This window comes from Paraburkholderia sp. A1RI-2L, assembly GCF_048957375.1.
Lineage (GTDB): Bacteria > Pseudomonadota > Gammaproteobacteria > Burkholderiales > Burkholderiaceae > Paraburkholderia.
On record NZ_JARBTA010000001.1, the window covers coordinates 3135538 to 3190413 of the forward strand.

At 65.1% G+C, this 54876-nt stretch carries 59 protein-coding genes, 1 tRNA gene, 1 pseudogene and 1 riboswitch (2 of these 62 cut by a window edge); of the genes and pseudogenes, 44 read left to right on the top strand and 17 right to left on the bottom strand.

Features of this window, described 5'->3' with window-relative positions:
- The 4 genes and pseudogenes from PWP93_RS14380 to PWP93_RS14395 form a co-directional block, all read right to left on the bottom strand.
- Positions 1-1199, bottom strand: the 5' portion of a protein-coding gene (locus PWP93_RS14380; RefSeq protein ID WP_421044908.1) for a D-amino acid dehydrogenase. Its footprint begins 178 nt before the window's first position; 1199 of the gene's 1377 nt are visible here — the first part of the coding sequence; its start codon is at positions 1197-1199; its stop codon lies off the left edge, out of view.
- Positions 1200-1251: 52 nt separating this feature from the next.
- On the bottom strand, positions 1252-2529 hold the full coding sequence (locus PWP93_RS14385) for an MFS transporter (protein ID WP_421044909.1): 1278 nt from the start codon (positions 2527-2529) through the stop codon (positions 1252-1254).
- Between the two features lie 271 nt (positions 2530-2800).
- Positions 2801-3052, bottom strand: a pseudogene (locus PWP93_RS14390) (SDR family oxidoreductase); the annotation flags it as partial.
- Between the two features lie 107 nt (positions 3053-3159).
- The gene (locus PWP93_RS14395; RefSeq protein ID WP_421044910.1) at positions 3160-4917 is read right to left on the bottom strand and encodes an ABC transporter ATP-binding protein/permease; all 1758 of its coding nucleotides are present in this window, start codon (positions 4915-4917) and stop codon (positions 3160-3162) included.
- A 264-nt stretch (positions 4918-5181) separates the two neighbouring features.
- A riboswitch (TPP riboswitch) is annotated at positions 5182-5286 on the top strand.
- A gap of 262 nt (positions 5287-5548) precedes the next feature.
- Here PWP93_RS14395 and PWP93_RS14400 point away from each other — a divergent pair.
- From PWP93_RS14400 to tatC, 28 genes are all read left to right on the top strand, one after another.
- Complete coding sequence (locus PWP93_RS14400) at positions 5549-6691, top strand: FAD-dependent oxidoreductase (RefSeq protein ID WP_421044911.1); 1143 nt, start codon at positions 5549-5551, stop codon at positions 6689-6691.
- 125 nt (positions 6692-6816) lie between these two features.
- Positions 6817-7014 (top strand): sulfur carrier protein ThiS, encoded by a 198-nt coding sequence (gene thiS, locus PWP93_RS14405; protein WP_028218467.1) that lies wholly within the window; start codon positions 6817-6819, stop codon positions 7012-7014.
- 76 nt (positions 7015-7090) lie between these two features.
- Positions 7091-7906 carry a thiazole synthase gene (locus tag PWP93_RS14410; protein ID WP_421044912.1) on the top strand — a complete coding sequence of 272 codons (816 nt, stop codon included), beginning with the start codon at positions 7091-7093 and terminating at the stop codon, positions 7904-7906.
- A complete protein-coding gene (gene thiE / locus PWP93_RS14415) occupies positions 7903-9012 on the top strand; it encodes a thiamine phosphate synthase (RefSeq protein WP_421044913.1) in 1110 nt (369 codons plus the stop codon). The genes PWP93_RS14410 and thiE overlap by 4 nt, the downstream gene beginning before the upstream one ends.
- Before the next feature lie 177 nt (positions 9013-9189).
- Positions 9190-10011: an ABC transporter ATP-binding protein gene (locus tag PWP93_RS14420; protein ID WP_421024891.1), complete on the top strand. Its 822-nt coding sequence runs from the start codon at positions 9190-9192 to the stop codon at positions 10009-10011.
- A complete protein-coding gene (mlaE, locus tag PWP93_RS14425) occupies positions 10008-10784 on the top strand; it encodes a lipid asymmetry maintenance ABC transporter permease subunit MlaE (protein WP_421044914.1) in 777 nt (258 codons plus the stop codon). Before PWP93_RS14420 ends, mlaE begins: the two co-directional genes overlap by 4 nt.
- 54 nt (positions 10785-10838) lie before the next feature.
- Complete coding sequence (gene mlaD / locus PWP93_RS14430) at positions 10839-11468, top strand: outer membrane lipid asymmetry maintenance protein MlaD (RefSeq protein WP_421044915.1); 630 nt, start codon at positions 10839-10841, stop codon at positions 11466-11468.
- 12 nt (positions 11469-11480) lie between these two features.
- Positions 11481-12473, top strand: a complete 993-nt coding sequence (locus tag PWP93_RS14435) for a VacJ family lipoprotein (RefSeq protein ID WP_421044916.1) — start codon at positions 11481-11483, stop codon at positions 12471-12473.
- A gap of 156 nt (positions 12474-12629) precedes the next feature.
- On the top strand, positions 12630-13262 hold the full coding sequence (locus PWP93_RS14440; RefSeq protein WP_421044917.1) for an MlaC/ttg2D family ABC transporter substrate-binding protein: 633 nt from the start codon (positions 12630-12632) through the stop codon (positions 13260-13262).
- Positions 13259-13531: an STAS domain-containing protein gene (locus PWP93_RS14445; RefSeq protein ID WP_421044918.1), complete on the top strand. Its 273-nt coding sequence runs from the start codon at positions 13259-13261 to the stop codon at positions 13529-13531. The genes PWP93_RS14440 and PWP93_RS14445 overlap by 4 nt, the downstream gene beginning before the upstream one ends.
- Before the next feature lie 260 nt (positions 13532-13791).
- Positions 13792-14727: an ABC transporter ATP-binding protein gene (locus tag PWP93_RS14450; RefSeq protein WP_421024885.1), complete on the top strand. Its 936-nt coding sequence runs from the start codon at positions 13792-13794 to the stop codon at positions 14725-14727.
- Complete coding sequence (locus PWP93_RS14455; protein WP_035531649.1) at positions 14724-15479, top strand: ABC transporter permease; 756 nt, start codon at positions 14724-14726, stop codon at positions 15477-15479. Before PWP93_RS14450 ends, PWP93_RS14455 begins: the two co-directional genes overlap by 4 nt.
- Before the next feature lie 27 nt (positions 15480-15506).
- On the top strand, positions 15507-15746 hold the full coding sequence (locus tag PWP93_RS14460) for a BolA family protein (protein WP_035531648.1): 240 nt from the start codon (positions 15507-15509) through the stop codon (positions 15744-15746).
- A gap of 108 nt (positions 15747-15854) precedes the next feature.
- On the top strand, positions 15855-17117 hold the full coding sequence (murA, locus tag PWP93_RS14465) for a UDP-N-acetylglucosamine 1-carboxyvinyltransferase (protein WP_421044919.1): 1263 nt from the start codon (positions 15855-15857) through the stop codon (positions 17115-17117).
- A complete protein-coding gene (gene hisG, locus PWP93_RS14470; RefSeq protein WP_421044920.1) occupies positions 17114-17800 on the top strand; it encodes an ATP phosphoribosyltransferase in 687 nt (228 codons plus the stop codon). The genes murA and hisG overlap by 4 nt, the downstream gene beginning before the upstream one ends.
- A 59-nt stretch (positions 17801-17859) precedes the next feature.
- Positions 17860-19179, top strand: coding sequence for a histidinol dehydrogenase (gene hisD / locus PWP93_RS14475; RefSeq protein WP_421024883.1), 1320 nt, complete (start codon positions 17860-17862; stop codon positions 19177-19179).
- A gap of 188 nt (positions 19180-19367) precedes the next feature.
- On the top strand, positions 19368-20444 hold the full coding sequence (gene hisC, locus PWP93_RS14480) for a histidinol-phosphate transaminase (protein ID WP_421044921.1): 1077 nt from the start codon (positions 19368-19370) through the stop codon (positions 20442-20444).
- A gap of 94 nt (positions 20445-20538) precedes the next feature.
- Positions 20539-21126 (top strand): imidazoleglycerol-phosphate dehydratase HisB, encoded by a 588-nt coding sequence (gene hisB / locus PWP93_RS14485; RefSeq protein WP_421024881.1) that lies wholly within the window; start codon positions 20539-20541, stop codon positions 21124-21126.
- A 12-nt stretch (positions 21127-21138) separates the two neighbouring features.
- Complete coding sequence (gene hisH / locus PWP93_RS14490; RefSeq protein WP_421024880.1) at positions 21139-21780, top strand: imidazole glycerol phosphate synthase subunit HisH; 642 nt, start codon at positions 21139-21141, stop codon at positions 21778-21780.
- Positions 21781-21970: 190 nt separating this feature from the next.
- Positions 21971-22723 (top strand): 1-(5-phosphoribosyl)-5-[(5-phosphoribosylamino)methylideneamino]imidazole-4-carboxamide isomerase, encoded by a 753-nt coding sequence (hisA, locus tag PWP93_RS14495; RefSeq protein ID WP_421044922.1) that lies wholly within the window; start codon positions 21971-21973, stop codon positions 22721-22723.
- A gap of 197 nt (positions 22724-22920) precedes the next feature.
- Positions 22921-23694, top strand: a complete 774-nt coding sequence (gene hisF, locus PWP93_RS14500; RefSeq protein WP_421024879.1) for an imidazole glycerol phosphate synthase subunit HisF — start codon at positions 22921-22923, stop codon at positions 23692-23694.
- A gap of 4 nt (positions 23695-23698) precedes the next feature.
- Positions 23699-24124 carry a phosphoribosyl-AMP cyclohydrolase gene (gene hisI, locus PWP93_RS14505; protein WP_421044923.1) on the top strand — a complete coding sequence of 142 codons (426 nt, stop codon included), beginning with the start codon at positions 23699-23701 and terminating at the stop codon, positions 24122-24124.
- Positions 24121-24489: a phosphoribosyl-ATP diphosphatase gene (locus PWP93_RS14510; protein ID WP_129562950.1), complete on the top strand. Its 369-nt coding sequence runs from the start codon at positions 24121-24123 to the stop codon at positions 24487-24489. Before hisI ends, PWP93_RS14510 begins: the two co-directional genes overlap by 4 nt.
- A 113-nt stretch (positions 24490-24602) precedes the next feature.
- Entirely contained in the window at positions 24603-25007 is a 405-nt protein-coding gene (locus PWP93_RS14515; RefSeq protein WP_421024877.1) for a DUF4870 family protein, read from the top strand.
- A gap of 68 nt (positions 25008-25075) precedes the next feature.
- The gene (locus PWP93_RS14520; RefSeq protein ID WP_421044924.1) at positions 25076-25444 is read left to right on the top strand and encodes a histidine triad nucleotide-binding protein; all 369 of its coding nucleotides are present in this window, start codon (positions 25076-25078) and stop codon (positions 25442-25444) included.
- 244 nt (positions 25445-25688) lie between these two features.
- Positions 25689-25931 (top strand): Sec-independent protein translocase subunit TatA, encoded by a 243-nt coding sequence (gene tatA, locus PWP93_RS14525; protein ID WP_421044925.1) that lies wholly within the window; start codon positions 25689-25691, stop codon positions 25929-25931.
- A 49-nt stretch (positions 25932-25980) separates the two neighbouring features.
- Positions 25981-26532, top strand: a complete 552-nt coding sequence (tatB, locus tag PWP93_RS14530) for a Sec-independent protein translocase protein TatB (protein ID WP_421044926.1) — start codon at positions 25981-25983, stop codon at positions 26530-26532.
- A gap of 57 nt (positions 26533-26589) precedes the next feature.
- On the top strand, positions 26590-27378 hold the full coding sequence (tatC, locus tag PWP93_RS14535) for a twin-arginine translocase subunit TatC (RefSeq protein WP_421044927.1): 789 nt from the start codon (positions 26590-26592) through the stop codon (positions 27376-27378).
- A gap of 85 nt (positions 27379-27463) precedes the next feature.
- Here the strand turns inward: tatC and PWP93_RS14540 are convergent, their stop codons facing one another.
- Complete coding sequence (locus PWP93_RS14540; RefSeq protein ID WP_421044928.1) at positions 27464-28675, bottom strand: Do family serine endopeptidase; 1212 nt, start codon at positions 28673-28675, stop codon at positions 27464-27466.
- Between the two features lie 19 nt (positions 28676-28694).
- On the opposite strand from PWP93_RS14540, the gene PWP93_RS14545 reads away from it, so the two are divergent.
- The 7 genes from PWP93_RS14545 to PWP93_RS14575 all read left to right on the top strand — a co-directional run bounded on the left by PWP93_RS14545 (position 28695) and on the right by PWP93_RS14575 (position 33838).
- The gene (locus PWP93_RS14545; RefSeq protein WP_421044929.1) at positions 28695-29441 is read left to right on the top strand and encodes a Nif3-like dinuclear metal center hexameric protein; all 747 of its coding nucleotides are present in this window, start codon (positions 28695-28697) and stop codon (positions 29439-29441) included.
- A 172-nt stretch (positions 29442-29613) separates the two neighbouring features.
- Positions 29614-30234 carry a ubiquinol-cytochrome c reductase iron-sulfur subunit gene (gene petA, locus PWP93_RS14550; protein ID WP_421025278.1) on the top strand — a complete coding sequence of 207 codons (621 nt, stop codon included), beginning with the start codon at positions 29614-29616 and terminating at the stop codon, positions 30232-30234.
- Positions 30234-31631: a cytochrome b gene (locus PWP93_RS14555; protein ID WP_421044930.1), complete on the top strand. Its 1398-nt coding sequence runs from the start codon at positions 30234-30236 to the stop codon at positions 31629-31631. The genes petA and PWP93_RS14555 overlap by 1 nt, the downstream gene beginning before the upstream one ends.
- A 24-nt stretch (positions 31632-31655) precedes the next feature.
- Positions 31656-32438, top strand: a complete 783-nt coding sequence (locus PWP93_RS14560) for a cytochrome c1 (RefSeq protein ID WP_421025277.1) — start codon at positions 31656-31658, stop codon at positions 32436-32438.
- A gap of 114 nt (positions 32439-32552) precedes the next feature.
- Positions 32553-33164, top strand: coding sequence for a glutathione S-transferase N-terminal domain-containing protein (locus PWP93_RS14565; RefSeq protein WP_027797364.1), 612 nt, complete (start codon positions 32553-32555; stop codon positions 33162-33164).
- A gap of 79 nt (positions 33165-33243) precedes the next feature.
- Complete coding sequence (locus PWP93_RS14570; protein WP_421024869.1) at positions 33244-33744, top strand: ClpXP protease specificity-enhancing factor; 501 nt, start codon at positions 33244-33246, stop codon at positions 33742-33744.
- A gap of 18 nt (positions 33745-33762) precedes the next feature.
- A tRNA-Thr gene (locus PWP93_RS14575) sits at positions 33763-33838 on the top strand.
- 67 nt (positions 33839-33905) lie between these two features.
- On the opposite strand, the gene PWP93_RS14580 is transcribed toward PWP93_RS14575, so the two are convergent.
- A complete protein-coding gene (locus PWP93_RS14580; RefSeq protein WP_421044931.1) occupies positions 33906-36437 on the bottom strand; it encodes an Eco57I restriction-modification methylase domain-containing protein in 2532 nt (843 codons plus the stop codon).
- Here PWP93_RS14580 and PWP93_RS14585 point away from each other — a divergent pair.
- Positions 36436-36693 carry a hypothetical protein gene (locus tag PWP93_RS14585; RefSeq protein WP_421044932.1) on the top strand — a complete coding sequence of 86 codons (258 nt, stop codon included), beginning with the start codon at positions 36436-36438 and terminating at the stop codon, positions 36691-36693. The genes PWP93_RS14580 and PWP93_RS14585 overlap by 2 nt on opposite strands.
- A complete protein-coding gene (locus tag PWP93_RS14590) occupies positions 36690-37853 on the top strand; it encodes a methyltransferase (RefSeq protein WP_421044933.1) in 1164 nt (387 codons plus the stop codon). The genes PWP93_RS14585 and PWP93_RS14590 overlap by 4 nt, the downstream gene beginning before the upstream one ends.
- A gap of 159 nt (positions 37854-38012) precedes the next feature.
- Here PWP93_RS14590 and PWP93_RS14595 read toward each other — a convergent pair whose 3' ends face one another.
- On the bottom strand, positions 38013-38333 hold the full coding sequence (locus PWP93_RS14595; RefSeq protein WP_421024866.1) for a DNA-binding protein: 321 nt from the start codon (positions 38331-38333) through the stop codon (positions 38013-38015).
- Positions 38334-38721: 388 nt separating this feature from the next.
- Here PWP93_RS14595 and PWP93_RS14600 point away from each other — a divergent pair, with 388 nt between their 5' ends.
- On the top strand, positions 38722-39591 hold the full coding sequence (locus PWP93_RS14600) for a class I SAM-dependent methyltransferase (RefSeq protein WP_421044934.1): 870 nt from the start codon (positions 38722-38724) through the stop codon (positions 39589-39591).
- 41 nt (positions 39592-39632) lie between these two features.
- On the opposite strand, the gene PWP93_RS14605 is transcribed toward PWP93_RS14600, so the two are convergent.
- On the bottom strand, positions 39633-40223 hold the full coding sequence (locus tag PWP93_RS14605; protein WP_421044935.1) for a DUF1415 domain-containing protein: 591 nt from the start codon (positions 40221-40223) through the stop codon (positions 39633-39635).
- A gap of 20 nt (positions 40224-40243) precedes the next feature.
- Positions 40244-40918: a TetR/AcrR family transcriptional regulator gene (locus PWP93_RS14610; protein WP_421044936.1), complete on the bottom strand. Its 675-nt coding sequence runs from the start codon at positions 40916-40918 to the stop codon at positions 40244-40246.
- A 163-nt stretch (positions 40919-41081) separates the two neighbouring features.
- On the opposite strand from PWP93_RS14610, the gene PWP93_RS14615 reads away from it, so the two are divergent.
- The 3 genes from PWP93_RS14615 to PWP93_RS14625 all read left to right on the top strand — a co-directional run bounded on the left by PWP93_RS14615 (position 41082) and on the right by PWP93_RS14625 (position 44561).
- A complete protein-coding gene (locus PWP93_RS14615; protein ID WP_421044937.1) occupies positions 41082-42365 on the top strand; it encodes an MFS transporter in 1284 nt (427 codons plus the stop codon).
- Between the two features lie 122 nt (positions 42366-42487).
- Positions 42488-43090 (top strand): nitroreductase family protein, encoded by a 603-nt coding sequence (locus tag PWP93_RS14620; RefSeq protein WP_421024861.1) that lies wholly within the window; start codon positions 42488-42490, stop codon positions 43088-43090.
- A 208-nt stretch (positions 43091-43298) separates the two neighbouring features.
- Complete coding sequence (locus tag PWP93_RS14625; protein ID WP_421044938.1) at positions 43299-44561, top strand: Hsp70 family protein; 1263 nt, start codon at positions 43299-43301, stop codon at positions 44559-44561.
- A gap of 156 nt (positions 44562-44717) precedes the next feature.
- Here the strand turns inward: PWP93_RS14625 and PWP93_RS14630 are convergent, their stop codons facing one another.
- On the bottom strand, positions 44718-44921 hold the full coding sequence (locus PWP93_RS14630; protein ID WP_027797379.1) for a cold-shock protein: 204 nt from the start codon (positions 44919-44921) through the stop codon (positions 44718-44720).
- Positions 44922-45352: 431 nt separating this feature from the next.
- Here PWP93_RS14630 and PWP93_RS14635 point away from each other — a divergent pair, with 431 nt between their 5' ends.
- Positions 45353-46948: an APC family permease gene (locus PWP93_RS14635; protein WP_421044939.1), complete on the top strand. Its 1596-nt coding sequence runs from the start codon at positions 45353-45355 to the stop codon at positions 46946-46948.
- Positions 46949-47032: 84 nt separating this feature from the next.
- Here PWP93_RS14635 and PWP93_RS14640 read toward each other — a convergent pair whose 3' ends face one another.
- The 7 genes from PWP93_RS14640 to PWP93_RS14670 form a co-directional block, all read right to left on the bottom strand.
- Positions 47033-47827: a DODA-type extradiol aromatic ring-opening family dioxygenase gene (locus PWP93_RS14640; protein ID WP_421044940.1), complete on the bottom strand. Its 795-nt coding sequence runs from the start codon at positions 47825-47827 to the stop codon at positions 47033-47035.
- A gap of 133 nt (positions 47828-47960) precedes the next feature.
- On the bottom strand, positions 47961-48575 hold the full coding sequence (locus PWP93_RS14645) for a UbiX family flavin prenyltransferase (protein WP_421024857.1): 615 nt from the start codon (positions 48573-48575) through the stop codon (positions 47961-47963).
- A 94-nt stretch (positions 48576-48669) separates the two neighbouring features.
- Complete coding sequence (grxD, locus tag PWP93_RS14650) at positions 48670-48981, bottom strand: Grx4 family monothiol glutaredoxin (RefSeq protein WP_129562930.1); 312 nt, start codon at positions 48979-48981, stop codon at positions 48670-48672.
- 110 nt (positions 48982-49091) lie between these two features.
- Positions 49092-49940 (bottom strand): peptide chain release factor N(5)-glutamine methyltransferase, encoded by an 849-nt coding sequence (prmC, locus tag PWP93_RS14655; RefSeq protein WP_421044941.1) that lies wholly within the window; start codon positions 49938-49940, stop codon positions 49092-49094.
- Positions 49941-49953: 13 nt separating this feature from the next.
- On the bottom strand, positions 49954-51036 hold the full coding sequence (prfA, locus tag PWP93_RS14660) for a peptide chain release factor 1 (RefSeq protein ID WP_035531573.1): 1083 nt from the start codon (positions 51034-51036) through the stop codon (positions 49954-49956).
- A 109-nt stretch (positions 51037-51145) separates the two neighbouring features.
- Positions 51146-52516, bottom strand: a complete 1371-nt coding sequence (gene hemA, locus PWP93_RS14665; RefSeq protein ID WP_421044942.1) for a glutamyl-tRNA reductase — start codon at positions 52514-52516, stop codon at positions 51146-51148.
- A gap of 27 nt (positions 52517-52543) precedes the next feature.
- Positions 52544-53290 (bottom strand): response regulator transcription factor, encoded by a 747-nt coding sequence (locus PWP93_RS14670; protein ID WP_421044943.1) that lies wholly within the window; start codon positions 53288-53290, stop codon positions 52544-52546.
- A gap of 195 nt (positions 53291-53485) precedes the next feature.
- Here PWP93_RS14670 and PWP93_RS14675 point away from each other — a divergent pair, with 195 nt between their 5' ends.
- Positions 53486-53749, top strand: a complete 264-nt coding sequence (locus PWP93_RS14675) for a hypothetical protein (RefSeq protein ID WP_421044944.1) — start codon at positions 53486-53488, stop codon at positions 53747-53749.
- 129 nt (positions 53750-53878) lie between these two features.
- Positions 53879-54876, top strand: the 5' portion of a protein-coding gene (locus tag PWP93_RS14680) for an aminopeptidase P family protein (RefSeq protein ID WP_421044945.1). Its footprint extends 817 nt past the window's final position; 998 of the gene's 1815 nt are visible here — the first part of the coding sequence; its start codon is at positions 53879-53881; its stop codon lies beyond the right edge, outside the window.

Genomic DNA, 54876 nt, shown 5'->3' on the forward strand with positions numbered 1-54876 from the left:
GGGACCATCGGCCGGCGTCCGACCCAGAACTGCGCGGAAGAAGGCGTGGCCGCGTGCGGAAACCAGTCGTCGAGCACTTTCATAAGCGTTTGCAGCGCCTGCTCGCGCAGCGTCGTGCGGTGATCGCCGAGCTCCGCGGTGCCGGCCACGCGAAGGTAGGGCCCGAAGCGCGTGATGGCGGTCTTGAGCGATTCGTCCATGAGTGCGGCGCGCGGGGCTTTCTGCTCGTCGACCACGGGCAGCGTGGCCGAGTAGCCCTTCACCGGATACAGTGGCACCCGCACGCCGAACGGCGCGACGAGCGCCGCGCTTTCCACGCCGAGCGCCACCACGACGGCGTCCGCCGCGAGCGTTTGCGGCTCGGTATCGGCTACCTCGTTCAAGTCCGCGGGGCGCAGCACTTCGGCGGGCGCGCGGCGTTGCTCGCGGCGCTGCTCCCGCAGCTCGCGGCGGTTGTTCGCCGTGCGCCGCCCGGGCACGGGCCGCACGCGCACGCCGCTCACCCGGCCACCGATGGCTTCGAGCGCGAGCACTTCGGTGTCGAAAACGAACTTCACGCCGCTCGTCTCGCACACGGCACGCAGTTCGCGCGTGAAGCGTGCGCAATCGCCGGCCTCGTCGTCGGGCAGATAGATGCCGGCCACGGGTTTCACGCCTGACCACGCGAGGCCCGGCTCGATCTGCGCGCAGCCTGCGGCGTCCAGTTCGCGATAGGCGATGCCCGCGTCGCGCAGCACGCCCAGCGCCGGTTGGGCGAGTTCGACGTCGTAGTCGCTGCGAAAGATCTGAAGGTAGCCCTGGCTGCGCCCATATTCGAACGCATGCTGCGCGCGAAACGCATGCAGGCACGCGCGGCTGTAGTAGGCGATGCGCTGCATGCGCTGCTTGTTCATGCGAAAGCGATCGAGGTCGCACTCGCGCAGCCAGCGCGCGATCCAGCGCCATTGCGCGGCATCGAGCGTGGGCCGGAAAATCAGCGGCGAAGCGGGCTTGAGCAGGTACTTGACGAGCTTGGCCGGCATGCCCGGCGCGGCCCAGGGGGTGACGTACCCCGGCGCGATCACGCCGGCGTTGCCAAAGCTCGTGCCGAGCGCGACGCCCGGCTCGCGCTCGATCACCGTGACGTCGCAGCCCCGTTCGCTCAGGTAATACGCAGTGGCGACGCCGATCACACCGGCGCCGAGGACAATCGTTTTCATGCCGGTCGTAGTGAGTGGGGCGGGAACGGACGGTGTTGCAGCACGTTCGCGCTCATTGTGCAGTGGGGTTCGCCGAAGGACGGGCAGACTCGCTGCCGGTCGCAGTTGCGGGATCGTCGGTCAGCGCCTTGCCCTTCGTTTCTGGCAGGCACAGAGCGGAGACGATCACGAGCAGATAGCCCGCGCCGGCCACCGCGCCGATCGCTTTCACGAGTGCCGTGGTCTGCGCGAGCGTGCCCACGAGGATCGGGAAGAACGAGCCGAGGCCGCGCCCGAGGTTGTAGCAGAAGCCCTGGCCCGAGCCGCGGATCGCATTCGGATAGAGCTCGGAAAGATAGGCGCCCACGCCCGCGAAGATCCCCTGCACGACAATGCCGAGCGGAAAGCCGAGCAGCAGCATGGCGGTGTCGGTGATCGGCAGCATCGTGTAGGCCATGCCGAGCGCGAACGAGCCGATGGCGAACAGGATGAAGGATGCGCGCCGGCCGATCTTGTCGCACAGAATGGCCCCGACGATATAGCCCGTGAACGAACCGACGATCAGCACGACCAGATAGCCGCTCGTGTTGAATACCGACAGATGGCGCACGGTTTTCAGATAGGTGGGAAGCCAGGTGGTGATCGCGTAGTAGCCGCCCAGCATGCCGGTGCACAGTGCGCTGCCGAGCAGCGTCGTGGCGAGGTGCGCGGGCGCGAAGATCTGCAGGAAATGGCCGTGCGTTTCGCCGCGCTCGCGTGCGCGGCGCGTTTGCAGGAACACTTCGGGTTCGCTCACGTTGCGGCGCACGTAGAAAATCCACAGTGCGGGCACGATGCCGATCCAGAAGCACGCGCGCCATGCGTACTGCTCGGGCAGCAGCGCGAAGAACGCCCAGTAGAGAATGGCGGCGGCGCCCCAGCCGAACGACCAACTGCTCTGCACGGTGCCCACCGCTTTCGCACGGTGTTGCGGCGAGCGGATCGTCTCGGCCATCATGATCGTCACGACCGACCATTCGCCGCCGAAGCCGATGCCCTGCAGCGTGCGCGTGGCGAGCAGTGGCCAGAACGAATGCGTGAAACCGGACAGAAATGTAAAGAGCGCGAAGGTGGCGATGGTCCACTGGAGCACGCGCACGCGGCCGTAGCGGTCGGCGAGGATGCCCGCGAGCCAGCCGCCGAGCGCCGAGGAGATCAGCGAGCTCGTCGCGATCATGCCGGCCTCGCTCTTGGTCATGCCCCAGGCGGCGATGAGCGTCGGGATCAGGAACGAGTAGATCATGAAGTCGAACGCGTCGACCGCATAGCCGCCGAAGCCGGCGTAGAGCGTGCGCCGCTCGCGCTCGTTCAACTCCCTGAATCACTGGAAAGATCCCATTGTGCCGTCCCCATATTTGTTGTGCGCGCAACGACCCATGAAGCCGTGAAGCGGTGAGCCGCGCATGCGGTGTCCGGCGGGGCGGGCATCGCAGCAGGCGCTCGAACGGCGCTATTTTACGGTGCGAAAGGCATTCGCGGCCAGGGGAGTTGAAAGTCGGGGCGGGCGGTGGGGCAGGTGATGCCTGCCTGGGCGCCTCGTCGGGGGGCTTCGGGGCGGCGTGCGAAGCCCGTTGCGCCGGGCCTCAGCCCAGCGTCAGGCCGCCGTCGACGTGGATCGTCTGGCCGGTGATATGGCGTGCGGCGTCGGACCGCAAAAAGGCAATGAGCTCGGCGATGTCGGCGGGTTCGGCCACGCGGCCAAGCGGCGTGGCCTTGGCGGCGTGCGCCCAGGCCGGCGCGTTTTCGGGCGACGGGCCCGCGTCCTTGCGGGTGTAGCCGGGCGCCACGCAGTTCACGGTCACGCCGTGTGGCGCGAGTTCGGCGGCGGCGCGCGCGTGCAGCATTAGCGCGACGCCGGGCGCGGCCAGGCGCCGCGCGAGTGCTGCGCCAATGCCGGAGCCTGCGCCCGTGATCAGGACGACGCGCGTGTTGGTATCGCCGCTCACGCCGCGACCCGCTCCTCTGGCGTGCGCTCGATCTCGAGCGTCTCGGGATGGTATGCCGCGAGCGACTCGCGGTGCGCCACGCTCACGATCGCCGATTTCGGCAGTCGTTCCATGAAGAGCTTGTAGAGACGGCTTTCGTTGTCGGGGTCGAGCGCGCTCGTTGCTTCGTCGAGGAACAGATAGTCGGGCTTGTGCAGCAGCACGCGCGCGCCCGCAAGCCGCTGCTGCTCGCCCGGCGAGAGCACGCGGGTCCAGTGCGCGGACTCGTGCAGGCGATCCACGTAGTCTTCGAGACGGCATGCGCGCAGCGCTTCGCGACAGTCTTCGTCGCTGTAGTCGTCGGCGGGCGAGGGGTAGGTGAGTGCAGCCTTGAGCGTACCGATCGGCAGATAGCTCTGCTGCGGGATGAACATCATGCGCGCGTCGACGGGCGCGTCGATCGAGCCCTCGCCGAACGGCCAGAGGCCCGCGAGTGCGCGGATCAGCGTGCTCTTGCCCGCGCCCGAGGGGCCGCGCACGAGCCAGCGCGAGCCGGGCTTGATGGCGATGTCGCGCACCTCGGAGAGCGGCGTGCCGTTGGGCAGCGCGAGCTTGAGATGCGTGGTCGAGAGGGCGTTGTTGTCGACGTAATGCAGATTGATGCCGCCGTGCTCGGTGGCGGGTGAGACACTTTCCTTCAGGCGCGGCGAGTGCACCACGCGCACGAATTCGCGCAGACGGTTCACGGTGGCGCGCCATTCGACGAGGGTGGAGTAACTGTTGATGAACCACGAGAACGAGTCGCTCACGGTGCCGAATGCACTCGAAATCTGCATCAGCACGCCGAAGGTGAAGGCGCCCGCGAAGTAGCGCGGCGAGGCCACGACGATCGGAAAGATGATGGCGATCTGGCCATAAAAGCTCAGCACGAAGGTGAGGCGCTTCGTGTACTTCATCACGCGCCACCAGTTGTCGCGGATGTGGTGGAACAGGCCCTGCGCGTTGCTGCGCTCGGTGTCCATGCCGTCGTAGAGCGCGATCTGCTCGGCGTTTTCGCGCAGGCGAATCAGGCCGAAGCGGAAGTCCGCCTCCACTTTCTGCTGCTGGTAATTGATCGACACGAGCGGATGGCCGACCTTCTGGATCACGAGCGAACCGAACACTGCGTAGAGCGCGGCGGCCCACACCATATAACCCGGAATCGTAATGGGCGTGCCGCCCACCGCGAACGCGAGCGCGCCCGCGAGCGACCAAAGGATCATGATGAAGGAGACCAGCGTGACGACCGTGGAGAGCAGATCGAGCGTGAGCGAGAGCGTGGTGGTGGCGAACGACTGGAGGTCGTCGCTGATCCGCTGGTCGGGGTTGTCGGCGAGGCGGTCGCGCTCGATGCGGTAGAACGCGCCCTGGCCGAGCCATTCGTTCAGGAAGCGCGTGGTGAGCCACTGGCGCCAGCGAAACCCGAGCATCTGGCGCAGATACCGCCCGTACACCGCGAGGATGATGAACCCGAACGCCAGCGCGGTGAAGATCATCAGCAGATGCGGAAACTGTTTGGCATCCTTGTTTTGCAGCGCGTTGTAGAAGTCGCGGTTCCAGTCGTTGAGCTGCACGTTGATCCACACGACGGTGAGATTCATCGCGATGATCGCCACCAGCAGGCCCCAGGCGACCCAGCGTTCCTCGGACACCCAGTAGGGCTTGATCAGACTCCAGGCCGTGATCTTGTGGTGCTCGTTCTGATCCGGCGTGGCGCGGGGAGTGAGGTTGGTCATGTGCGTCCTGATGTTGTGCCGGCCCGCGGCCGGAATAGACGATACCCGCCGCACGCAGCGCCGGGGCGCAGCGATTGTGTCCCGAAGCGCTTAAGCAAGACTTAATCGCCTGCGCGCGGCGTCCGGGCGACTGGGGTGCGACATTGTCTCACCGCCCGTGCGAGCTGGGCGATTCACCGCGGTTTGGGCATTGTGCCAGAGCGGAAACGGCCGGCCGTCCCGTGGTGGTTTGCGGCGTGCGCGGCTTTTGTGGTCTAATGACCGCTGACGAAACAGGGGTGCTTCACTGGTATACCGCAGTGAGGCTGAGAGAGACCCTTCGCACCCGATCCGGGTAATACCGGCGCGGGAAGTTTCCGGAAAGTCTTGCTGGCGCCATGATTGATGAGTTCGACCGGTCGGTTCGATTCGGCCGGGTTCATTCAGGCGTCCAGATTCCCGCCGGGCAGCACGTGCCGCGCATGTCGGGTTTTGCGCTTCACGTCGTTTGCACGGCCGGCCTTGCCAGCCGGTTTCGTCCTTGGGTACGCATGCTTGTTTGCCGTACGGAAAGGATACGATGACCGCCTCTTCTACACCTTATTCTGATCATTCCCCGGTTTTTGCCGGTGCTTGCGCGTCTGCGTTCGCCATGCCCGATTTCGCCGTGCTCGGCGGCGGGCTATGCGGACGTCTCGTGGCATGGCGTCTTGCGGGCGCGGGGCATCGCGTGGCGCTCTATGAGCGCGGCGGGCCCGAGGGCGGCGAGTCGGCCGCCTGGATCGCGGCGGCGATGCTCGCGCCGCTGGCCGAGGCCGCCGTCGCCGAACTGTTGATCATCGAGTTGGGCGTGGCCTCGCTCGAGACCTGGCCGCGCATTCTCGCCGAGTTGCCCGAGCCGGTGTTTTTCCAGCGCAACGGCACGCTCGTGGTCTGGCACCACGCCGATCGCACCGAGGCGCCGCTGTTCGAGCGCCGCGTGCGCGCGAACGCGCCGCGTGCGCTGGCCGACGCCAATTTCACGACGCTGGCGGGCGCGCAGATCGACGCCGCGGAACCGGCGCTCGCCGGGCGCTTCGCGCGCGGCTGGCTGCTGGGCGGCGAAGGCCAGCTCGACAACCGCCAGGCGCTGGCGGCGCTGGCAGCGGGTCTCGCGCAGCGCGGCGTGCAAACGCACTGGCATACGAGCGTGGATGACGCGAACCTGCCGCGCGCGCGCGTGACGATCGATTGCCGGGGCCTCGGCGCCAAGCCCGCGCTGCCGGCGCTGCGCGGCATTCGCGGTGAAGTGGCGCGCGTGCATGCGCCGGGCATCGGCCTCCGGCGGCCCGTGCGGCTGCTGCATCCGCGCTATCCGCTCTATATCGCACCGAAGCAGGACGATGTCTATGTGATCGGCGCGACCGAGATCGAGGGCGAGGACCGCTCGCCCGTGAGCGTGCGCTCGGCGCTCGAATTGCTGAGCGCGGCGTTCGCCGTGCATCCGGCATTTGGCGAAGCGCGCATTCTCGAATTGAATTCGCAGTGCCGTCCGACGTTGCCCGATCATCGTCCTGCGCTCATCTGGGACGGTGGCCGGGGTGACGACCGAGGGGGCGGCAGCACGCTGCGCGTGAACGGTCTCTATCGCCACGGCTTCATGATCGCGCCCGCCGTGGCCGACGAAGCGGTGCGCGTGGCCGAGGCGCTGCTGGCGGGCCAGCTCGCCGATGCCGACGCCTTCGAGTCGCTGCGTCGCGAGTCGCGCTGGGCGTCGATGCTGCACGCGCCGCAGGGTGCCCACGAGCCCGCTTGAACCGTGGCGGCTCGAGCGCGCTCGGAAGCCGATCGCAAGCGAAAGCCGCGAGCGCGACACCACAAACAGGAGACGAGGCGCACGGTTCGCGCCTTGCCGGAAACAACGTAGTCAGACGAATTGCCATGGATATTCAGATCAACCAGAAGCCGCTCACGCTGCCCGAAGGCGCGACCGTCGCCGATGCGCTCGCCGCATTCGGCGCGCGTCCGCCGTTTGCCGTCGCCGTGAACGGCGATTTCGTCACGCGCACCCAGCACGGTGCGCGCACGCTTTCGGCGGGCGACCGCCTCGACGTCGTCAGCCCGGTGGCTGGCGGCTGATCGCACACGCGATCCCGCCGCTTTGCTCGCTTTGCGCGCGCCGCCCGTCCGCCGCTACCTGCCCAGGATTCAAGCCATGACCCATCATCAGACCGCCGATGCACTTACGCTGTACGGCGAAACCTTCGCGAGCCGCGTGCTGCTCGGCACCTCGCGCTATCCGTCGCTGCAAGCGCTCTCCGATTCGATGGAGGCCGCGCGCCCCGGCATGATCACCGTCGCGCTGCGGCGCCAGATGAATGACGGCACGGCGGAAGCCGGTTTCTTCGATCTGCTCAAGCGCCACGGCGTGCCGTTCCTGCCGAACACGGCGGGCTGCCTCACGGTCAACGAGGCGATCACTACTGCGCACATGGCGCGCGAAGTCTTCGAGACCGACTGGATCAAGCTCGAGCTGATCGGCGACGACTACACGCTCCAGCCGGACCCGGTGGGCCTGATCGAAGCCGCCGCGCGCCTCGTGAAGGACGGCTTCAAGGTGCTGCCGTACTGCACCGAAGACCTCGTGATCGGCAGGCGCCTCCTCGATGCGGGCTGCGAGGCGTTGATGCCGTGGGGTGCGCCCATCGGCACGGGCAAGGGCGTGATCAATCCGTACGGCCTGCGCGTGCTGCGCGAGCGGCTGCCCGACGTGCCGCTGATCGTCGATGCGGGTCTCGGCCTGCCGTCGCATGCGGCGCAAGTGATGGAGTGGGGCTTCGACGGCGTGCTGTTGAACACGGCCGTGGCGCAGGCCACGCACCCCGAGGCGATGGCGCGCGCATTCGCGCTGGGCGTCGAGGCGGGCCGCACCGCGTTCCTCGCCGGACCGATGGCCGAGCGCGAGGCGGCCGTGGCGAGCACGCCCGTGGTCGGCATGCCGTTCTGGCATCAGGATGGAGGCCAGCAATGACCCAAACGCTGCGAATCAAGGATCGCGAGCTGTTCTGGCCGCCCGCGGACGAACTCACCGAAACGGCGGAGCGCATTCGCGCCCGCCTCGGCGACTGGCAGCCCACGCACGCGCCGTGGCGCCTGTGCCTGACGCCGCCCGACACGCCCAATGGCGGCGACCTGATCGTCGTGACCGACGCCGCGCCGCATCTCGCGAACATCGCGCGCTGGATGACCGATGGCGCGGGCGTGATCGAGGCGGCCGGCACGCCCTCGGCGGGCCGCGCCACGCTGCATCTGGGCGGCGAGCGCTACGCGCTCGAAGGCACCCTCGCGGAGGACTGGATCCCGGCGCTGGCGGCGTTTCTCGACTGCGGCTTCGATCCGCACGATGCGCTCGTGCTGGCGCTCGCCTGGCGCGACGGCGACGAGCAGCAGGACGACGCATGGCCGATCGACATCGCCCGTTTTCCGCGCGTGCTCGGCCTGCCCGATGCGCCCGCGCAGCCGTTCGCGCCGTGCCCCGCGAAGCTCGGCCTCTATCCCGTGCTGCCGACCGCCGACTGGGTCGAGCGCGTGCTCGATTACGGCGTGAAGACCGTGCAGCTGCGCAGCAAGCAGCCGAAGTCGCCGGAACTCACGCACGAGATCGAGCGCTGCGTCGCGGCGGGCCGCAAGCATGACGCGCAGCTCTTCATCAACGACCACTGGCAGGCGGCGATGGCCGCGGGCGCCTACGGCGTGCATCTGGGCCAGGAAGATCTGCGCGAGGCGGATCTGAACGCGCTTGCCGCATCGGGCATCCGCCTCGGTCTGTCGACGCACGGCTATTTCGAGATGCTCACCGCGCTGCATTTCCGGCCGAGCTACATCGCGTGCGGCGCCGTGTTCGCCACCACGACCAAGACCATGCCGACCGCGCCGCAAGGGCTCGCGCGTCTGGCGCGCTACGTGCAGCTGCTCGACGGCGTGGTGCCGATGGTCGCCATCGGCGGCATCGACTTTGCCGCGCTGCCCGCGGTACTCGCAACCGGCGCGCCCAGCGCGGCGGTCGTGCGCGCCGTCACCGAGGCCGCCGACCCGGCTGCCGCGGTTGCTGCGTTGCGCAACGCGTTTACGCAATAATTAGCCCGCTTCGCCACTGGCCGCACGCCGGATTCGTTCCGGGCCGGCCGGCGCGCAAGCGCTAGCCGTGGCGTCCTCGGGGATGCCCGACTTGCATCAAGGGGCTTGGGCGTGCCACGGCAGCATTCGTACGATGGCCCTATAATCCCGCCTTCGTATAAATGGACTGCCTGCTACGTGCCCTCGAACTCTGAGACCCTTCTGGAGCTGCGCGACGTCGACTTCGGCTACGGCGACCGGCTCGTCCTGTCCGGCCTGAACATGCGCTTTCGGCGCGGTCAGGTGGTTGCGGTCATGGGCGGCTCGGGCGGCGGCAAGACCACGGTGCTGCGGCTGATCGGCGGGCTCGTGCGCGCCCAGCGCGGGCAGGTGCTGTTTCAGGGTCAGGACATCGGCGCCCAATCACGTGACAGCCTTTACGCGCTGCGCCGGAAAATGGGCATGTTGTTCCAGTTCGGCGCGCTCTTCACCGACATGTCGGTGTTCGAAAACGTTGCGTTTGCGCTGCGCGAACACACCGATCTCCCCGAAGAGCTGATCCGCGACCTCGTGCTCATGAAGCTCAACGCGGTGGGCCTGCGCGGTGCGCGCGACCTCGCGCCTTCGGAGATTTCGGGCGGCATGGCGCGGCGCGTGGCGCTGGCGCGCGCAATCGCGCTCGACCCTGAGCTCATGATGTACGACGAGCCGTTTGCCGGTCTCGACCCCATTTCACTCGGCATCACCGCGAACCTGATCCGTACCTTGAACGACGCGCTCGGCGCCACGTCGATCCTCGTCACGCATGACGTGCCCGAATCATTCGCGATTGCCGATTACGTCTATTTCCTCGCGAACGGCCACGTCCAGGCGGAGGGCACGCCCGCCGAGCTACGCGCCTCGACCGACCCGATCGTGCGTCAGTTCATCGACGGCGCACCTGACGGCCCGTTCCGCTTTCACTACCCGACGGACGTGCCGCTCGACGCGGACTTCGGCGTCGGCGGAGGCCGCTCATGATCGGCGCCATCAGTTCGCTCGGCCGCGCGGTCCTCGACTCGATCTCGCGTGCGGGCCATGCCACGCGCTTTTTCATGCGCCTCGTGCTGGAATTCTTCCCGCTGCTGCGCCGTCCGCGCCTTGTCACGAAGCAGATTCACTTCGTCGGCAATTATTCGCTGCTGATCATCGCGGTGTCGGGCCTGTTCGTGGGCTTCGTGCTCGGCCTGCAGGGCTACTACACGCTCAACCGCTACGGCTCCGAGCAGGCGCTCGGGCTGCTGGTTGCGCTCTCGCTCGTGCGCGAGCTCGGCCCCGTCGTCACGGCGCTGCTGTTCGCGGGCCGCGCGGGCACCTCGCTCACGGCCGAAATCGGCCTCATGAAGGCGGGCGAGCAACTTACGGCCATGGAAATGATGGCGGTCGACCCGGTGCGCGTCGTGGTCGCGCCGCGCATGTGGGCGGGCGTGGTCGCCATGCCCATTCTGGCGGCCATCTTCAGCGCGGTCGGCATTCTGGGCGGCTACGTGGTGGGCGTGCTGCTGATCGGCGTGGACGCGGGCGCGTTCTGGTCGCAGATGCAAGGCGGCGTGGATGTCTGGGCCGACGTGGGCAATGGCGTGATCAAGAGCATCGTGTTCGGCTTCGCCGTCACGTTCACCGCGCTGTATCAGGGCTACGAGGCAAAGCCCACGCCCGAAGGCGTGTCGCGCGCGACCACGAGGACGGTCGTGTACGCGTCGCTCGCGGTGCTGGGCCTCGACTTCCTGCTCACCGCGCTGATGTTCAGCTAAGGATGGAGCGCGGGCGCCTCGTGCATGGCGCCGCCGCAACGGATTCTGATTGGAATGACGATGAAAAAGACTGCTCTCGACTTCTGGGTCGGCCTGTTCGTGGTGCTGGGCTTCATTGCGCTGCTGTTTCTCGCGCTGAAGGCCGGCAACATGAGCTCGCTTTCGTTCCAGCCGACCTACCCGGTCAAGCTCAAGTTCGACAATATCGGCGGACTCAAGCCGCGCGCGCCTGTGAAGAGCGCGGGCGTGACCGTGGGCCGGGTGGCGTCCATCGGCTTCGATACGAACACCTATCAGGCGCTCGTCACCATCAACATCGATCAGCAGTATCAGTTTCCGAAGGACTCGTCGGCGAAGATCCTGACCTCGGGCCTGCTCGGTGAGCAGTACATCGGGCTGGAGCCGGGCGGCGACACGGAAATGCTCAAGGCCGGCGACACCCTCTCCATGACTCAATCGGCGATCGTGCTCGAAAACCTGATCGGCCAGTTCCTCTACAGCAAGGCTGCCGATTCGGGGGCTTCGAAATCGGGTAACAACGCGGGCAACAACGCGGGCAACAACGCGGGCAACAGCGCCGCTGCGCCCGTGCCAGCCCCCGCGAACGGGGCTGGCGGCGAGCACGCCGCTCCCGCGCCGGCACCCGCGTCTGCGCCGGCTGGCTCGGGCGCGGCAGCGCAATAAGGAGAATAAAAAATGACAATCCCTCGCATGCGCACCCTCACGGCCGGGGCCGTGGCGCTCGCGCTGACGGCGTGTTCGACGGTGCAGACGCCGTCGAAGGACGATCCCTGGGAAGGCTTCAACCGCTCGATCTACACCTTCAACGACACAGTCGATCAGTACGCGCTCAAGCCGGTTGCAAAGGGCTACGTGAAAGTCACGCCGCAGCCGGTGCGCGACAGCGTGACGAACTTCTTCGCGAACATCGGCGATGTCTACAACGCGGCCAATAATCTGCTGCAGTTGAAGATCGCCGATGGGGTCGAGGACATCATGCGGATCGTGATCAACACGGTCTTCGGCGTGGGCGGCCTGTTCGACGTGGCGTCGCTCGCCAAGCTGCCCAAGCACAACCAGGACTTCGGTCTCACGCTCGGCCATTACGGTGTGCCGGCCGGCCCGTATCTGGTGCTGCCGCTGTTCGGTCCGAGCACCGTGCGCGACGGCGTGGGGATGGTGGGCAACTACTTCATCAATCCGCTTACGTACGTGAATCCGCCGGCGCTTTCGTGGGGTCTTTACGGTCTGGACGTGGTGAGCGCGCGCGCGAACCTGCTGGGCGCGAGCGATCTGCTCGAAGGCGCGGCCATCGACAAGTATTCGTTTATTCGCAACGCCTATTTGCAGCGCCGCCAGTACCTGCTCTCCGACGGTCATACGTCGAGCAATCTGCCCGATTACGGCGATGGCGCGCCACTGCCGAACTACGGCGAGCCCGATGAGGGTGCGGCCGTGCCCGCATCGGGCACGGCGGCGGTTCCGGCATCGGGCGCTGCGCGTGCCGCAGTGCCGGCGGCAGCCAGCATGGCGCCGGCCAGCCCCGACGGCGCGACACCAGCGCCCGCGACGCCGGCATCGGGTGCCGCGGCACCGGCGGGCGCATCCGGCGCCGCGGTGCCAGGCGAACAGTTCGTTCCACCGGCGCGCATTGGCATTGGCGCGCCGGGTCTGCTGCGCCTGCATTGATTGGGCCAGGCGGTCCTTGTCCCGGCCCTTAAATCTGACGTAACAAGCTGAAACGCTTGTCGCAGTTTCTTGGCACTCTTTGACTCGGTGCCTTGGTGCTCGCGTGATATCGTTGACCTCCAACGGGGCGTTGTTCCCCAACTTGCAGGACTCGCTATGAAGAAATTCTTTCTGTTCCCGATTTTCGCCATGTTTTTTGCGTTTGCCGGCGCAGCGTCCGCGCAAACGGTCGACACCAACAACCCTGACGCCATGATGAAGTCGGTCACGCAGCAGGTGATGGACCAGATCAAGGGCGACAAGTCGATCCAGTCCGGCGACATTAACAAGATCACGGAGCTCGTGAACGAGAAGATCCTGCCGTACACAGACTTCCGCCGCACGACGCAGCTCGCCATGGGCCGCAACTGGCGCACGGCCACGCCCGAGCAGCAGCAACAGGTCACCGAGCAGTTCAAGACGCTCCTGATCCGCACGTACTCGGGCGCGCTTGCCCAGGTGCGCGATCAGCAGATCGAGTACAAGCCGTTCCGTGCGAACCCGGACGATACCGATGTCGTGGTCCGTTCGACGGTCATGAACAACGGCCAGCCGATCGAGCTCGACTACCGTCTGTACAAGACGCCGCAAGGCTGGCGCGTGTATGACATCAACGTGCTCGGCGCATGGCTGATCCAGGCCTACCAGCAGCAGTTCCAGGAGAAGATCCAGCAGGGCGGCGTGCAGGGCCTCATCAGCTTCCTCACGCAGCGTAACCAGCAACTCGCCGCCGGCAAGGCCGCTTCGTGAGCGAGCGCTTCGCCACCGGCGCCACGCTGAATCTCGAGAGTGCGAATGCCACGCTCTCGGCGGGCCTCGCGCAGATCGCGGCAGGCGCCAGCGCCGTCGATTGCGCGTCGCTCACGCAGTTCGATTCATCGGCGCTCGCCGTGCTGATCGCATGGCAGCGCGCCGCGCGCGAGCGTGGCCTCACCCTCAGCGTTCTGAATCTCCCCACCGCGCTCGCGTCCCTCGCGCGCGCTTACGGCGTCGACTCGCTCCTCCACGAGCGACATTGACGCGCGGCGGCCACGCGGCCACGCCGGTCGAGCGCCGCTTTGGCGCGCGAACCCAGGTGCCGCAGGCTGCCGCTTCCATCTTCAAGTCCAGACCGGGCCCAGACTGGGCTCTCCGACTTGGCCTATAATCAAATGTTTTTTGGGCGTTGCCCCGGTTTTCGGGAGCTTCGAAGGCGGCATAAACCGTCCCCAATTCTGGTCTTCCCCGCAGCGTAGATGCACTATCAGCCGCGCCGTTCACGGCGGGCGGCGCCTGAGTCATGCCAGCCATAGAAATCCGCAACGTCAAAAAGCGCTACAAAGAGCTCCAGGCGCTCAAGGGCGTCAGCTTCACCGTAGAAGAGGGCGAGTTCTTCGGGCTGCTCGGCCCGAACGGCGCGGGCAAGACGACGCTCATCAGCTGTCTCGCAGGCCTCGCGCGCGCCGACGAGGGCTCGATCACCGTGCGCGGTCACGACGTGGTGAGCGATTACCGCAACGCGCGCCGCAATCTCGGCGTGGTGCCGCAGGAACTGGTGTTCGATCCGTTTTTCACGGTGCGCGAGACGCTGCGCATCCAGTCCGGTTATTTTGGCCTGCGCAACAATGATGCGTGGATCGACGAGATCATGGCCAATCTCGACCTCACCGAAAAAGCCGATGTGAACATGCGTGCGCTGTCGGGCGGCATGAAGCGCCGCGTGCTGGTCGCACAGGCACTGGTGCACCGGCCGCCCGTGATCGTGCTCGACGAACCCACCGCCGGCGTGGACGTCGAGCTGCGCCAGACGCTCTGGAAGTTCATTGCGCGCCTGAACCGCGAAGGTCACACCATCGTGCTCACCACGCACTATCTGGAAGAGGCGGAAGAGCTGTGCGACCGCATCGCCATGCTGCGGCGTGGCGAGGTGGTGGCGCTCGAGCGCACCAGTACGCTGCTGCAGCGCTTCGCGGGCACGCAGTTGTTCGTGCGCTTTTCTGAAGGCGTGCTGCCCACCGAACTGCGCGCGCTCGAAGTGGATACGTCGAATCTGCCGAATGGCCGCGAGCGCCAGCACCTGTTGCGCCTCGCCAGCTACGATGAAGTCGAGCGCATCTTGTCGCTGTGCCGCGCGAACGGCTGCAAACTGGAAGAAGTGGAAGTGCGCAAAGCCGATCTGGAGGATGTCTTCGTGCAGGTGATGAACGGCCCTGAGGTCATCGAGGGGCTGGCATGAGCGGCTTTCGTACCCTGTTCTACAAGGAAGTGCTGCGTTTCTGGAAGGTCTCTTTCCAGACCGTGCTCGCGCCGGTCATCACCGCGCTGCTGTATCTGACGATCTTCGGCCACGCGCTGCGCGGCCACGTGGAGGTGTATCCGGGCGTCGAATACACGAGCTTCCTGATTCCCGGCCTCGTGATGATGAGCGTGCTGCAAAACGCTTTCGCGAATTCGTCTTCGTCGCTCATTCAATCGAAGATCACGGGCAATCTCGTATTCGTACTATTGCCGCCGCTGGCCGCCTGGGAGATGTTTGGAGCCTACGTGCTCGCTTCGATCGTGCGCGGCCTCGCCGTTGGCGCGGGCGTGTTCGTCGTGACGATCTGGTTCATTCCGATGAGCTTTTCCGCGCCGCTCTACATCATCGCTTTCGCGGTGCTCGGCTCGGCGATCCTCGGCACGCTCGGCCTGATCGCCGGGATCTGGGCCGAGAAGTTCGACCAGCTCGCGGCGTTTCAGAACTTTCTTATCATGCCGCTCACGTTCCTTTCGGGCGTGTTCTATTCGACGCATACGCTGCCGCCGGTCTGGCGCGAGGTGTCGCGGCTGAACCCGTTCTTCTACATGATCGACGGCTTCCGATACGGTTTTTTCGGCTTGTCCGACATTAACCCGCTCGCAAGTCTCGCGATCGTTTTCGTCTTTTTCGTGGTGCTGGCCACGCTGGCGATGCGTCTGCTCGCAAGCGGCTACAAGCTGCGCCACTAAATGCAATTGAGGCAGGAGCCACCCACCATGTTGCCGACTCCGGAACAGGTCAAACAGTACATCTCGGCAGGGCTCGCGTGCGAGCATCTCGAAGTCGAGGGCGACGGTCAGCACTTCTTTGCGACGATCGTATCGCCCGCGTTCGAAGGCAAGCGCCTGATCCAGCGCCATCAGCTCGTCTATGCGGCGCTCGGCGAGCGCATGCGCGAGGAAATCCACGCGCTCAGCATGAAGACGCTCACGCCCGCCGAATGGCAGAACGCATAATCTGGAATCTCAGTGCGAATTACCCAGGACAATGGCGCCGCCGCGAGCGGCGCCGCACCACATGACGCGACGCCGCAAGCCGGCCGCACCGATCAGGAAACCTCAGGCATGGACAAACTCGTCATCGTCGGCGGGCAGCAGCTCGCAGGGGAAGTGACCGTTTCGGGTGCGAAGAACGCGGCGCTCCCCATTCTCTGCGCGGGCCTGCTGAGCGCGGAACCCGTCCATCTCGACAACGTGCCCGACCTCCAGGACGTGCGCACCACGCTCAAGCTGCTGAACCAGATGGGCGTGCGCACCGGGCAGGATGGCAACCGCGTGCGGCTCGACGCCTCGAAGGTCGACAACCTCGTCGCACCGTATGAGCTCGTGAAAACCATGCGCGCGTCGATTCTCGTGCTCGGGCCGCTCGTCGCGCGCTTCGGCGAGGCGAAGGTGTCGCTGCCCGGCGGCTGCGCGATTGGCGCGCGCCCCGTGGATCAGCACATCAAGGGCCTCCAGGCGATGGGCGCCGAGATCAATATCGAGCACGGCTTCATCGAGGCGCGCGCGAAGCGCCTGAAGGGCGCGCGCATCGTCACCGACATGATCACGGTCACCGGCACGGAAAACCTGCTGATGGCCGCCGTGCTCGCCGAGGGCGAGACGGTGATCGAGAACGCCGCGCGCGAGCCCGAAGTGGGCGACCTCGCACACCTGCTCGTGGCGATGGGTGCGCAGATCGAAGGCATCGGCACCGACCGCCTCGTGATCCAGGGCGTGGACCAGCTCCACGGCGCGCAGCACACGGTCATTCCCGACCGCATCGAGGCCGGCACGTTCCTGTGCGCGGTGGCCGCCGCGGGCGGCGATGTCATGCTGCGCCGCGTGCGTCCGGGCATCCTCGACGCCGTTACCGACAAACTGCGCGAAGCGGGCGTGACGATCGAAGAGGGCGACGACTGGATGCGCGTGCGCATGCACGAGCGCGCGCGCGCCGTGAATCTGCGCACCGCCGAATACCCGGCCTTCCCGACCGACATGCAGGCGCAGTTCATGGCGCTCAACGCGATCGCGGACGGCACCTCGCAGGTCGTGGAAACGATCTTCGAGAATCGCTTCATGCACGTGCAGGAATTGAACCGCCTCGGCGCGAGCATCACGATCGACGGCAAGACGGCGCTGGTCTCCGGCGTCGAGAAGCTGTCGGGCGCGAAGGTCATGGCGACCGATCTGCGCGCCTCGGCGAGCCTCGTGATCGCGGGCCTGTGCGCCGACGGCGAGACGCTCATCGACCGCATCTATCACCTCGACCGCGGCTACGACCGCATGGAAGAGAAGCTCACCAGAATCGGCGCGAACGTGAAGCGCATCAAGGGGAACGCGGCATGAGCACGGTCGAGTCCAAGCCCACGCCGGCCGCCGCCGCCGGCGCGCCGCTCACGCTGGCGCTCTCGAAGGGCCGCATCTTCGAAGAGACGATGCCGTTGCTCGCGGCCGCGGGCGTGGAGGTGACCGAAGACCCGGAAACCTCGCGCAAGCTGATCCTGCCGACGACCGACCCGAACCTGCGCGTGATCATCGTGCGCGCGACCGACGTGCCCACCTACGTGGAGTACGGCGCGGCCGACTTCGGCGTGGCGGGCAAGGACGTGCTGCTCGAACACGGCGGCGACGGGCTCTATCAGCCGATCGATCTCGACATCGCGCGCTGCCGCCTCTCCGTGGCCGTGAAGTCGGGCTTCGACTACGCGAACGCCGTGCGCCAGGGCGCGCGCCTGCGCGTGGCCACCAAGTACACGGAATCGGCGCGCCAGCACTTCGCGGCCAAGGGCGTGCACGTCGACCTCATCAAGCTTTACGGCTCGATGGAGCTCGCGCCGCTCGTCGGCCTCGCCGACGCGATCGTCGACCTCGTCAGCACGGGCGGCACGCTGCGTGCGAACAACCTGGTCGAGGTCGAAGAGATCATGCAGATCTCTTCGCGCCTCGTCGTGAATCAGGCGGCGCTCAAGTTGAAGCGCGCCGCGCTGCGGCCGATTCTCGACGCGTTCGAACGCGCCACGCGTGCATAAACGCGCATAACCCGCGCATTACCCGCATACGCATATAACCGTTCCGGATGGATATCAGCATGGCTATCACGATGCGCAAACTCGATTCGAGCGCCGAAGGTTTCAAGGCGGCGCTGCATGGCGTGCTCGCCTTCGAGGCGAGCGAAGACGAGGCCATCGAGCGCTCAGTCGCGCAAATTCTCGCCGATGTGAAGGCGCGCGGCGACGCCGCCGTGCTCGATTACACGAACCGCTTCGATCGCCTTAGCGCTGCCAGCGTCGATGCGCTGGAGTTGCCGATCAGCGAGCTCGAGGCGGCGCTGGAAAGTCTCGAGCCCAAGCAGCGTGCGGCGCTCGAGGCGGCGGCCGCGCGCGTGCGCGGCTACCACGAGAAGCAGCGCATCGAGTGCGGCTCGCATAGCTGGCAATACACCGAAGCCGACGGCACCGTGCTCGGCCAGAAGGTCACGCCGCTCGACCGCGTGGGTCTCTACGTGCCGGGCGGCAAGGCCGCGTATCCGTCTTCCGTGCTGATGAACGCGATTCCCGCGCGGGTCGCGGGCGTGCGCGAGATCATCATGGTCGTGCCCACGCCCGATGGCGTGAAGAATCCGCTCGTGCTGGCGGCGGCGCTGCTCGGCGGCGTCGACCGCGTGTTCACCATCGGCGGCGCGCAGGCTGTGGGCGCGCTCGCTTACGGCACCCGCACCATTCCGCCCGTCGACAAGATCTGCGGCCCGGGCAATGCCTATGTGGCCTCGGCCAAGCGCCGCGTGTTCGGCACGGTCGGCATCGACATGATCGCCGGGCCCTCCGAGATTCTCGTGCTGTGCGACGGCACCACCGATCCGCGCTGGGTCGCGATGGACCTGTTCTCGCAGGCCGAGCACGACGAACTCGCGCAATCCATCCTGCTGTGCCCGGACGAAGCGTTCATCAAGCGCGTGGAAGACGCCATCAACGAGCTTTTGCCTGCCATGCCGCGCGCCGAAGTCATCGCGACGTCTCTCACGAACCGCGGCGCGCTCGTGAAGGTGCGCGACATGGCCGAAGCCTGCGCAATCGCCAACGACATCGCGCCCGAGCACCTCGAAATCTCTGCGCTCGATGCGCAGAAGTGGGGCGCCGAAATCCGCCACGCGGGCGCGATCTTCCTCGGCCGCTACACGAGCGAAAGCCTCGGCGACTACTGCGCGGGGCCGAATCACGTGCTGCCTACGTCTCGTACCGCACGTTTCTCGTCGCCGCTCGGCGTCTATGATTTCATCAAGCGATCGAGCGTGATCGAGGTGAGCGCGGAGGGCGCGCAGACGCTCGGCGAGATCGCCGCGGAACTCGCCTACGGCGAAGGCCTCCAGGCCCACGCGCGCAGCGCCGAGTACCGCATGAAGCAGGTCTGAAGCGGTACCAGAATCAAAACAGCGCGGCATGCATGAGTTTCATGCGTGCCGCACCCCCGAGGAGACGTGCGCAAGCATCGGCTTGAAATACGCTCGCCTGAGCCCGATGTTTGGAACACCGAAGTAACCCGCGCGCGCCATAGCTGGCCGTTCGTGCCGGCTGCGCGCCTCGCGCGCGCCAATCGACAATGACAACACCACAAGACATCATCCGCTCCGACGTGCTCGCCATGACGAGCTACCCGGTTCCCGACGCCACCGGCTTCGTGAAGCTCGACGCCATGGAGAACCCGTACACGTTGCCGGTCGCTCTGGCGGCGCAACTGGGCGAGCATCTCGCGGGCATCGCGCTCAACCGCTATCCGGCTCCGCGCCCCGAGGCGCTCATGGCGAAGCTCAAGGCCGCGATGCATGTGCCGCCCGGCTGCGAGGTGCTGCTCGGCAACGGCTCGGACGAGATCATCAGCATGGTCACGGTGGCGTGCGCGAAGCCGGGCGCGAAGGTGCTCGCGCCGGTGCCGGGCTTCGTGATGTACGCGATGTCGGCGAAATTTGCGCAGGTGGATTTTGTCGGCGTGCCGCTCAAGGCCGACTTCACGCTCGATTGCGATGCCATGCTGGCCGCCATCGCCGAACACCAGCCGGCCATGATCTGGCTGGCGTACCCGAACAACCCGACCGGCACGCTGTTCGCGGACGCCGACATCGAGCGCATTATCGAGGCTGCCAATGCAGCGGGCGGGCTCGTCGTGATCGACGAGGCTTATCAGCCGTTCGCGCAGGCGAGCTGGATGCCGCGCGCGGGCGCGTTCGACAACGTGGTCGTGATGCGCACGATGTCCAAGCTCGGGCTGGCGGGCATCCGTCTGGGCTACCTCGCGGGCCGTACTGCATGGCTCAACGAATTCGACAAGGTGCGCCCGCCGTATAACGTAAATGTGCTCACCCAGGCCGCCGCCGATTTCCTGCTCGAACATCTCGACGTGCTCGACACGCAGGCGGCCCAGTTGCGCGCAGACCGGGCGCAATTGGCTGCCGACGTTGCAAGGTTGCCGGGCGCCGAAGTGTTCGAAAGCGCCGGCAATTTCCTGCTGGTGCGCGTGCCCGATGCCTCCGCCGTGTTCGATACCCTGCTGACGGCGCGGGTTTTGGTCAAAAACGTGAGTAAAATGCATCCATTGCTGGCGAATTGCGTACGCCTGACCGTCGGGACCCCCGACGAAAACGCGCGCTTGCTCGCCGCCCTTAAGCTCGTGCTCAAGTAATCCGATCTCACCGGCCTGAAGCGCACAGTGTCACGAGCGCTCCGGGCTTTCGTTCCATGAACCCTCCGTTACGGGCTGTTTGAAGGAAATTGCCATGCGCGTCGCGCAAGTCGTTCGCAACACCAGCGAAACGCAAATCAGCGTGAAACTCAATCTGGACGGCACCGGCGAGCAGAAGCTCGCGACCGGTGTGCCGTTTCTCGACCACATGCTCGACCAGATCGCGCGACACGGTCTGATCGATCTGGAAATCGAGGCGCATGGCGATACCCATATCGACGACCACCATACGGTGGAAGACGTCGGCATCACGCTCGGTCAGGCGGTCGCGCAGGCCATCGGCGACAAGAAGGGCATCCGCCGCTACGGCCACGCCTATGTGCCGCTCGACGAGGCGCTCTCGCGCGTGGTGATCGACTTTTCGGGCCGTCCGGGCCTCGAGTTCCACGTGCCGTTCACGCGCGCGCGCATCGGCACGTTCGACGTCGACCTGTCGATCGAATTCTTCCGCGGCTTCGTCAACCACGCGGGCGTGACGCTCCACATCGACAATCTGCGCGGCCTGAACGCGCATCACCAGATGGAAACCGTGTTCAAGGCCTTCGGCCGCGCGCTGCGCCAGGCATCCGAGCTCGATGAGCGCCAGGCGGGCAAGATTCCGTCTACCAAGGGCAGCTTGTAAGCGGTATCCGAGATGAAAACTTCAATTGCGATTGTGGATTATGGGATGGGCAACCTGCGTTCGGTGGCCCAGGCATTGAAACAGGCTGCGCCGGAAGCCGACGTGCAGATCGTCGAGCGCCCGGAGGCGATTCGCGCGGCTGACCGCGTCGTGCTGCCGGGCCAGGGCGCGATGCCTGACTGCATGCGCAGCCTCGCGGAATCGGGCTTGCAGGACGCCGTGCTCGAAGCTTCGCGCACCAAGCCGCTGATGGGCGTGTGCGTGGGCGAGCAGATGCTGTTCGACTGGAGCGCCGAAGGGGACACGAAGGGTCTCGGCCTGCTGCCGGGCAAGGTCGTGCGCTTCGAGCTCGAAGGGCGGCTCCAGGACGACGGCTCGCGCTTCAAGGTGCCGCAGATGGGCTGGAACCGCGTGCGCCAGTCGCGCGCTCACGCGCTGTGGGACGGCGTGCCCGACGAGAGCTTCTTTTATTTCGTGCACAGCTATTATGTGGTTCCGGCCGATCCGGCTCACACCGTAGGCGAAACGCCTTACGGCGCGGACTTTACCTCGGCGGTGGCGCGGGATAACATCTTCGCCACCCAATTCCACCCGGAAAAGAGCGCTGCGGCGGGCTTGCGCGTCTATCGCAACTTCGTTCACTGGAACCCCTGATTCACGGACGGCGCTGTTGGTTCGAAGCGCCCGGCCAGAGGGCCTGCGTGCAAGCATCGCCCAAAGCCGATTTGCATCAGCAAGGCTGCCGAAAGAGTTGTACTAAACTAGCGAAACGGCGTCGGATCGGGGTTCTTCCCGGCCGTTGCCGGCTGATTCCAACCACATTCCCAGATATCACCCGATTGCTATGCTGCTGATTCCGGCCATCGATCTCAAAGACGGTCACTGCGTTCGCCTTAAACAAGGCGATATGGACCAGGCGACGATTTTTTCCGAGGAACCGGCGGCCATGGCCCGACATTGGGTCGAGCGCGGCGCGCGGCGTTTGCACCTCGTCGACCTGAACGGCGCGTTCGCCGGCAAGCCGAAGAACGAGGACGCGATTCGCGAGATCATCCGCGAAGTCGGCGACGAGATCCCCGTGCAGCTTGGCGGCGGCATCCGCGACCTCGACACCATCGAGCGCTATCTCGACGACGGCCTCTCATACGTGATCATCGGCACGGCCGCGGTGAAGAACCCGGGCTTCCTGCAGGAAGCGTGCACGGCGTTCGGGGGTCATATCATCGTCGGGCTCGACGCGAGGGACGGCAAAGTTGCCACCGACGGCTGGAGCAAGCTCACGGGCCACGAAGTGGTCGATCTCGCGCGCAAGTTCGAAGACTACGGCGCCGAGTCGATCATCTACACCGACATCGGCCGCGACGGCATGCTCCAGGGCATCAACATCGAAGCGACGGTGCGGCTCGCGCGCGCGGTGAAGATTCCGGTGATCGCGAGCGGCGGCCTGTCGAATCTCGCCGACATCGACGCGCTGTGCGAAGTCGAGGACGAAGGCATCGAAGGCGTGATCTGCGGCCGCGCGATCTACTCGGGCGATCTCGATTTCGCCCAGGCGCAAACGCACGCAGACAGCCTGCGTGAGTCTGACGACGCTTAAGGACGACGCTTGATGCGTCGCGTGGGCGGCCTCCCGGGTGGAGGTCGGATCCACTTTGGGTTCTCGGTGCGACCGGCAAGGGGCGGCAAGTCCGTTCCCGAAGATACGGCCTCCGGCTAATTTCGCGATAACCGCTATCGCACGACTATAGGCGTAGCTGCTGCGGTTTCGGCGCGCCTGGCAACATCGGCAAGATCATGGCTCTACCCAAACGCATCATTCCCTGTCTCGACGTGACCGCCGGGCGGGTCGTCAAGGGCGTCAACTTCGTCGAGCTGCGCGACGCGGGCGACCCCGTCGAAATCGCGCGCCGCTACGACGACCAGGGTGCCGACGAACTCACTTTTCTCGACATCACGGCCACTTCGGACCAGCGCGACCTGATTCTGCCGATCATCGAAGCGGTGGCCTCGCAGGTCTTCATTCCGCTGACCGTGGGCGGCGGCGTGCGCGCCGTCACCGACGTGCGGCGGCTGCTTAACGCCGGCGCCGACAAGGTCAGCATGAACTCGTCGGCCGTCGCCAATCCGCAGCTCGTGCGCGATGCGGCCGACAAATACGGCTCGCAGTGCATCGTCGTCGCCATCGACGCGAAGCGTACTTCAGCGCCGGGCGAACCCGCGCGCTGGGAAGTGTTCACGCACGGCGGCCGCAAGGCCACGGGCATCGACGCCGTCGAATGGGCGCGCAAGATGGCTGAGCTGGGCGCGGGCGAAATCCTGCTCACGAGCATGGACCGCGACGGCACCAAGAGCGGCTTCGATCTCGCCCTCACGAGCGCGGTGTCCGACGCCGTGCCGATTCCCGTGATCGCCTCGGGCGGCGTGGGCGGCCTGCAGGATCTCGCGGACGGCATCGTCAAGGGCCATGCCGACGCCGTGCTGGCGGCGAGCATCTTCCACTATGGAGAGCACACCGTGGGCGAGGCCAAGCGCTTCATGGCCGAGCAGGGCATTTCGGTGAGGATGTGACGCCATGAGCAACGCTGAAACGAACGATTTTGCGAAGGCTGGCTGGCTCGACAAGGTTAATTGGGACGCCAACGGCCTCGTGCCCGTGATCGCCCAGGAGGCCGCGACGGGCGACGTGCTGATGTTCGCGTGGATGAACCGAGAAGCGCTCGCCAGGACGGTCGAACTGCGCCGCGCGGTGTATTTTTCGCGCTCGCGCCAGCGCCTGTGGTTCAAGGGCGAGGAGTCGGGCCACGTGCAGCACGTTCACGACATCCGCCTCGACTGCGACGAAGACGTCGTGCTGCTCAAGGTCGAGCAAGTGTCGGGCATCGCGTGCCACACCGGCCGTCACTCGTGCTTTTTCCAGCAATTCGAAGGCACCGCCGACGAAGGCCGCTGGGTCGCTGTCGATCCCGTGCTGAAAGACCCCGAACACATCTACAAATGACGCAATTGAACACCAACGACACCCTGCTGCGCCTTGCCGCGGTGATCGACAGCCGCAAGGGCGGCGACCCCGACGCTTCCTACGTCGCGCGCCTGTTCCACAAGGGCGATGACGCCGTGCTCAAGAAGGTCGGCGAAGAGGCTACCGAAGTCGTGCTGGCCGCCAAGGACGTGCGCCAGGGCGGCGCGCCGAAGGCGCTGGTCGGGGAAATGGCTGATCTGTGGTTCCATTGCCTCGTCGCGCTTTCGCATTTCGAGCTGAGCCCCGCCGACGTGCTGGCGGAACTGGAGCGCCGCGAAGGGCTTTCGGGTCTCGAAGAAAAGGCCCTGCGCAAGAGCCGCGAGCGCGAAGAAAACGGCGACTGATGCTGCGAGATTGAATTCAGGCCCCGGATTCGAGTCGAATTTTTGGGCCGGGCCATCAGTGGCCCTCGCCCATGAGATGCACGCGAGTCGCGCTCGACAGGGAGATGCCACATATGTCCACCCCCGGCGGCTATCCGCCTCCTGCTTACCGAACCCCGGAGCGCGATCCGCTCGACGCGGATCGTCTGCGCAGCCTGCGCACGCTCACGCACGTCCTCTACGGGCTTTATGCGTTCTACTGGCTCACCGGCGGCGTCACCGTGCTGGTGGCGATCATCATCAATTACATCAAGCGCGACGAAGCGGCGGGCACACCCTACGAGCAGCACTTCACGTGGCAGATCCGCACGTTCTGGCTCGGGCTTGCAGGACATCTGATCGGTATTGCGCTCTTTTTCGTGTTGATCGGCATTCCAATTTTGTGGGCTGTCGCGATCTGGACGTTGTACCGTATCATCAAAGGCTGGCTGTATCTGCACGACAACAAGCCGTTGTCCGATCCGCGCGCGTGGTTTTGACGCGGTAGCGCCGGGTCTCAGAGCGAAACCCGGCACGCTTTCTCTCCGTACGGCTGCCCAGGAACACTATGAGTCACGACCGCAGCACCTGTCTCTTTTGCAAGATCGCCGACGGCCTGATCCCGAGCACGCGCGTCTATGAAGACGATGAGTTCGTCGCGTTCCGTGACATCCGGCCGGCGGCACAAACTCACGTGCTGGTCATCCCGCGAAAACATATACCCACCCTTGCTGACTGCGGTGAAAACGACGCTGCGCTGCTTGGTAGAATGTTTATGCTGGTGGCACAACTGGCGAGAGAGCTGGGCGTGTCCTATACAGGGGGCGAGACGGGCTATCGCACCGTGGTCAACACGGGGCCCGGAGGCGGGCAGGAAGTCTATCACCTGCATGCGCATCTGCTGGCCGGACCGCGTCCGTGGCAGCGCATGGGATAGCGCGCCTGCGTGCCGGTACTGCAGAATCCCCAGGAGTGGTTGAAAAAGGGACGCATTGCCACGCAGCCGAAATAGCTTACAGGTAGCATACCGGGCGGCATTGCCGGACAACCCGCCTGAGACCGGAATCCACGGCGCTGCGCCGGACCGGTCGATAGTCGCGGGTGTCATGAAGCGCGTTCACGCGCCAATGTTTATTCGCTGCGCATGAGGCGCGGCAACGGGGTTAAGGAGAGTTTTGATCATGGGTTCGTTGAGTATCTGGCATTGGCTGATCGTGTTGTTGATCGTGGCGCTCGTCTTCGGCACGAAGAAGCTGCGCAATATCGGTAGCGATCTGGGCGGTGCGGTGAAGGGTTTCAAGGAAGGCATGCGCGAGGGCGAAGAGTCCGGCGCTGATGCGCAAAAGCGCGAACTGCCAAAGAGCGGCGGCACGGTCGATGTCGACGTCAAGGACAAGACCCCGCGTTCGAACGACTTCCGCTAAGCGCGGCAGCCGTTATTTCCCGCCCCAAGGCTGACGGAAAGCTTCATTCATGCTCGATCTGGGTCTAACCAAGATGGCGCTGATCGGCGTCGTCGCGCTGGTCGTTCTCGGGCCGGAGCGTCTGCCGCGCGTTGCGCGCACGGCAGGCGCGCTGTTCGGGCGCGCGCAGCGCTATGTCAACGACGTCAAGGCGGAAGTCACGCGCGAGATCGAACTGGACGAGTTGCGCCGCATGAAGGGCGAGTTCGAGCAGGCTGCGCAAAACGTCGAGAACACCGTTCACGAGAACCTGCGCAAGCACGAAACCGAGCTGAACGACGCCTGGAACGCGGGCACGGGTGGCGCCTCCAGCACAGCGGGCAGCGCCGGTCCGGTTGGGGCCGGCGTGACCGGCGGTACGGGGGCTTCGGGCGGCACCTCGTGGCGCTTGGGCGGCGCGAATGCGGCAGGCGTCAAACGCAAGAACTGGCGCGTGAAACAAACGGCTACGCCGGTCTGGTACAAGCGCGCGACGCTGCGGCGCACGCGCGTGCAATCGGGCGCGGCGCGCGTCGCGCAGCACACACCGGCCAGCTTGCGCCGGCCCACGCGTTTTCTCTGATGCCCCGCTACCGTAGTCGAGTTTGAATTTGTCTATCTCCAACCCCCGAGGGCCGGCGTGAGCGACCCCCAACAAACACAAGACGAGGGCACTGAAGAGACCTTCATCTCGCACCTCGTCGAACTGCGCGACCGCATCATTCGCGCGGGCATTTCCGTGATCGTCGTGTTCGTCGGGCTCGTGTACTGGGCGCCGGACATCTTCAGGCTGCTCGCCCGCCCGCTGATGCAGAACTTGCCGCGTGACGGCAAGATGATCGTCACCGACGTGACCGGCTCGTTCTTCGTGCCGATGAAGGTGACGATGCTGGTCGCCTTCGTGATCGCGCTGCCGTTCGTGCTTTACCAGATCTGGGCGTTCGTCGCGCCAGGCCTCTACCAGCACGAAAAGAAGCTGGTCGCGCCACTGGTCGGGAGCAGCTACACGCTGTTCCTGTGCGGCATGGCATTCGCGTATTTTGTCGTGTTTCCCACCATCTTCCGGGTGATGGCGCATTACAACGCGCCGCTCGGCGCGGAGATGACGACGGATATCGACAATTACCTGAGCTTCGTACTCACGATGTTCATCGCTTTTGGCGTGACCTTCGAGGTGCCGATCATCGTCGTGCTGCTCGTGCGCATGGGCGTGCTGACGGTGAAGAAGCTCAAGGAGATTCGTCCTTACGTGATCGTTGGGGCGTTCATCGTTGCCGCGGTCGTTACGCCGCCGGACGTGTTTTCGCAGCTCATTCTCGCAGTGCCGCTGATCGTGCTATATGAAGCGGGGATTATTGCGGCGCGGCTGTTCGTCGGGACGGGCGAGAAGAGCGCCACCGACGAGAGCGAGGCGGCGAGCGAGTCCTGAGCCAGTCATGGAGCAAGAAAGAAAGGCCGCGAACGGTACCGTTCGCGGCCTTTCTTTCTTGCGTTTGCCGGCTGCGTGCGAGCCGTCAACCGCCGTCGTCGCCTTCGTCGTCCTGATTCTGCTGCTTGGGCGGCGGCGGGCGCTTGCCGATCGTCACGTTCAGGTCCATGTCCTTGTTCTTGCGCACGAGGTGAACCTTGGCGGCGGTGCCCGGCTTGATCTGAGCGATGACGTTCAACAGGCGCGTGGTGTCGGTGATGTCCTCGCCGTTCACCGCAGTCAGGACATCGCCGGGCTTGATGCCGGCCCTGTCGGCGGGGCCGCCCTGGAGCACGCCCGCGACGATCGCGCCTTGCTTCTGGTTCAGCCCGAACGACTCGGCGATCTCGGGCGTCACGTCCTGCGGCTCCACGCCGATCCAGCCGCGTGTGACCGTGCCCGTCGTGATGATGCTCTCCAGCACGCTGCGCGCGGTGGAGACGGGAATGGCGAAGCCGATGCCGAGCGAGCCGCCCGAGCGCGAATAAATGGCCGTGTTGATGCCGAGCAGGTTGCCGTTCACGTCGACGAGCGCGCCGCCCGAGTTGCCCGGGTTGATGGGTGCGTCGGTCTGGATGAAGTTCTCGAACGTGTTGATGCCGAGATGGTTGCGCCCGAGCGCGCTGATGATGCCCATCGTGACCGTCTGACCCACGCCGAACGGGTTGCCGATGGCGAGCACGACGTCGCCCACGCGCGCCCGTTCCATGCGCCCGAGCGTGATGGTGGGCAGATTCGGCAGATTGATCTTGAGCACGGCAATATCGGTTTCCGGATCGATGCCGATCACCTTCGCATTGGTGGTGCGGCCATCGGAAAGCGCGATTTCGATCTGATCCGCGCCGTCGATCACGTGCTGGTTCGTTAGAATGTAACCGTCCGGACTGACAATCACACCCGAGCCGAGGTTCGCGGCGGGCTGTTCCTGCTGTTTTCGGTTGGTATTGGGTTTGCCGAAGAAGTAGCGAAATAGTGGGTCGTTCTGGCGCGGATCGGGGGGCAGCGACCCGTCCTTGCTCGAGAACACGTTGACGACCGCAGGCATCGCCTTCTGGGCCGCATCGGCATAGGAATTCTGCGCAGCGCTGCCGCTGATGCCCGGCGCCACTTCCCGCAATGCGACGATCGGCTCCGCGAGCTGCTTGCCGAGTTGCCCCTGATGCTCGAGCCATTGCGGCTTGAGCGTCGCGATGATGAACATCAACGCCAGCAGGACCGTCACCGCTTGGGCGAAGAACAGCCAAAAGCGTCTAAGCATCTGAAGATTAGAGGATTATATGGATCGGATCGAACTGGAATTGTATCTGAACAATCTTCTGGAATCCGCGCGGTTCAAGGACTACTGCCCGAACGGCCTGCAGGTGGAGGGGCGGCGTCGCGTGGAGAAGATCGCGACCGGCGTGACCGCCTCGCTCGCCTTCCTCGAAGCCGCGCTGGAGTGGGGCGCCGACGCCGTGCTGGTCCACCATGGCTACTTCTGGCGCAACGAGCCGCCGCAGATCACGGGACGCAAGCACCGCCGCCTCAAGGCGCTACTGGCGAACGACCTCAATCTCTTCGCCTATCATCTGCCACTCGACAGCCACCCTGAACTGGGCAATAACGCACAGTTGGGCGCCAAACTCGGCTGGATCGGCGAAAAACGCTTCGGTGACCAGGATCTCGGGTGGATGACCACGCTGCCCATGCCCATCACACTCGCGCATTTCTCGGCGCAAGTCGAGCAGACGCTCGGCCGCGCACCGCTCGTGCTCGGCGACCCCGACTGGGAACTGCGCCACGTGGCCTGGTGCACCGGGGCGGCGCAAGGCCTCTTCGACGCTGCGATCGACGCGGGCGCCGACGTCTTCCTGACCGGCGAGATCTCGGAGCCCACGACTCACACCTCGGCCGAAAGCGGTGTGGCGTTCCTCGCCGCGGGCCACCATGCCACTGAGCGCTTTGGCGTGCAGGCGGTCGGCGCGCATCTCGCCGAGGCATTCGACATCGAACATCTCTTCATCGATATCCACAATCCTGCCTAGCCAGAAAATGGCCCTATTTTCTGGGGGAAAACCCCGAGTTATCAAGGACTTCGCCCGGTTTTTGGCGCACGCCCCTTGTAAATGCCAACTCCATTCGAGCAAACTAGCGTTCGGCAGCACCGCGGGTTTGCTGGCGTGACGGATAAATCCAACTCAGAAGTGGGGCGATGTGATGCGAGACAATGAGAACGACCGCGTCGACGGCAGCCGCCGTACCTGGCTGATTGCGACGTCCGTAGCAAGTGGCATTGGAGGCGTAGCCACTGTCGTACCTTTCGTAGCTTCGTTTGCACCATCCGAAAAGGCCCGCGCGGCCGGCGCGCCGGTTGAAGTCGACATCAGCGGACTTGAAGCCGGCACGATGATGACCGTGGCGTGGCGCGGCAAGCCCGTGTGGATCCTCAAGCGCACCGAGCGCATGATGGCCGACTGCAAGAAGGCCGATCCCGAACTGGCGGACCCGCACTCCGAGCATCCGTTCTCCATGCCGATGCCGGATTACTGCAAGAACGAATACCGCTCGCGCGCGGAGCATCAGAACATTCTCGTGGCCGTTGCCGTGTGCACTCATCTGGGCTGCACGCCCACGCCACGCTTCCAGGAAGGCCCGCAGGCCAACCTGCCAGACGACTGGCCCGGCGGCTTCCTGTGCCCGTGCCACGGCTCCACCTACGATCTCGCCGGCCGCGTGTTCAAAAACAAGCCCGCGCCGCAAAACCTCGATATCCCCCGGTACATGTTCACGTCTCCGACGCAGATCGTGATCGGCAAGGACGAGAAAGGAGAAGCGTGATGGCGACGGGACACGAAAAAGAGATTACGGCAACGGACGCTTCTTCGGGACTCGTCGGCTGGATCGACAAGCGCTTTCCAATGACGTCGACCTGGAAAGCGCATCTCTCCGAGTACTACGCGCCAAAAAACTTCAACTTCTGGTACTTCTTCGGCTCGCTCGCGCTGCTGGTGCTGGTGAACCAGATCGTCACCGGCATTTTCCTCACCATGAACTACAAGCCCGATTCGACGCTCGCGTTCGCGTCGGTCGAGTACGTCATGCGCGAGGTGCCGTGGGGCTGGCTGATCCGCTACATGCACTCCACGGGCGCATCGATGTTCTTCGTGGTCGTGTATCTGCACATGTTCCGCGGGCTTCTGTACGGTTCTTACCGCAAGCCGCGCGAACTCGTCTGGATCTTCGGCTGCGCGATCTTCCTGTGCCTGATGGCCGAAGCGTTCTTCGGCTATCTGCTGCCATGGGGCCAGATGTCGTTCTGGGGCGCACAGGTGATCGTGAACCTGTTCTCGGCGATTCCGTTCATCGGCCCGGACCTGTCGCTCTGGATTCGCGGCGACTACGTGGTCTCCGACGTCACGCTCAACCGCTTCTTCGCGTTCCACGTGATCGCGATTCCGCTCGTGCTGATCGGACTCGTGGTCGCGCACATCGTGGCGCTGCATGAAGTGGGCTCGAACAACCCCGATGGCGTCGAGATCAAGGAGAAAAAGGACGCGAACGGCATTCCGCTGGACGGTATCCCGTTCCATCCGTACTACTCCGTGCACGACTTCATGGGCGTGTGCATCTTCCTGATGATCTTCGCGGCCATCGTGTTCTTCGCGCCGGAGATGGGCGGATACTTCCTCGAAGCCAACAACTTCGTGCCCGCCAACGCACTGCAGACGCCGCCCGAGATCGCGCCGGTCTGGTACTTCACTGCGTTCTACGCGATGCTGCGCGCCACGACCGACCCGTTCAAGATCGTTCTGATGATCGTGATTGCGCTGCTAGGCCTGCTCGCGCTAGTGCGTGCGCGCGGCAGGTGGAAGGGCGGGCTGCCGGTGCTGGCGATTCTCGTGATCCTCGCGATGTACTTCACCGAGTCGAAGTTCTGGGGCGTCGTGGTGATGGGCACGGCGGTCGTCTCGCTCTTCTTCCTGCCGTGGCTCGACCGCGCGCCGGTGAAGTCGATCCGCTACCGGCCGCTGTTCCACAAAGTCTTTCTTGCGATCTTCGTGCTCGCGTTCCTGACGCTCGGGTTTCTCGGAACCCGACCGCCCTCGCCGGCGGCGACGCTGATCGCCCAGATCTGCGCGCTCGTCTATTTCGCGTTTTTCCTCGGCATGCCGTTCTGGACGACGCTTGGCACCTTCAAGCAGCCGCCCGAGCGCGTGCGGTTCAAGCCCCATTAATCAGCGAGCGAGGAAGACACGATGATGAAATCTCTCTTTTCGACGCTCGCAAGGGCGACGGGCGCGGGCATTGCCGGCGTTGCGCTGGCATGCGCGCTGGGATTCGGGGCGGGATCGGTGGCGGCGCAGGAAAACATTCCGCTCGACCACGCACCCGATAACGGGGAAAATCTTGCTTCGCTGCAACATGGCGCGCAATTGTTTGTAAACTATTGCCTGAATTGCCATAGTGCGAACTTGATGCGCTACAGCCGGCTGGAAGCGATCGGCATCCCGCAGAAGCAAATCGAAGATAATCTCCTTTTCACGACGGATAAAGTCGGCAACACGATGTCCATCGCGTTGCGTCCGGACGACGCCAAGGCATGGTTCGGCGTGGCGCCGCCGGACCTCTCCGTGGAGGCGCGCGCGAAGGGACGCGACTGGCTGTACACGTATCTGCGCAGCTTCTACCGCGACGATACGCGGCCGACCGGCTGGAACAATCTGGCGTTCGAAAACGTGAGCATGCCCAACGTGCTCTGGCAATTGCAGGGCGTTCGCAGGGCGAAGTTCGAAGACATTGTGGAAGAGGAAACGGGGGAGAAGGTCCACCGTTTTGTGGGGTACCAACAGATCACGCCCGGGAAGCTTTCGCCGGTAGATTATGATTCTGCCGTGGCCGATCTTGTTGCATACCTTGGCTGGATGGCCGAGCCAGAGCAGAAAACCCGCAAGCAGCTCGGGGTCTGGGTGCTCCTGTTCCTCGGCGTTCTGAGCTTTTTCGCGTGGCGACTGAACGCTGCGTACTGGAAAGATATCAAATAATCACGTCCTGACCGACGTGGGGCCGGTGCGACGAGACACCGCCTGATGGTTCAGCGACCGTCAGACGGTGTTTTTGCCTGCCGGCCTTTTGGGTTTATTGAGGAAATGTAAATCATGATGGTTCTGTACTCCGGCACTACCTGCCCGTTCTCCCAGCGCTGCCGGCTGGTGTTGTTCGAAAAGGGCATGGACTTCGAAATCCGCGACGTCGACCTGTTCAACAAACCGGAAGACATCGCCGTGATGAATCCGTACGGTCAGGTGCCGATTCTGGTCGAACGCGACCTTATTCTGTACGAATCGAACATCATCAACGAGTACATTGACGAGCGCTTCCCGCATCCGCAGCTGATGCCTGCCGATCCGGTTCAGCGTGCACGCGCGCGCCTGTTCCTGCTCAACTTCGAGAAGGAACTGTTCGTGCACGTGAGCACGCTCGAAAACGAGAAGGGCAAGGCCGCCGAGAAGAACCACGAGAAGGCGCGCCTCGCGATCCGCGACCGCCTCACGCAGCTCGCGCCGATCTTCCTGAAGAACAAGTACATGCTGGGCGAAGAGTTCTCGATGCTCGACGTCGCGATCGCGCCGCTGCTGTGGCGTCTGGATCACTATGGCATCGAACTGTCGAAGAACGCCGCGCCGCTCATGAAGTACGCCGAGCGTATTTTCAGCCGTCCGGCCTATATCGAAGCGCTGACGCCTTCGGAAAAGGTGATGCGTCGCTAAGCCGGTGTTGTAACTGGAGGCGGTGGGCGCCGGGTGATTGTTTGGCTGCCGGGTGCGCCGCCTCGTCAGAGGATTGTTGATGCAAGAGATTTCCACCAAGCCGTATCTGCTGCGCGCGCTGTACGAGTGGTGCACCGACAACGGCTTCACGCCGCACATTGCGGTGCGGGTCGACAACCGCACGCGCGTGCCGCGCCAGTTCGTGCGCGACGGCGAGATCGTGCTGAACATCAGCTTCGAGGCCACGAGCCAGTTGCAGATGGGCAACGAGATGGTCGAGTTCCACGCCCGTTTTTCCGGCAAGTCGCACAAGATCGAGGTGCCCGTGTCGAACGTGCTCGCGATCTACGCGCGCGAGAACGGCCAGGGCATGGCGTTTCCGGTCGACGCGCCGCCGGGCGATGCCGACGACGTGCTGCCGTCCGCACAGGAAGGGCATGACGAGGAGGCGGCGCCGGTTGCTGCCGATGCGGCGCGTGAAGCCGAGGCGCCAGAGCCGGCTGTGTCTGCCGCCGAGAAGGACAAAGGCGACGACGGCGCCGCGAAGGGCGGAAAGGGCCACCTCAAGATCGTGAAATGAGGTAGAATCGCGGGCTACGCCGGCTTAGCTCATCTGGTAGAGCAGTTGATTTGTAATCATCAGGTGGCGGGTTCGAGTCCTGCAGCCGGCACCATATGCATCGAAAAGGGTTATCGCGTCATGAGCGGTAACCCTTTTTGTTTTGCGCTTAGATCGAGCCGCTATCGCTTCCGACCGCGGCATTCCACCCGCCCGATCTCTTCCCTCCCCAACCCATACGCCGCATAAAGCGCCAAATCGATCTCGCGCTCGAGCACTTCGCATTGCGCCTCCTCACCCGATTGTTTTAACCGTAGCAACGCATCTACCAAGCGCACGATTCTCGCGCGCACGGCCTCATCGGCAGGCACCGGCAAAGCGTCGATCATCGCCCTGGTGAACGCCACGCCGCCGTTATAGCTCGACGCCCCATAGCGTGCGCGCGTGACAAATCCCGCGAGCGGGCAGTTGAGCACCGCAGCCGCGAATTTCAGCAGGTTCTCGTCGTTGGAGCACAGGATCAGAGTCGTCTTGCCCGGGATCGTGTCGCCAGCGAGATCGAGCGTTGCGTGCAGATGCGTGAGGCCTTTCACGATCACCTTTTTCGCGTTCGCCTTCGCGCCGTAGCTGTTCGCGAATGTCGCTGCGAAACGCGGACGCTCGACCACGGGCTGCGCGAAGCGGCGTCCGAGATAGGTCATCGGCTTGCTGTCCCAGCGCGAGGCGTAGCGGCCCAGCGTGCCGGTGTTGACCACGCGGTAGTGACGGCGCGCATCGAAGCCGTCTTGCGCTTCGTCGATCAATGGCGCGAGCCGGTAAGCGTCCGCCGTTGCGCAGGCGTTCTCGCAGCGCAGCAGCGAGCCCAGTGTCGGATGCGCGCGGATGAGCCGCCGTACGAACGCATAGTGCGGCGAAAGCAGCGCATCGAGCGCCCATGGCGCTTCGAGCTCGCGTTTGCGCACGCGCGCGAGCAGCGTGAGCGTCGTACCTTCGAGGCGCGCCGTCTCGACGTGGTCCGTGCCGGATTTGCGATACACCGTCACGATCGAATCGATCTGCGCGCGCTCGAATACTTCGCGCCCCAGCGCGACGATGCGCGCGATCTTGTCGAGGTGGTGCGAACGGAACGCAGAGCCGAACGGCTTCGCGAGCCATTTGTCGGGTGTGAGAAAGGCCATGGTGCCGTGCTGGGCGGTCAGCAAGAGCCCCAGTTCCATGAAGACGATGTAGAGGTCCCAGTTGCCGCGTGCGCTCGGCCAGCGCTGTGCGAGCGCTTCGCGCAGGGGCTTCTGGCCTTCGTTGATCATGCGTTCGGAGTCGATGTACGGCGGGTTGGCAATGACGGCGTCGAAGCCAGCGACGGTGTCGTGCGGCGAGTCGAGCGCGATGGGGCTCAGCACGGCATTGCCTTGTTTCAGATGGGCCCTGAGATCCGGCAGCGTGGCGAAAACGCCTTCGTCGTCGTACCCGGCGTGCGCCAGTAGTTCAAACGCGAGGCGAAGGCGCGCGAGACCGAGCGCCTGGTCGTCGATATCCACGCCGAAGAGATTGTGTTCGACGATCGCGCGCTTCTCGCGATAAAGCGCAGCGTCGATGCGTTGCCGCTGCGCAGGCGTTTCGTCGTGAGCGCGTGCGATGACGAGTCGGTCCGCCACTGCCTCGATGAGCAGGCCGGCGAGCGCAGGATCATCCTGATCGTCGAACAAGCCGAGGCGCAACTTTACCGCGAGCAATTCGTCGAGCGCGGAGACAAGCAGATGTCCGGTTCCAACGGCCGGATCACACACGCGCAGCGCAGCGAGGATCGTGCGTGCCTCTTCGTGATCGGTAATTGATTTGGATACCTGATCGATAGTCGTGCAACGCCAGCCTTTGACGCGGTTGAAACGCCCTGGCACCGCACCTGTAATGGCCTCGCGCGCGAGAAACGTGGCGACGCTCTCCGGCGTGTACCACGCGCCATCGCGATAGCCATTGAGTCTTTCGAAGACGAGCCCGAGCGTTGCGGCGTCGATGCTTTTTGCGTTCGAGCGCGCGTCAAACCCAAACTCGAACCCATCGAGGAAGTCGAGCAGATCAGCGACCGTATTGTGCGCATGTGGGGGCAGCGCGGAATCGAGCGAGCCGAGCGTGACCGCATGCTTCGCGAGATCGGCGGGCTCGAACGTGGAGCCGTCGAAGCATGGCAGATGCGGATAGCGGCGCGGCGACCCGGCTTCAGCCGAGCCGCCGCCAAGCACTTCGCGGCAGAGCGCATCGAGCTCGGCGTACGTGGCGATGCGTTCGCTGCGCAGGAAGGCGTAATCGGGATCGCGTTCGTGCAGCATCAGCAGCCGCGCCTCCAGCAGCTTGAGGAACATGACGCGGCCGATCCAGGCGATGCAAAGCCGCAGCGCCGTGCGAAAGACGAGGGCTTCTCGATCCGGCGAGCAAGCAGGGGCGTGCGAGTTCGTCATGTTCGGCGCCGGCGCTTCGCGTGCCGCCATGCCGGCGATCGCCAGCTCGACAAGCGCGCCGGGCCTGCGTTCATCCGGCGCGCAGCGCGCAACGACGGCCGTGCCGCTCGCCACGGTTTCCTGCAAGCCGGCGATCCGCAGCAGCCCCGCGTAAAAATCCGCGTCGAGTCCGGCGCGTTCGGTGCGCCTTGCGCGCGCGCTTCGCTGATCGGCGCTGTCTGCGCGTTTTGCACGACTCGGTTGATTCGTCTCTGGCATGTTCTGGTTGTGTGCCCCTGCGCGGATCGCCCTCATTTTACTGGCCGCGCTCGGCTGTTCGTTTGCGTCGATCATTCCTGCCGTTCGTCCTGGCTCGTCCGGTCAGGTCGACGCCAGCGCGGCGCTGCGCGATGATGCCGTCATGCCGGGGACGATGGGCGTCCCGGCGCTGCGCATGGCTGTGCTCTGCTATATGATGGCGCCGCATATCGAGGCGCGCCGTCACGGCGGGCCGTCAAGCATTCGAATCCTATGACCGACTTTCCCACCTTGAGCTGGCCCGACACCGACGGCCCGCGCACCGTCCGCTGGCGTTCGGAGGCTGGTGTGCCGGCGCCGAAGCGCGTTGTGGTTGCCGACGACAGCACCACGGCCGACGCAGCCTATCGTCTTGCCTGCGAAGGCACCGCGCTGCTATGGCGCGGCGACTACCAGAATGCGCGGCAGCTCCTGCAGGCCATGGCGCGCCGCGCCGAACGTACCGCGGGCAAGCCGCGCAAGGGCTCCGCTGCGCCGAAGCCGGCGGCCACGCCGCTCGAGGCGTTTCATTTGCACCGTCAGGCGCAGGCGCAGCGCGCACGCACGCTTGGCATGATGCTGCTTCCGCTCGAAGGCGACTATTCGATTCCGCTGCGCCGCGCGCCCGACGTCAGGCTCGCGTGCGAGCAGGCATGGGGTGCGCCTGACGGCGAGCCGTCGGTGGTGTCGCTGCGCGAGGTGCTCGGCTTGATCGGCGCATACGAGTGGCGCAAGAAGGGCGTGGAGATTCCCGCGCTGGGGGGCGCGCGCATTCACCCGTACTACGGCGTTTTTTCGCCGGTGCGCGGCGAGTATCTCGATCTGGTCGCGCGAGTGCCGTTGCCGTCGCTTGAGCGGGCATTCGACATCGGCACGGGTACGGGCGTGATTGCCGCCGTGCTGGCTGCGCGCGGCGTGACGCAGGTGATCGCCACCGATCAGGACGCCCGGGCGCTCGCTTGCGCGCGAGAGAATCTTGCCCAGCTTGGCTACGGCGATCGTGTGGAAGTCGTCGAGGCCGACCTGTTCCCGCCGGGTCGCGCGCCGCTCGTGGTCTGCAATCCGCCCTGGGTGCCGGCGCGGCCGGCGTCGCCGATCGAATACGCGGTGTTCGATCCGGACAGCCGCATGCTGCGCGGCTTTCTCGCAGGTTTGAAGGATCATCTGGAGCCGGGCGGCGAGGGCTGGCTGATCCTCTCCGATTTTGCCGAGCATCTTGGCTTGCGCACACGCGAGGCGTTGATGGAGATGATCGCGCAGGCCGGTCTCGAGGTGGCCGGGCGCGAAGACATCCGGCCGCGCCATCCCAAGGCGAGCGATCCCGCCGATCCGCTACATCGGGCGCGCGCGGCGGAAATTACATCGCTGTGGCGACTGAAGGTGAGTGCGGGGTCGTAAAGGTCGGCGCGGGCAAACCGGGCAAGCCCGCCGCGTGCCGATTCGGACATCAAAAGAAAGGTGGCCCGGCGTGGTGCCGGGCCTGGTTGCGGCAGGCGGTAGTACCTGCCCGAATGCTGTTTCAGCGGCGGCTGGCCAAGGCCTGCCGCGCCAGGTTGGCTAACCTGGATAGGCCTCGTCGACTCTCAGGCCGGCCAGCTTGAAGATCACCCTGAGCGTTTGCGGCTTGATGTCCCTGCGTGCGGCCAGAGCGGACATCACGAAATCGAGCACTTTGGCGTACTTCAGCAGGATCAGGCAGTTCTCGAGATCCGCCGCGCCATCGCGCATTTCCTCGGCAAGCCGCAGCATCTCGACTGAGATGTCGCGGGCCATTTCCAGTTCCAGTTGCTGCTTTTCCGTCCACTCGGGCACTTCTACGAGCTTGGCAAGCAGCGCCTGAAATTTTTGCTCCGCATTACCGTCCGGTATCGTGTTCATTGCATGCCCCATGCAGGGTCGCGCAGCACCGTGCGTCATCGCGCAGCGGGGTCTGCGCCGTACCTGTGTCATCGCTTCCTGTGAACCCGGAGCGACCTCCCATGCGCGCATTCCCGGTCCTTGGCCGGTGAGTCGCGCCCCAAATTGGTCCTTTGTGGACGGCGGCGGTTCGGCGCTGCCGCGTCTCTTTTAATCAACCCCTCCCTGCCGTCCGGATGTGGGTCAGCGATCCGGACGCAACAACCTTCCAAATGTGGGGCTATCGGGCCGTCCCCTCTGGTCCGCAGCCTCTTTGAGCTTTTTCCGTAAAATGTCAGATCTACTCACCGCGTTCCGTCGCCTGCCGCACGTTTCGTGGCAATTGACGCCTCTCTTTTGTGCCGACCCGATGTCAAGCAAGACTTACGAAATCCGTCCGAACCAGTCGATCGAACTCCTGAAGGAGCTTCATATCCTGACACGCGACGGCAAGATGAACCAGGACAGCCGCCGCAAGCTGAAGCAGGTATATCACCTGTTCCAGTTCATCGAGCCGCTGCTCAAGGACCTCAAGCAGGATGGTCGCGACGTTACGCTCGTCGACCACGGCGCGGGCAAGTCGTACCTGGGTTTTATCCTGTACGACCTCTTTTTCAAGGAGCTGCACGACAACTCGCGCATCTTCGGCATCGAGACGCGCGACGAGCTGGTGCAGCGTTCTCGCGAACTCGCGCAGCGGCTCGGCTTTCCCGGTATGTCGTTTCTCAATCTTTCGGTGGCCGATTCAATTACTTCCACGCAGCTGCCGCCGACGGTCGACATCGTCACGGCATTGCACGCGTGCGATACCGCCACCGACGACGCCCTGCGCTTCGCGCTCAAGAAGCACGCGCGCTATATCGTCGTGGTGCCGTGCTGCCAGGCCGAAGTGGCGGGCGTGCTGCGCCGGAACAAAGGCAAGTCACTGGGTCAGGCGCTCACCGAAATCTGGCGCCATCCGCTGCATACGCGCGAGTTCGGCAGCCAGATCACCAATGTGCTGCGTTGCCTGCAACTGGAGGCGCATGGTTATCAGGTGAGCGTGACGGAACTGGTGGGCTGGGAGCACTCGATGAAGAACGAGCTCATCATCGCGCAGTACAAGAATCTGCCGCGACGCCGCCCTTCGGAGCGGCTCAACGAGATTCTCGACACCTTCGGGCTTGCGGAGCTGCGCGAGCGCTATTTCGTCGATGGCGCCGATGCGGGCGAGCCGGCTGGCGCGTCGAGCGCCGGGTAGTACATTGACCGCCCCTTTATCGGTCAAGCGGGCGGCGCGGTTCAATCTTCGTTGCGCTTCGCCATCCACGCGCGCCAGCCTTCGAGGCCGAGGCGCCGCAGCGTTTCCTGATTGCGTTCGTAGATGTCGGCGGCGTCGGGAAATGCGTCCACGGCGCGCTCGATGCTGGCCTCGCGCAACAGGTGCAGTATTGGATACGGCGCGCGGTTCGTGTAGTTCTCGATGTCGTCGGGCTCGGTGCCTTCGAACCGATAGTCGGGATGGAAGCTCGCGATCTGCAGCGTACCTTCAAGACGCAGCTGCGCGAGCAGCATGTCGGCGAAGTGCAGCGCGTCGTTGTAGTCGAGGAAGTCGGCGAATGCATGCGGGAGGATTAGCAGGGTCGTGTCGAGCTGCTCGGGCGCGGCATCCGCAAGCGTGCGCAGTTCGGTTTCCAGGTCGGCCAGCACGCCTTCCAGATCGGTCGCCTCGCTGATCGCGTAGCGGATCTGGCCCTTCACATGCACGCTTTTCGCGAACGGGCAGAGGTTCAGGCCGATCACGGCGCGCGTCAGCCAGTGGCGGGTGGCGGCGAGAATTTCGGCGTTTTCGGGCTGGGCGCCCGTGGCGCGGGGAGCGGCGGTATCGGTCATGGCGGCATTCTACTGGCGTGTCAGCGGGACCCGTGCGGCGGGCGACACGCCGCGTCGATCAGCAACTTCGCCATGCGCGGTGCGGCGAGGATCGGCCCGCAGCCGGGTCCGTAGGTCTGGCTTGCCGCGTAGACGCCTTCGATCAGCAGCGCGAGTTCGTCGGCGAGCGCCGTGGGGTCGGCCGCGTTGGCGGCGTGCGCGAGTTTGTTCAGCCGCGCGATCAGCTTCGACTTGTTGCCGGCCACGCTCTGCCGTGCCGGATGCATGGCGTCCGGAAACTCCGCCGAGACGTTGACGAACGGGCAGCCGCGGTAATCGGCCGCGGAGGCGCGCTGGGCGAGATCCTCGAAATACTGGACCAATTGCTTCGCGGGATCGCCGGGATGCTTCGCGATGCTCGCCTCGAAGCGCTCGAAGAAGCGCTCGTCGCAGCGCTTCAGATACGCGACCACCAGATCGTCCTTCGACGAGAACTGCCGGTACAGGCTCATCTTGTTCACGCCCGCGCGTTCGACCACGGCTTCGATGCCAACCGCGCGCACGCCTTCCCGATAGAACAATTCGTCCGCCGCGCGCAGCAGATGCTCCTGGGCTCGCGGCCCGGCCGTCTGGGTGCGGATGCGGCCCGCGCGCGGCGCGCCGGGCGTGGCGGAGGCGGTTGGAGCAGCGTCTTCACGCTTGGGCTGGTTGGACATTTTGGGCATCTCGTCATCGGGGTTACGCTTGACATGTTACCGAGCGGTCACTACTATCGCAACACACTTGTGACCGACCGGTAACAATCGGCGCGACCCACAGGCGAGCAGGCAGACAAAAATGTCAACGAAGCTGGCTCCAGACGGAGCAAGAGGAGCATCGATGAACTGGGCAGCGAGGATGGTCGGCGGACGTTTCCACTATGGATGGATCGTCGTGGCGGTGGTGTTTCTCGTGTTGCTGGCGGCGGCCGGCACGCGCGCGACGCCGAGCGTGATGATGGTGCCGCTCGAGCACCAATTCGGCTGGAGTCGCGCGACGATCTCGCTGGCGATTTCGATAAACATCGCGCTGTACGGGCTCATGGGGCCGTTCGCAGCGGCAGCGATGCAGCGCTTCGGCGTGCGTCCCACGCTGCTGGCGGCGCTTGGCACGATGGCGGCGGGCGTGGCGCTTTCCGCGCTGATGACGCATCCGTGGCAGATGATTCTGATCTGGGGCGTGATGGTGGGCGGCGCGACAGGCGTGGCGGCGCTCTCGCTTTCGGCGACCGTGGTGACGCGCTGGTTCACCACTCATCGCGGCCTCGCGATGGGCGTGCTCACCGCGAGCTCGGCCACTGGGCAACTCGTGTTCCTGCCTTTTCTCGCGGCGATTGCGCAAAAGCACGGCTGGCAGCCCGTGGTGCTGGTGGTTGCGGTGGCGGCCGCCGTCGTGCTGCCGCTCGTGGCGTTTCTCTTGCCGGAGCGGCCGGCCAGCATGCAGCTGCGCCCGTACGGCGAGCCGCATGACGCGCCTGTCGTGCCGCCGGCGCCGCAACAAAATCCGATCAAGCTCGCGTTCGGTGCGCTCACGTCGGCTAGCCGCACGCGCGACTTCTGGCTGCTCTTCTTCAGCTTCTTCATCTGCGGTGCGAGCACGAACGGCTATGTCGGCACGCACCTCATCGCGATGTGCGGCGACTATGGCATGACGGAAGTGCAGGGCGCTTCGCTGCTCGCGACGATGGGCATCTTCGATCTTTTCGGCACCACGCTTTCGGGCTGGCTCTCCGATCGATTCAACGCCCGCGTGCTGCTGTTCTGGTACTACGGGTTGCGCGGCCTGTCGCTCATTTATCTGCCGCACGCTTTCGGCATCGACTTCTTTGGACTGCCGATCTTCGCCGTGTTCTACGGGCTCGACTGGATCGCGACCGTGCCGCCAACGGTGCGTCTTGCCACCGATGTCTACGGCAAGGAGCGCGCGCCGATCATCTTCGGCTGGGTGGTCGCGGGCCACCAACTGGGCGCGGCCTTCGCGGCCTTTGGCGCGGGGCTGCTGCGCTCGAGCCTTGGCACGTACACGGTGGCCTCGATGATCTCGGGCGGGCTGTGCCTGATCGCTTCGCTTCTCGTGCTGCGCATCAATCGCGGACCGCGGGCGGTCGGGGTGCAGACGGCTTGAGTGGCGCAACCGGCTGAAGTACACCGAACCCCCCAACCTTTTTTGCCTGAGCGCGTTTCACTGGGCGCAGGTATGCTGTTGGCCTCGGGCGAGCGCCCTCAACCCTCAAGGACAGACAAGGCATGACGAAGCACAAACCCGCACCGACAGCCGTGCCCATCCACGAACTGATCGCCGGCCGCTGGAGCCCGCGTGCGTATTCGAGCGAGCCGGTTTCGCGCGAGGCGCTGCACGCCGTGATCGAGGCCGCGCGTTGGGCGCCGTCGGGCTACAACTTGCAGCCGTGGCGCTTCATCGTATTCGACCGCTCGGCCGATGAAGTCGCGTTCAAGCGCGCTTTCTCGACGCTCGTGCCGTTCAACCAGCAATGGAACGCGCCCGCGCCGATCCTGATCGCGGTGACGGCGCAGACGCTCAACGCGAAGGGCGAGGTGAACCGCACGGCGCAGTATGACGCGGGCGCGGCGGCCATGTCGCTGGTGCTCCAGGCCCACGCGCTGGGACTGGCCGCACACCAGATGAGCGGCTTCGACGTGAACGCATTCCGCAAGGAGTTCGCGCTGCCGAACGACGTGGAGCCGCTCGCGTTCATCTCGATCGGCCATTACGGCGACGCCGAGAAGCTTGACCCGGTGCTGCGCGACCGCGAAAAGGCGGAGCGCACGCGCTCGGCGGTGGGCGAGATCGCCTACGCGAATGCCTGGAAGCAGCCCTTCAAGGGATGATGCGGCCCGAGGCGTAGCGTAGGCCACCGCCCGGCGCAGCAAGGGCGGCAGCGAAAAACAGCAGTGAACGAAACGCGCGGCGCAGCCCGCGCGTTTTTTCTTGCGGGGACGCATCACCGCCCTTCGGTTGCCCCGTGCCGCGCTTTCGTGATACAAAGCCGGTCCTCCCAGCCTTCCTCCTTGCGCGCGCCCGCTGCGCGTCATTGCCATGACCCCGTTTTGCGCAATCGACTTCGGTACTTCCAATTCGGCCGTGGCGTTGCCAGGCGCCATGCCCGGCGACGCCATGCGCCTCGCGCCTGTTGAGGGCGCGCACACCACGCTGCCCACCTCGGTGTTCTTCAATATCGACGAGCACACGCGCGAATTCGGCCGCGCGGCGCTGACCTCATATATCGATGGCTTCGACGGGCGCCTCATGCGCTCGATGAAGAGCATCCTCGGCTCCCCGCTTGCGGAGAGCACGACCGATCTCGGCGACGGCACCGCGATCCGCTACACGGAAATCATCGCGATTTTTCTGGAGCACCTGAAGCGCAGCGCCGAGCGTTGCGCGGGGGCGCCCATTACGCGCGCAGTGCTGGGCCGCCCGGTATTTTTCGTCGACGAAGACCCGCGCGCCGACCAGCTCGCGCAGGACCAGCTCGAAGCGGCGGCGCGTGCAGTGGGCTTTACGGAGATCGAGTTCCAGTACGAGCCGATTGCGGCGGCGTTCGACTACGAGTCGCGCCTGACCGAAGAGGGCTTGGTGCTGGTGGCGGACATCGGCGGCGGCACCTCGGATTTTTCTCTCGTGCGCGTGGGGCCGCAGCGCATGACGCAACTCGAGCGCAAAGGCGACGTGCTCGCCCACCACGGCGTGCACGTCGCCGGCACGGATTTCGACCGCCGCGTGGAGCTCGCGACGATCCTGCGCGAACTCGGCTATCAGTCGCTCGACCCGGAGGGCCGCGAGGTGCCTAACCGCGTCTATTTCGATCTCGCGACCTGGCATCTCATCAACACGGTCTATCCGCCCAAGCGGGTGACCGAGCTCAAGCTCATGCGCCACCTCTATGGCAACAGCGTGCACCACGACCGCCTGATGCGCGTGGTCGAGTGGCGTCTGGGCCATGCGCTGATGGCGCATGCGGAAGAGGCGAAGATCGGGGTGTCGGCGGGCGGGGAGACGATGATCGATCTGGAGCAGGTGGAAGCCGATCTGCGCCTCGCATTCGACGACGCGCAGCTGATCGATGCCGGCCGCGAGGAAACGCGCCGAATCGTGCAGGCCGCGCGCGATACCGTGCAGGCGGCCGGCGTGGCGCCGGGCGCGGTCAACGCGCTCTATTTCACGGGCGGCTCCACCGGCCTGCTGTTCTTGACTCAGGCGCTCGCCGAGGCCTTCCCGCAGGCGCAGCCCGTGTTCGGCGACCGCCTCGCCAGCGTGGCGACGGGGCTGGGCATCCACGCGCAGCGCCTGTTCGGCTGAATCGCGCGGTGGCAGCGCACTGGCGTTCCACCGCGAAATTCATCGACAAAACGACCAGGCAACAAAAAACCCCACTTTCCAGAGGAAGCGTGGGGTTTTTCGGTAAGCTTGCTGGTCAGGGCTAGAGGTTGGAGCCCCGACACTCAGAGCGGGTACTTAGACCGGCTTGATATTTGCAGCTTGCTTGCCCTTAGGGCCCGTACGGACTTCGAATTGAACCTTTTGGTTCTCTTGCAGCGTCTTGAAGCCGTCGACCTTGATTTCCGAGAAGTGCGCGAACAGATCTTCGCCGCCGCCGTCCGGGGTGATAAAGCCAAAGCCCTTAGCGTCATTGAACCACTTGACGGTACCGGTTTCCATAATACTTTCCTAAAAATGAATGAAGGCCGAGGCCAAAGAGGTGCACGAAAATCAAGGAAGGGGTATGGGACCAGCCGGAGTACCGTTGATGGGCGAACTACGAAAGACCTATTCACACTCGCCGCTTGAAATCCTGCTCGGACTTTATACGGCTAATTGGCAGCAAGGTCAACCAGGGTCCAGGCTAATTCGACATATTTTTACGCCGGGGTCGAAACGAAGCCTTACAAAGCTTGCTAAGTGACTGTTTTTTTTGTAGGGCCGTAGAGATTTCCGAGGCGTTTTTCTGGTGCAACCGTTAAACTACGCGCCGCGAATGGGTTGCGCTTAAAGGTGCAATCCAGTCGTACGCAGGTGCGACCGCTGTCGAAACCCGCCCGCACAACAGACGGGACAAGCGGCGTCGAACTGCTCTTGAAACAGGAGAAGACGTGAAAAGTTCAATTCAACGGAACATCGGCCCGTTCGCGCTGATGTTTACCGGCCTCGGGTCGATCATCGGTTCGGGCTGGCTGTTCGGCGCGTGGAAGGCAGCCAAGATTGCCGGTCCCGCCGCCATTTGTGCCTGGATCATCGGCGCCGTGGTCATTCTGGCGATTGCACTCACCTACGCCGAGCTTGGCGCGATGTTCCCCGAATCGGGCGGCATGGTGCGCTACGCGCGCTACTCGCACGGCGCGCTGGTGGGCTTCATCAGCGCCTGGGCCAACTGGATCGCCATTGTCTCGGTGATTCCGATCGAAGCCGAGGCCTCGATCCAGTACATGAGCACCTGGCCCTATCCATGGGCGCACGCGCTGTTCGTGAACGGTGAGCTGACCTCATCGGGCTTGTTCCTCTCGGCGCTGCTCGTGATCATTTACTTCATGCTCAACTACTGGGGCGTGAAGCTCTTCGCGCGCGCCAACAGCGCCATTACGATCTTCAAGTTCATCATTCCGGGTCTCACGATCGCTGGCCTGATGGCGACCGGCTTCCACCACGAGAACTTCGGCCAGGCGACCGACTTCGCGCCGTATGGCTGGTCGGCAGTGTTCACGGCCGTGGCAACCAGCGGCATCGTGTTCGCGTTCAACGGCTTTCAGAGCCCGATCAACCTCGCCGGTGAGGCACGCAACCCTTCGAAGAGCGTGCCGTTCGCGGTGATCGGCTCGATCCTCTGCGCGCTCGTGATCTATGTGCTGCTGCAGGTTGCGTACATCGGTGCTGTCTCGCCGACGGACGTGATGAAAGGCTGGGACACCTTCAACTTCAAGTCGCCGTTCGCTGAACTCGCGATTGCGCTGAACCTGAACTGGCTCGCGATCCTGCTCTACGTGGACGCGTTCGTGAGCCCGAGCGGCACCGGCACGACCTACATGGCCACGACCTCGCGCATGATCTACGCGATGGAGCGCAACGGCACGATGCCCAGGATGTTCGGCAACGTGCACCCGTTCTACGGCGTGCCGCGTCAGGCGATGTGGTTCAACCTGCTCGTCTCGTTCATCTTCATGTTCTTCTTCCGCGGCTGGAGCTCGCTCGCGGCGGTGATCTCGGTGGCGACCGTCATTTCGTACCTCACCGGCCCGATCGCGCTGATGGCGCTCAAGCGCGCTGCTCCGGAGCTCCAGCGTCCGCTTTCCGTGCCGTTCATGAAGGTCATCGCGCCGTTCGCGTTCGTGTGCGCGTCGATGATCCTGTACTGGGCGAAGTGGCCGCTGACCGGCGAAATCATCCTGCTGATGATCGTCGCGCTGCCGGTGTACTTCTACTATCAGGGCAAGACGGGCTTCGACGGCTGGGGCCAGGATCTGAAGGCCGCCTGGTGGCTGTGCGCATACCTGCCGGCGATGGCACTCCTGTCGCTGATCGGCAGCAAGCAGTTCGGCGGCCTCAACGTCCTGCCCTATGGCTGGGACATGCTGGTGGTCGCGATCGTCTCGCTCGGCTTCTACTACTGGGGCGTGAACTCGGGTTATCGCACGCCGTACCTGAAGGAGCGTGACGAGCACGATGAAGTGCTCGAGGGCATCGGCGCGCACTAAGCGTATTGCGCGATGCAAGACCCACACAAGGCCCGCCTGAAGCAATTCAGGCGGGCCTTGTTGCTTGATGCGACGGCGCTGGCGCTACTGGACGGCCGATCCGAATACGTAGTTCGTCATCGCGAGCGCGCGCTGATAGGTGCCGAGCGACTGGACGCCCAGTGTGTAGTCGTCATCGGCGGCGCCGAGCGCGGCGAAGACTGGCAGCAGATGCTCATCGGTCGGGTGCATGAGCACTGCATGCGGCGCCTGATTGCGGTAATCGAGCAGGGCGTCGATGTCGCGCGCGGCGAGGCGCGCTTCGAACCAGTCGGTGAATTCGGTCACGCGCGGATCGGCGTCTTCGGGGCGCGCCGAAAAGTCCGCCGCGCGCAGGTTGTGCGTGATCTGGCCCGAGCCAATCACCATCACGCCTTCATCACGCAGTTCCCGCAGGGCGCGGCCGAGCGCGAAGTGGTGAGCGGCGTCGGCGTGCGGCTGGATCGAGAGCTGCGCGACGGGCACGTCGGCATCGGGGAACATCAGCAACATGGGTACCCAGGCGCCGTGATCGAGGCCGTGCACCTCTTCGTCCACGGGGACACCCTGTGCACGCAGCAGCGCCGCCGCACGCTGCGCGGTCTCGGGCGCGCCGGGCGCGGGGTACTGGATCTCGTAGAGCGCGCGCGGAAAGCCATAAAAGTCGTGGATGGTTTCGGGCCGCTGGGCCGTGCTCACGACGGGCTTGAGCGTGTTCCAGTGCGCGGAGAGCATCAACACGGACTTCGGACGCGGCAGATGTTGCGCGAGCGTCGTAAAGCCGCCGGACGGCAGCGACGGGTCGATCGGCAGCGTGGGCGCGCCGTGCGAGAGGAATAAGGTAGGCGTACGGGTGGTCATGATCGCTGGCCGCGCGCAGCGGCCGGAAAGTGTCGAATTACGATCAATATAAGACTCAACCCGTGCGAATTAAACGGGGCGAAAGGGAATTGATTGTGTCGCCCACGTTGATAATCGACGAGGCGGGCGAAAATCAGTCCGCAGCGCCGCGCAAGCCGGGCCAGGCCGGCGAGAGCGCCGGGCCTAGCGCGAACAGATCGAGCACGCGCGCGACCGTGTGATCGACCATTTCGTCGATGCTGGCAGGCTGGTTGTAGAACGCCGGCAGCGGCGGAAAGATCACGCCGCCCATCTCGGTCACGGCGGTCATGTTGCGCAGATGCGCGAGATTGAGCGGCGTCTCGCGCACGAGCAGCACGAGGCGTCGGCGCTCCTTGAGCGTGACGTCGGCGGCGCGGGCGATCAGGTTGTCGGAGAGGCCGTGCGCGATGCTCGCGAGCGTCTTCATCGAGCAGGGCGCGACGATCATGCCGTCGGTCGCGAACGAGCCCGAGGCAATCGTGGCGCCCACGTCGCGCACCGAATGCACGACATCGGCGCGGGCGTGGAGGTCGTCTTTCGTGAGCTGCAGTTCGTGCTGGATGTTGAGCCAGCCGGCCGACGAAATCAGCAGATGCGTTTCGACGCCGCCAAGACGGCGCAGCGTGTCGAGCATGCGCACGCCGTAGATCGCGCCCGTGGCGCCCGTGATCGCGACGATCAGGCGGCGGGAGGGCGGGGCAATAGATGCAGTAGGCGTGGGGTTCACGAAAGGCGGGGCGCGAGAAAACGCGAAGGCGGGGCCAGCGATGGGAGCAAACAAGGCGGCGGGCTTGCGCCGCGCCGCCTCGCTTCAAACGGCTTTACGCCGCGGTGAACAGCTGCTGCAGTTCGCCGTTCTGATACATCTCCATCATGATGTCCGAACCGCCGACGAATTCGCCCTTCACATAAAGCTGCGGAATGGTCGGCCAGTTCGAGAATTCCTTGATGCCCTGGCGGACTTCGTCATCCTCGAGCACGTTGACGGTCTTGAACTGCTCGACGCCGCAGGCTTTCAGGATCTGCACTGCGCGGCCGGAGAAGCCGCACATCGGAAACTGCGCGTTGCCCTTCATGAAGAGGACGACGGCGTTTTCGTCGACGATCTGCTTGATGCGCTGTTGGGTGTCCATGTCTGACCTTGGGATAAATGGGTGCTGAAAACAATGAGTGCAGATCGAAATGATAGCGGATTTCGCCTGCGCGGGCCGGGCATGCCCTGGCGCGTATTGCCCGATCGCGGCTAGTTCACGAGGCGTGCGCCGCTGATGCGTTCGATGCCAGCCAGATCGGCTTGTGAGTGAACATCGGCGAAACCTTGCGCTTCGAGCAGCGCACGCACCGCCGCCGCCTGATCGTAGCCGTGCTCCATCCAGAGCACGCCGCCCGGCGCGAGGTGCGCCGGCGCGCCGGCGACGATCGTGCGCAGCGCCGTGAGGCCGTCGGCTTCGTCGGTGAGGGCGCCGCGCGGCTCGAAGCGCAGGTCGCCTTGTGCGAGATGCGGGTCGCCGCTCGCGATATAGGGCGGATTGCTCACGATGACATCGAAGCGCAATGCAGGATCGAGCGCGTCGTACCAGCTGGCGGCCACGAAGGTGAGCGCGCCCCCCGGGCGCCGGGCGGCGAGCAGCTTCGCGGCGTTGCGCGCGGCCACGTCGAGCGCGGCCTGCGAGCGGTCGACGGCCCACACGCGCGCACCGGGCCGCGCCGAGGCGATGGCCACCGCGATCGCGCCGCTGCCCGTGCCCAGATCGAGCACGCGCGGCTGCGCTAGACCTTCCATGGCGGCCAGGGCCGTTTCCACGAGCAGCTCGGTTTCGGGGCGCGGAATCAGCACGTCGGGCGTGACGTCGAAGTTCAGGCCGTAGAACTCGCGCGCGCCCACGATCTGCGCGATGGGTTCGCCCTGCACGCGGCGCGCTTCGAGTGCGCGATAAGCGTCGATCTGCGCGGCTTCGAGTGGACGCTCGCCGCGCGTGATCAGCTCCGTGCGGCGCCAGCCGAGCACGTGCATGAGCAGCACGCGCGTCTCGAGCGCGGCGAGGGGCGAGGCGCGCAGCAGGGCATCGGCGGTGACTATTGGTTCGCTCACGATAAACGCGCGCTCAATCGGCGTCGCCGAGCGAGGCCAGCTGCTCGGCCTGATGCTCGGAAACCAGCGCGCCGATCAGCTCGTCGAGATCGCCGTCCATGATTGCTTCGAGACGATAGAGTGTCAGGTTGATGCGGTGATCGGTGAGGCGCCCTTGCGGAAAGTTGTAGGTGCGGATGCGCTCCGAGCGGTCGCCCGAGCCCACGAGGCTCTTGCGCGTGGCCGCTTCCTTCGCGTGCTGCTCCTGGTATTGCTTGTCCTTGATGCGTGCCGCGAGCACCTTGAGCGCGCGGTCCTTGTTCTTGTGCTGCGAGCGGTCGTCCTGGCACTCGACCACGATGCCGGTCGGCAGGTGCGTCACGCGCACGGCCGAATCCGTCTTGTTGATGTGCTGACCGCCCGCGCCGGAGGCGCGGAACGTGTCGATGCGCAGATCGGCGGGATTGATCTCGACCTCGCCGATCTCGTCGGCTTCGGGCATCACTGCGACCGTGCACGCCGAGGTGTGGATGCGGCCCTGCGTTTCGGTGGCCGGCACGCGTTGCACGCGATGCCCGCCCGACTCGAACTTGAGCTTCGAATAGGCGGCTTCGCCCGCGATGCGCACGATCACTTCCTTGTAGCCGCCGAGGTCCGACTCGCTCGCCGACATCATCTCGATCTGCCAGCGGTTGCGTTCCGCGTAGCGCAGGTACATGCGCAGCAGGTCGCCCGCGAACAGCGCCGACTCGTCGCCGCCCGTGCCCGCGCGGATTTCGAGGAAGACGTTGCGATCGTCGTTGGGGTCCTTCGGCAGGAGCATCATCTGCAACTCGTGCTGCAATCGCGCCATGCGCTCGCGTGCGGCTTTCACCTCGTCTTCGGCGAAGTCGCGCATCGATGCATCGGCGAGCAGCTCTTTCGCGGCCGCTTCGTCGGCGAGCGCAGCCCGCCATTGTGCGTAATGCTCGACCACCGGCCCCAATTCCGCGTGCTCGCGTGTGAGCTTGCGGTACTGGTCGCGGTTCGACGTCACGTCGGGACGGCTCAACAGGTCGTTCAGCTCGGCCAGGCGGGTAGTCAGCTGGTCGAGCTTCGATTGCATGCTCGTTTTCATCGGGCGGTGCGGAGCGGGCTCCGGAAAGGACTGCGGGAAATGGGCGGCGGGCTGGGGGCCCAGGCTTCGGGATGCATGCCGCGCGAGGCGCGGCGGGCGGCGAGAGCAGCTAACGGCCGGAGGCGTCTTCCGGGGCGTCGGACGCGTTCGCGGTGTTCGAATCTGCGGATTCGGACGATGATGCAGCATCACCGCCCCTGGCGGGCTGGCCATGGCGGTAGAAGCCGCTCATCAACTCGATGAGCGAATCGCGGTTTTCGCCGCTCGACGTGTTGAGCGCGTGCGTCGGGCCGTGAATCAGCTTGTTGGTGAGCGACTGCGACAGCGCTTCGAGCACGGCCGCGGGGTCGTCGCCGCGCGCGAGCAGCTTGCGCGCGCGCTCGAGTTCGGCGCGGCGCAGGGCGTCGGCCTGGGTGTGCATGTGGCGGATGACCGGCACGATGCTGCGCGTGTCGAGCCACTGCATGAAGTTCGCGACGCGCGTTTCGATGATGGTCTCGGCCTGCGCCACGGCGGCCTGGCGCGAGGCGTTGCCTTCGCGCACGATCGTGCCGAGGTCGTCGACGGTATAGAGGAACACGTCTTCGAGCTCGCCGACTTCGGGTTCGATGTCGCGCGGCACCGCGAGGTCGACCATGAAGATCGGTCGATGGCGGCGCGCCTTCACGGCACGCTCGACGGCGCCCAGGCCGATGATCGGCAGCGTGGACGCCGTGCACGAGACGATGATGTCGAACTCGTGCATGCGCGCGGGCAGGTCCGAGAGCGGAATTGCATGACCGCCGAAGCGTTCGGCGACAGTGCGCCCGCGTTCGGCGGTGCGGTTCGCCACCACGAGTTCGCGCGGCTGCTGCGCGGCGAAGTGCGCGGCGCACAGTTCGATCATCTCGCCCGCCCCGATGAACAGCACGCGCTGGTTGGCGATCTTGTCGAAGATGCGCTGCGCGAGGCGCACGGCGGCGGCGGCGAGCGAAACCGACTGCGCGCCGATCTCGGTCGTGCTGCGCACTTCCTTGGCTACCGCGAAGGTGCGCTGGAACAGCTGGTTCAAATAGGTGCCGAGCGCGCCGGCCTCGGTGGCGGTGCGCACCGCGGTCTTCATCTGGCCGACGATCTGCGTTTCGCCGAGCACCATCGAGTCGAGCCCCGACGCCACTCGGAACGCATGGCGCACGGCCTCGGACTGCGGCAGCGTGTAGACGTGGGGCGCGAGTTCCTCGGTGCGGATGCCGTGGTAGTGCGAGAGCCATTCCACTGCGGAATCGCGCGAGCTTTGCGCGTCGGTCGCGCAATAGAGTTCCGTGCGGTTGCAGGTGGAGAGGATGGCGGCTTCGGGGGCGTTCAGGCTGCGCCGCCCGCCGGACCACGCGTCCTTGAACATCGCGAGGGCGGGCTTGATCTGTTCGAGCGGAAACGCCACGCGTTCGCGCAAGGCGACGGGCGCGGTGTGGTGATTGATTCCGATCGTTAGAAGCTGCATACCGTGGGGCGAAGATTTTGCCGGATATTATAACTTTTCCGGGCTTCTGACATTCGCGTCGGCAAAGTCAGCGTCCTCCTCGTTTGTTATAGGTAACCGCTCAAGCTGGTAGCCGTAACCATACAACGTTGTCAGACGCCAGCCGTGCTCGGGTCCGAGCTGCAATTTGCTGCGCAGCCGCGAAGCATGCGTATCGAGCGTGCGCGACCGAACGTCGCGGTTCAGATTCCAGACGGTTTCAAGAATGCGCGCCCGGGAAACGGGGCGCGATGCGTTGGTGAACAGCAGCAGCGCGAAGCGGAACTCCTTCGGCGTGAGCGTGACGGTCTGGCCCCTGAACGACACCTCGTAGCGCGCGGAGTCGAACAGATAATCGCCGAAGCCATGGCGCGCGCGATTGCGCGGACGGCGCACGCCCGCACGGCGCAGCAAGGCGTCGATGCGCGCGAGCATTTCGGGACCGCGCACGGGCTTGGCGATGCAGTCGTCGGCGCCCGCTTGCAGGCTCGCGACGATTTCGCTTTCGTGCGGAGAAGCCATCAGCACGATGGCGGGCAGGCCAGGCAGCAGACGGCGCGCGCGCGGGATGAGTTCGTCGCCGCCGAGGTCGCCGCACCATGAAGCGGCCATCAGCAGGTCGAAGGCGTCATCTTCGAGCGCTTGGACGAGCGGAGCGCTCTGGGGAAAGTGCCGGCACGCATGGCCGCCCGAAATGAGCAATCGCTCGATGATTTCGGCCTGGCGCGCATCGGGTTCGACAAGTGCAATTCGCATAGGGGAGTCCAGCCGCCGAGGGCTGGGTGCGCTTGCCTTGCGCCATCCCGCCCCCTACACTCAACCGCTACGCGGGAAGCGCCGAGTCGACCGTTTCCAGTAAAAATACTGTTGTTAATGAGGCACAAGAATGCTATCCGCCGCGTCGTCACTGTCCTATCGGACTCTTCTGAAAATTCTTAGGATTGGGCTCTGATGGGCTGGGCAGGCATCGTCGTGCTCGGTCTTGTCGTCGGCTTCGCGGGGTGGTTTTTGCATCCGCTGCGGCGGGCGTCCGGGCCCTCGGGCAGCGGGCTCGCACTCGCCGTCGCGGCGGCGCTCGCGGGCGCCGCGCTGGCGAAGGCGGCGGGGCGCGCCACCGGACTCTTCTATGATGGCGAACTGCTCGAATGGCCGGTTTGCACGGCTGTCGCGGTTGTCCTTGTGGCTGGGTTGGTCGCGCTGCGCGCGCGGCGCTAACCTGCCGCTCATCCGTCGCTAACGGAGCATCAAGGTCGTACCAAGCCGAAATACCCGCCAGAATGCCCCACCGTCTTCGCAATAGAGCGCTCTCACAAGGCGCGCTTCTCTTACTCGCAGGTGAAAAACATGAATGCCCGACTTCCCGAAACGTCCACGATTCCCGAACGCATCGCCGCACTGCGCGCCGAGATGGCGAGCGCGGGCGTCGACGCCGCGCTGGTGCCGTCCGCTGACCCGCACCTCTCCGAATACCTGCCGCGCCGCTGGCAGGGGCGCGAATGGCTCTCGGGCTTCACGGGTTCGGTGGGCACGCTCGTCGTGACGAAGGATTTCGCGGGCGTGTGGGTGGACAGCCGCTACTGGGTGCAAGCCGAGCAGCAACTCGCGGGCACGGGCATCCAGCTCATGAAGATGATGGGCGGCCAACAGAGCGCGCCGCACATCGACTGGCTCGCGCAGACCGTGCCGGCTGGCGGCACGGTCGCGGTGGACGGCGCGGTGCTTGGCGTGGCGTCGGCGCGCGCGCTGGCCGAAGCGCTCGACGCACGCGGCGTGAAGCTGCGCACCGATCTCGACCTGCTCGACGCTGTCTGGAGCGGTCGTCCTTCGCTGCCGCTAGAACCGGTCTACGAGCACGTCGCGCCGCATGCGGACGCGCAGCGCGCGGGCAAGCTCGCTCAGGTGCGCGCCGCGATGCAGGACAAGGGCGCGCAGTGGCATTTCATTTCGACGCTCGATGACCTCGCGTGGCTCTTCAACCTGCGCGGCGCCGACGTGAACTACAACCCCGTGTTCGTCGCGCACGCGCTGATCGGGCCCGATCGGGCGACGCTGTTCGTCGCCGATGGCAAGGTGCCGGCCGAGCTCGCACAATCGCTCGCGCGCGACAACGTGCGCGTCGCGCCCTACGCGCACGCCGCCGATGCGCTGGCGGCGCTGCCCGCGGGCGAATCGTTGCTGATCGACCCGCGCCGCGTGACGTTCGGGCTGCTGCAGGCGGTGTCCTCGGCAGTGAAGCGCGTGGAGGCGATCAACCCGAGTACGTTCTTCAAGTCGCGCAAGACCGCCGCCGAAGCCGAGCACGTGCGCGCGACGATGGAGCAGGACGGCGCCGCGCTCGCCGA

Excerpts from the sequence above, each read along its gene's own strand:
- PWP93_RS14395 (WP_421044910.1), bottom strand. The coding sequence starts at position 4,917 with ATGACCAACCTCACTCCCCGCGCCACGCCGGATCAGAACGAGCACCAC.
- PWP93_RS14400 (WP_421044911.1), top strand. The coding sequence starts at position 5,549 with ATGCCCGATTTCGCCGTGCTCGGCGGCGGGCTATGCGGACGTCTCGTG.
- thiS (WP_028218467.1), top strand. The coding sequence starts at position 6,817 with ATGGATATTCAGATCAACCAGAAGCCGCTCACGCTGCCCGAAGGCGCG.
- PWP93_RS14410 (WP_421044912.1), top strand. The coding sequence starts at position 7,091 with ATGACCCATCATCAGACCGCCGATGCACTTACGCTGTACGGCGAAACC.
- thiE (WP_421044913.1), top strand. The coding sequence starts at position 7,903 with ATGACCCAAACGCTGCGAATCAAGGATCGCGAGCTGTTCTGGCCGCCC.
- mlaE (WP_421044914.1), top strand. The coding sequence starts at position 10,008 with ATGATCGGCGCCATCAGTTCGCTCGGCCGCGCGGTCCTCGACTCGATC.
- mlaD (WP_421044915.1), top strand. The coding sequence starts at position 10,839 with ATGACGATGAAAAAGACTGCTCTCGACTTCTGGGTCGGCCTGTTCGTG.
- PWP93_RS14435 (WP_421044916.1), top strand. The coding sequence starts at position 11,481 with ATGACAATCCCTCGCATGCGCACCCTCACGGCCGGGGCCGTGGCGCTC.
- PWP93_RS14440 (WP_421044917.1), top strand. The coding sequence starts at position 12,630 with ATGAAGAAATTCTTTCTGTTCCCGATTTTCGCCATGTTTTTTGCGTTT.
- PWP93_RS14450 (WP_421024885.1), top strand. The coding sequence starts at position 13,792 with ATGCCAGCCATAGAAATCCGCAACGTCAAAAAGCGCTACAAAGAGCTC.
- PWP93_RS14455 (WP_035531649.1), top strand. The coding sequence starts at position 14,724 with ATGAGCGGCTTTCGTACCCTGTTCTACAAGGAAGTGCTGCGTTTCTGG.
- PWP93_RS14460 (WP_035531648.1), top strand. The coding sequence starts at position 15,507 with ATGTTGCCGACTCCGGAACAGGTCAAACAGTACATCTCGGCAGGGCTC.
- murA (WP_421044919.1), top strand. The coding sequence starts at position 15,855 with ATGGACAAACTCGTCATCGTCGGCGGGCAGCAGCTCGCAGGGGAAGTG.
- hisG (WP_421044920.1), top strand. The coding sequence starts at position 17,114 with ATGAGCACGGTCGAGTCCAAGCCCACGCCGGCCGCCGCCGCCGGCGCG.
- hisD (WP_421024883.1), top strand. The coding sequence starts at position 17,860 with ATGGCTATCACGATGCGCAAACTCGATTCGAGCGCCGAAGGTTTCAAG.
- hisC (WP_421044921.1), top strand. The coding sequence starts at position 19,368 with ATGACAACACCACAAGACATCATCCGCTCCGACGTGCTCGCCATGACG.
- hisB (WP_421024881.1), top strand. The coding sequence starts at position 20,539 with ATGCGCGTCGCGCAAGTCGTTCGCAACACCAGCGAAACGCAAATCAGC.
- hisH (WP_421024880.1), top strand. The coding sequence starts at position 21,139 with ATGAAAACTTCAATTGCGATTGTGGATTATGGGATGGGCAACCTGCGT.
- hisA (WP_421044922.1), top strand. The coding sequence starts at position 21,971 with ATGCTGCTGATTCCGGCCATCGATCTCAAAGACGGTCACTGCGTTCGC.
- hisF (WP_421024879.1), top strand. The coding sequence starts at position 22,921 with ATGGCTCTACCCAAACGCATCATTCCCTGTCTCGACGTGACCGCCGGG.
- hisI (WP_421044923.1), top strand. The coding sequence starts at position 23,699 with ATGAGCAACGCTGAAACGAACGATTTTGCGAAGGCTGGCTGGCTCGAC.
- PWP93_RS14510 (WP_129562950.1), top strand. The coding sequence starts at position 24,121 with ATGACGCAATTGAACACCAACGACACCCTGCTGCGCCTTGCCGCGGTG.
- PWP93_RS14515 (WP_421024877.1), top strand. The coding sequence starts at position 24,603 with ATGTCCACCCCCGGCGGCTATCCGCCTCCTGCTTACCGAACCCCGGAG.
- PWP93_RS14520 (WP_421044924.1), top strand. The coding sequence starts at position 25,076 with ATGAGTCACGACCGCAGCACCTGTCTCTTTTGCAAGATCGCCGACGGC.
- tatA (WP_421044925.1), top strand. The coding sequence starts at position 25,689 with ATGGGTTCGTTGAGTATCTGGCATTGGCTGATCGTGTTGTTGATCGTG.
- tatB (WP_421044926.1), top strand. The coding sequence starts at position 25,981 with ATGCTCGATCTGGGTCTAACCAAGATGGCGCTGATCGGCGTCGTCGCG.
- PWP93_RS14540 (WP_421044928.1), bottom strand. The coding sequence starts at position 28,675 with ATGCTTAGACGCTTTTGGCTGTTCTTCGCCCAAGCGGTGACGGTCCTG.
- PWP93_RS14545 (WP_421044929.1), top strand. The coding sequence starts at position 28,695 with ATGGATCGGATCGAACTGGAATTGTATCTGAACAATCTTCTGGAATCC.
- petA (WP_421025278.1), top strand. The coding sequence starts at position 29,614 with ATGCGAGACAATGAGAACGACCGCGTCGACGGCAGCCGCCGTACCTGG.
- PWP93_RS14555 (WP_421044930.1), top strand. The coding sequence starts at position 30,234 with ATGGCGACGGGACACGAAAAAGAGATTACGGCAACGGACGCTTCTTCG.
- PWP93_RS14560 (WP_421025277.1), top strand. The coding sequence starts at position 31,656 with ATGAAATCTCTCTTTTCGACGCTCGCAAGGGCGACGGGCGCGGGCATT.
- PWP93_RS14565 (WP_027797364.1), top strand. The coding sequence starts at position 32,553 with ATGATGGTTCTGTACTCCGGCACTACCTGCCCGTTCTCCCAGCGCTGC.
- PWP93_RS14570 (WP_421024869.1), top strand. The coding sequence starts at position 33,244 with ATGCAAGAGATTTCCACCAAGCCGTATCTGCTGCGCGCGCTGTACGAG.
- PWP93_RS14585 (WP_421044932.1), top strand. The coding sequence starts at position 36,436 with ATGTTCTGGTTGTGTGCCCCTGCGCGGATCGCCCTCATTTTACTGGCC.
- PWP93_RS14580 (WP_421044931.1), bottom strand. The coding sequence starts at position 36,437 with ATGCCAGAGACGAATCAACCGAGTCGTGCAAAACGCGCAGACAGCGCC.
- PWP93_RS14590 (WP_421044933.1), top strand. The coding sequence starts at position 36,690 with ATGACCGACTTTCCCACCTTGAGCTGGCCCGACACCGACGGCCCGCGC.
- PWP93_RS14595 (WP_421024866.1), bottom strand. The coding sequence starts at position 38,333 with ATGAACACGATACCGGACGGTAATGCGGAGCAAAAATTTCAGGCGCTG.
- PWP93_RS14600 (WP_421044934.1), top strand. The coding sequence starts at position 38,722 with ATGTCAAGCAAGACTTACGAAATCCGTCCGAACCAGTCGATCGAACTC.
- PWP93_RS14605 (WP_421044935.1), bottom strand. The coding sequence starts at position 40,223 with ATGACCGATACCGCCGCTCCCCGCGCCACGGGCGCCCAGCCCGAAAAC.
- PWP93_RS14610 (WP_421044936.1), bottom strand. The coding sequence starts at position 40,918 with ATGTCCAACCAGCCCAAGCGTGAAGACGCTGCTCCAACCGCCTCCGCC.
- PWP93_RS14615 (WP_421044937.1), top strand. The coding sequence starts at position 41,082 with ATGAACTGGGCAGCGAGGATGGTCGGCGGACGTTTCCACTATGGATGG.
- PWP93_RS14620 (WP_421024861.1), top strand. The coding sequence starts at position 42,488 with ATGACGAAGCACAAACCCGCACCGACAGCCGTGCCCATCCACGAACTG.
- PWP93_RS14625 (WP_421044938.1), top strand. The coding sequence starts at position 43,299 with ATGACCCCGTTTTGCGCAATCGACTTCGGTACTTCCAATTCGGCCGTG.
- PWP93_RS14630 (WP_027797379.1), bottom strand. The coding sequence starts at position 44,921 with ATGGAAACCGGTACCGTCAAGTGGTTCAATGACGCTAAGGGCTTTGGC.
- PWP93_RS14640 (WP_421044940.1), bottom strand. The coding sequence starts at position 47,827 with ATGACCACCCGTACGCCTACCTTATTCCTCTCGCACGGCGCGCCCACG.
- grxD (WP_129562930.1), bottom strand. The coding sequence starts at position 48,981 with ATGGACACCCAACAGCGCATCAAGCAGATCGTCGACGAAAACGCCGTC.
- prfA (WP_035531573.1), bottom strand. The coding sequence starts at position 51,036 with ATGAAAACGAGCATGCAATCGAAGCTCGACCAGCTGACTACCCGCCTG.
- hemA (WP_421044942.1), bottom strand. The coding sequence starts at position 52,516 with ATGCAGCTTCTAACGATCGGAATCAATCACCACACCGCGCCCGTCGCC.
- PWP93_RS14670 (WP_421044943.1), bottom strand. The coding sequence starts at position 53,290 with ATGCGAATTGCACTTGTCGAACCCGATGCGCGCCAGGCCGAAATCATC.
- PWP93_RS14675 (WP_421044944.1), top strand. The coding sequence starts at position 53,486 with ATGGGCTGGGCAGGCATCGTCGTGCTCGGTCTTGTCGTCGGCTTCGCG.